Annotated in this window: 66 protein-coding genes and 1 riboswitch (1 of these 67 running past the window's edge); of the genes, 56 read left to right on the top strand and 10 right to left on the bottom strand. The window is 38.1% G+C overall.

The genetic code is table 11. The features are described from left to right. The 20 genes from yfmF to BM098_RS01335 form a co-directional block, all read left to right on the top strand. Positions 1 to 51 carry the 3' portion of an EF-P 5-aminopentanol modification-associated protein YfmF gene (yfmF, locus tag BM098_RS01435; RefSeq protein ID WP_089829641.1) on the top strand. It extends 1,224 nt beyond the left edge of the window, so only the last 51 of its 1,275 coding nucleotides appear in the window; the start codon falls outside the window, past its left edge; it ends in the stop codon at positions 49 to 51. Between the two features lies 1 nt (position 52). After that, positions 53 to 1,345, top strand: a complete 1,293-nt coding sequence (gene yfmH, locus BM098_RS01430; protein WP_089829639.1) for an EF-P 5-aminopentanol modification-associated protein YfmH — start codon at positions 53 to 55, stop codon at positions 1,343 to 1,345. After that, positions 1,338 to 2,060, top strand: coding sequence for an elongation factor P 5-aminopentanone reductase (gene ymfI / locus BM098_RS01425; RefSeq protein WP_159430080.1), 723 nt, complete (start codon positions 1,338 to 1,340; stop codon positions 2,058 to 2,060). Before yfmH ends, ymfI begins: the two co-directional genes overlap by 8 nt. 111 nt (positions 2,061 to 2,171) lie before the next feature. Beyond that, the gene (locus tag BM098_RS01420; protein ID WP_159430079.1) at positions 2,172 to 3,092 is read left to right on the top strand and encodes a helix-turn-helix domain-containing protein; all 921 of its coding nucleotides are present in this window, start codon (positions 2,172 to 2,174) and stop codon (positions 3,090 to 3,092) included. A gap of 70 nt (positions 3,093 to 3,162) precedes the next feature. Then, positions 3,163 to 3,747 (top strand): CDP-diacylglycerol--glycerol-3-phosphate 3-phosphatidyltransferase, encoded by a 585-nt coding sequence (gene pgsA, locus BM098_RS01415; protein ID WP_089829634.1) that lies wholly within the window; start codon positions 3,163 to 3,165, stop codon positions 3,745 to 3,747. Beyond that, positions 3,747 to 5,003: a competence/damage-inducible protein A gene (locus tag BM098_RS01410; protein WP_089829632.1), complete on the top strand. Its 1,257-nt coding sequence runs from the start codon at positions 3,747 to 3,749 to the stop codon at positions 5,001 to 5,003. Before pgsA ends, BM098_RS01410 begins: the two co-directional genes overlap by 1 nt. Before the next feature lie 157 nt (positions 5,004 to 5,160). Then, positions 5,161 to 6,210, top strand: a complete 1,050-nt coding sequence (gene recA, locus BM098_RS01405; RefSeq protein WP_089829630.1) for a recombinase RecA — start codon at positions 5,161 to 5,163, stop codon at positions 6,208 to 6,210. 259 nt (positions 6,211 to 6,469) lie between these two features. Continuing rightward, complete coding sequence (gene rny, locus BM098_RS01400; protein WP_089829628.1) at positions 6,470 to 8,041, top strand: ribonuclease Y; 1,572 nt, start codon at positions 6,470 to 6,472, stop codon at positions 8,039 to 8,041. A gap of 448 nt (positions 8,042 to 8,489) precedes the next feature. Then, positions 8,490 to 9,287: a TIGR00282 family metallophosphoesterase gene (locus tag BM098_RS01390; RefSeq protein WP_089829624.1), complete on the top strand. Its 798-nt coding sequence runs from the start codon at positions 8,490 to 8,492 to the stop codon at positions 9,285 to 9,287. Positions 9,288 to 9,469: 182 nt separating this feature from the next. Beyond that, complete coding sequence (miaB, locus tag BM098_RS01385; RefSeq protein ID WP_089829621.1) at positions 9,470 to 10,984, top strand: tRNA (N6-isopentenyl adenosine(37)-C2)-methylthiotransferase MiaB; 1,515 nt, start codon at positions 9,470 to 9,472, stop codon at positions 10,982 to 10,984. A 12-nt stretch (positions 10,985 to 10,996) separates the two neighbouring features. Continuing rightward, entirely contained in the window at positions 10,997 to 11,371 is a 375-nt protein-coding gene (locus tag BM098_RS01380; RefSeq protein ID WP_089829619.1) for a YlbF/YmcA family competence regulator, read from the top strand. Between the two features lie 291 nt (positions 11,372 to 11,662). Continuing rightward, on the top strand, positions 11,663 to 14,311 hold the full coding sequence (mutS, locus tag BM098_RS01375) for a DNA mismatch repair protein MutS (RefSeq protein WP_089829618.1): 2,649 nt from the start codon (positions 11,663 to 11,665) through the stop codon (positions 14,309 to 14,311). A gap of 4 nt (positions 14,312 to 14,315) precedes the next feature. Continuing rightward, the gene (mutL, locus tag BM098_RS01370) at positions 14,316 to 16,286 is read left to right on the top strand and encodes a DNA mismatch repair endonuclease MutL (RefSeq protein WP_373863169.1); all 1,971 of its coding nucleotides are present in this window, start codon (positions 14,316 to 14,318) and stop codon (positions 16,284 to 16,286) included. Positions 16,287 to 16,298: 12 nt separating this feature from the next. Then, positions 16,299 to 17,234, top strand: coding sequence for a tRNA (adenosine(37)-N6)-dimethylallyltransferase MiaA (gene miaA, locus BM098_RS01365; RefSeq protein WP_089829615.1), 936 nt, complete (start codon positions 16,299 to 16,301; stop codon positions 17,232 to 17,234). Positions 17,235 to 17,275: 41 nt separating this feature from the next. Then, complete coding sequence (hfq, locus tag BM098_RS01360) at positions 17,276 to 17,500, top strand: RNA chaperone Hfq (RefSeq protein WP_062320034.1); 225 nt, start codon at positions 17,276 to 17,278, stop codon at positions 17,498 to 17,500. An 80-nt stretch (positions 17,501 to 17,580) separates the two neighbouring features. Then, positions 17,581 to 18,825: a GTPase HflX gene (gene hflX / locus BM098_RS01355; RefSeq protein WP_089829613.1), complete on the top strand. Its 1,245-nt coding sequence runs from the start codon at positions 17,581 to 17,583 to the stop codon at positions 18,823 to 18,825. A gap of 2 nt (positions 18,826 to 18,827) precedes the next feature. Further along, positions 18,828 to 20,069, top strand: coding sequence for a methionine gamma-lyase family protein (locus BM098_RS01350; protein WP_089829611.1), 1,242 nt, complete (start codon positions 18,828 to 18,830; stop codon positions 20,067 to 20,069). Positions 20,070 to 20,250: 181 nt separating this feature from the next. Continuing rightward, positions 20,251 to 20,652: a MerR family transcriptional regulator gene (locus BM098_RS01345; protein WP_089829609.1), complete on the top strand. Its 402-nt coding sequence runs from the start codon at positions 20,251 to 20,253 to the stop codon at positions 20,650 to 20,652. Positions 20,653 to 20,678: 26 nt separating this feature from the next. Next, entirely contained in the window at positions 20,679 to 22,016 is a 1,338-nt protein-coding gene (glnA, locus tag BM098_RS01340; protein ID WP_089829607.1) for a type I glutamate--ammonia ligase, read from the top strand. 133 nt (positions 22,017 to 22,149) lie between these two features. Beyond that, the gene (locus BM098_RS01335) at positions 22,150 to 22,329 is read left to right on the top strand and encodes a YqaE/Pmp3 family membrane protein (protein ID WP_089829605.1); all 180 of its coding nucleotides are present in this window, start codon (positions 22,150 to 22,152) and stop codon (positions 22,327 to 22,329) included. Positions 22,330 to 22,380: 51 nt separating this feature from the next. Here BM098_RS01335 and BM098_RS01330 read toward each other — a convergent pair whose 3' ends face one another. Beyond that, a complete protein-coding gene (locus tag BM098_RS01330; protein ID WP_089829603.1) occupies positions 22,381 to 22,731 on the bottom strand; it encodes a YolD-like family protein in 351 nt (116 codons plus the stop codon). Further along, positions 22,721 to 23,071, bottom strand: a complete 351-nt coding sequence (locus BM098_RS01325; RefSeq protein WP_089829601.1) for a YhjD family protein — start codon at positions 23,069 to 23,071, stop codon at positions 22,721 to 22,723. The genes BM098_RS01330 and BM098_RS01325 overlap by 11 nt, the downstream gene beginning before the upstream one ends. A gap of 296 nt (positions 23,072 to 23,367) precedes the next feature. Here BM098_RS01325 and BM098_RS01320 point away from each other — a divergent pair, with 296 nt between their 5' ends. Next, a complete protein-coding gene (locus tag BM098_RS01320; protein WP_200795822.1) occupies positions 23,368 to 24,324 on the top strand; it encodes a hypothetical protein in 957 nt (318 codons plus the stop codon). 337 nt (positions 24,325 to 24,661) lie between these two features. Further along, positions 24,662 to 24,742: riboswitch (ZMP/ZTP riboswitch) on the top strand. A 77-nt stretch (positions 24,743 to 24,819) separates the two neighbouring features. Next, positions 24,820 to 26,004 carry a 3-phosphoglycerate dehydrogenase family protein gene (locus BM098_RS01315; protein ID WP_089829598.1) on the top strand — a complete coding sequence of 395 codons (1,185 nt, stop codon included), beginning with the start codon at positions 24,820 to 24,822 and terminating at the stop codon, positions 26,002 to 26,004. A 475-nt stretch (positions 26,005 to 26,479) separates the two neighbouring features. Here the strand turns inward: BM098_RS01315 and BM098_RS01310 are convergent, their stop codons facing one another. Together BM098_RS01310 and BM098_RS01305 are read right to left on the bottom strand one after the other, a co-directional pair. Further along, on the bottom strand, positions 26,480 to 27,616 hold the full coding sequence (locus tag BM098_RS01310) for a YecA family protein (protein WP_089829596.1): 1,137 nt from the start codon (positions 27,614 to 27,616) through the stop codon (positions 26,480 to 26,482). 131 nt (positions 27,617 to 27,747) lie between these two features. Beyond that, positions 27,748 to 28,380 carry a class I SAM-dependent methyltransferase gene (locus tag BM098_RS01305; RefSeq protein WP_089829594.1) on the bottom strand — a complete coding sequence of 211 codons (633 nt, stop codon included), beginning with the start codon at positions 28,378 to 28,380 and terminating at the stop codon, positions 27,748 to 27,750. Positions 28,381 to 28,679: 299 nt separating this feature from the next. Here BM098_RS01305 and BM098_RS01300 point away from each other — a divergent pair, with 299 nt between their 5' ends. The 5 genes from BM098_RS01300 to BM098_RS01280 all read left to right on the top strand — a co-directional run bounded on the left by BM098_RS01300 (position 28,680) and on the right by BM098_RS01280 (position 34,353). After that, on the top strand, positions 28,680 to 29,726 hold the full coding sequence (locus tag BM098_RS01300; protein WP_089829592.1) for a C45 family autoproteolytic acyltransferase/hydrolase: 1,047 nt from the start codon (positions 28,680 to 28,682) through the stop codon (positions 29,724 to 29,726). A 102-nt stretch (positions 29,727 to 29,828) separates the two neighbouring features. Continuing rightward, positions 29,829 to 30,176, top strand: a complete 348-nt coding sequence (locus BM098_RS01295) for a DUF4234 domain-containing protein (RefSeq protein ID WP_089829589.1) — start codon at positions 29,829 to 29,831, stop codon at positions 30,174 to 30,176. Positions 30,177 to 30,194: 18 nt separating this feature from the next. Further along, complete coding sequence (locus tag BM098_RS01290) at positions 30,195 to 30,584, top strand: DUF2752 domain-containing protein (RefSeq protein WP_089829586.1); 390 nt, start codon at positions 30,195 to 30,197, stop codon at positions 30,582 to 30,584. A gap of 62 nt (positions 30,585 to 30,646) precedes the next feature. Beyond that, the gene (locus BM098_RS01285; protein WP_089829585.1) at positions 30,647 to 31,450 is read left to right on the top strand and encodes a metallophosphoesterase; all 804 of its coding nucleotides are present in this window, start codon (positions 30,647 to 30,649) and stop codon (positions 31,448 to 31,450) included. Between the two features lie 197 nt (positions 31,451 to 31,647). Then, positions 31,648 to 34,353 carry an adenosylcobalamin-dependent ribonucleoside-diphosphate reductase gene (locus tag BM098_RS01280; protein ID WP_089829582.1) on the top strand — a complete coding sequence of 902 codons (2,706 nt, stop codon included), beginning with the start codon at positions 31,648 to 31,650 and terminating at the stop codon, positions 34,351 to 34,353. A gap of 634 nt (positions 34,354 to 34,987) precedes the next feature. On the opposite strand, the gene BM098_RS01275 is transcribed toward BM098_RS01280, so the two are convergent. Next, positions 34,988 to 35,713 (bottom strand): GTP pyrophosphokinase, encoded by a 726-nt coding sequence (locus BM098_RS01275; protein WP_234987377.1) that lies wholly within the window; start codon positions 35,711 to 35,713, stop codon positions 34,988 to 34,990. Between the two features lie 90 nt (positions 35,714 to 35,803). Between BM098_RS01275 and BM098_RS01270 the strand changes: the two genes are divergently transcribed. Further along, on the top strand, positions 35,804 to 36,274 hold the full coding sequence (locus tag BM098_RS01270; protein WP_089829578.1) for a cupin domain-containing protein: 471 nt from the start codon (positions 35,804 to 35,806) through the stop codon (positions 36,272 to 36,274). 82 nt (positions 36,275 to 36,356) lie between these two features. Here the strand turns inward: BM098_RS01270 and BM098_RS01265 are convergent, their stop codons facing one another. Next, positions 36,357 to 37,400, bottom strand: coding sequence for an NAD(P)/FAD-dependent oxidoreductase (locus BM098_RS01265; protein WP_089829576.1), 1,044 nt, complete (start codon positions 37,398 to 37,400; stop codon positions 36,357 to 36,359). A 332-nt stretch (positions 37,401 to 37,732) separates the two neighbouring features. Here BM098_RS01265 and BM098_RS01260 point away from each other — a divergent pair, with 332 nt between their 5' ends. After that, positions 37,733 to 38,782 carry a GGDEF domain-containing protein gene (locus BM098_RS01260; RefSeq protein WP_234987376.1) on the top strand — a complete coding sequence of 350 codons (1,050 nt, stop codon included), beginning with the start codon at positions 37,733 to 37,735 and terminating at the stop codon, positions 38,780 to 38,782. A 102-nt stretch (positions 38,783 to 38,884) separates the two neighbouring features. Further along, positions 38,885 to 40,273: a 23S rRNA (uracil(1939)-C(5))-methyltransferase RlmD gene (rlmD, locus tag BM098_RS01255; RefSeq protein ID WP_089829572.1), complete on the top strand. Its 1,389-nt coding sequence runs from the start codon at positions 38,885 to 38,887 to the stop codon at positions 40,271 to 40,273. Positions 40,274 to 40,278: 5 nt separating this feature from the next. Here the strand turns inward: rlmD and BM098_RS01250 are convergent, their stop codons facing one another. From BM098_RS01250 to BM098_RS01240, 3 genes are read right to left on the bottom strand one after another with little or no spacing between them, the layout of a single operon-like run. Further along, complete coding sequence (locus tag BM098_RS01250) at positions 40,279 to 41,709, bottom strand: recombinase family protein (protein ID WP_089829569.1); 1,431 nt, start codon at positions 41,707 to 41,709, stop codon at positions 40,279 to 40,281. Between the two features lie 47 nt (positions 41,710 to 41,756). After that, entirely contained in the window at positions 41,757 to 42,227 is a 471-nt protein-coding gene (locus BM098_RS01245; protein ID WP_089829566.1) for an ImmA/IrrE family metallo-endopeptidase, read from the bottom strand. Between the two features lie 2 nt (positions 42,228 to 42,229). Continuing rightward, entirely contained in the window at positions 42,230 to 42,562 is a 333-nt protein-coding gene (locus tag BM098_RS01240; protein ID WP_089829563.1) for a helix-turn-helix domain-containing protein, read from the bottom strand. A gap of 301 nt (positions 42,563 to 42,863) precedes the next feature. Here BM098_RS01240 and BM098_RS01235 point away from each other — a divergent pair, with 301 nt between their 5' ends. The 22 genes from BM098_RS01235 (at position 42,864) to BM098_RS01145 (ending at position 55,196) form a co-directional block, all read left to right on the top strand. Continuing rightward, complete coding sequence (locus BM098_RS01235) at positions 42,864 to 43,058, top strand: helix-turn-helix transcriptional regulator (RefSeq protein ID WP_089829561.1); 195 nt, start codon at positions 42,864 to 42,866, stop codon at positions 43,056 to 43,058. 44 nt (positions 43,059 to 43,102) lie between these two features. Continuing rightward, positions 43,103 to 43,309 (top strand): hypothetical protein, encoded by a 207-nt coding sequence (locus tag BM098_RS01230; protein ID WP_089829559.1) that lies wholly within the window; start codon positions 43,103 to 43,105, stop codon positions 43,307 to 43,309. A gap of 12 nt (positions 43,310 to 43,321) precedes the next feature. Next, complete coding sequence (locus tag BM098_RS01225) at positions 43,322 to 43,582, top strand: hypothetical protein (protein WP_089829557.1); 261 nt, start codon at positions 43,322 to 43,324, stop codon at positions 43,580 to 43,582. Positions 43,583 to 43,587: 5 nt separating this feature from the next. Further along, positions 43,588 to 43,818, top strand: coding sequence for a hypothetical protein (locus tag BM098_RS01220; RefSeq protein WP_143423359.1), 231 nt, complete (start codon positions 43,588 to 43,590; stop codon positions 43,816 to 43,818). Positions 43,819 to 43,835: 17 nt separating this feature from the next. After that, complete coding sequence (locus BM098_RS13390) at positions 43,836 to 43,997, top strand: BOW99_gp33 family protein (protein WP_159430077.1); 162 nt, start codon at positions 43,836 to 43,838, stop codon at positions 43,995 to 43,997. Then, positions 43,960 to 44,238 carry a hypothetical protein gene (locus tag BM098_RS01215; RefSeq protein WP_089829553.1) on the top strand — a complete coding sequence of 93 codons (279 nt, stop codon included), beginning with the start codon at positions 43,960 to 43,962 and terminating at the stop codon, positions 44,236 to 44,238. The genes BM098_RS13390 and BM098_RS01215 overlap by 38 nt, the downstream gene beginning before the upstream one ends. A 20-nt stretch (positions 44,239 to 44,258) precedes the next feature. Next, positions 44,259 to 44,441: a sporulation protein Cse60 gene (locus BM098_RS01210; RefSeq protein ID WP_089829552.1), complete on the top strand. Its 183-nt coding sequence runs from the start codon at positions 44,259 to 44,261 to the stop codon at positions 44,439 to 44,441. Positions 44,442 to 44,514: 73 nt separating this feature from the next. After that, the gene (locus BM098_RS01205) at positions 44,515 to 44,928 is read left to right on the top strand and encodes a hypothetical protein (protein ID WP_089829550.1); all 414 of its coding nucleotides are present in this window, start codon (positions 44,515 to 44,517) and stop codon (positions 44,926 to 44,928) included. A 2-nt stretch (positions 44,929 to 44,930) separates the two neighbouring features. Continuing rightward, complete coding sequence (locus BM098_RS01200) at positions 44,931 to 45,227, top strand: PDDEXK family nuclease (RefSeq protein ID WP_062322639.1); 297 nt, start codon at positions 44,931 to 44,933, stop codon at positions 45,225 to 45,227. After that, positions 45,205 to 46,446, top strand: coding sequence for a helicase-related protein (locus BM098_RS01195; RefSeq protein ID WP_234987375.1), 1,242 nt, complete (start codon positions 45,205 to 45,207; stop codon positions 46,444 to 46,446). Before BM098_RS01200 ends, BM098_RS01195 begins: the two co-directional genes overlap by 23 nt. After that, positions 46,443 to 47,927 (top strand): DUF1351 domain-containing protein, encoded by a 1,485-nt coding sequence (locus tag BM098_RS01190; RefSeq protein ID WP_089829548.1) that lies wholly within the window; start codon positions 46,443 to 46,445, stop codon positions 47,925 to 47,927. The genes BM098_RS01195 and BM098_RS01190 overlap by 4 nt, the downstream gene beginning before the upstream one ends. Before the next feature lie 2 nt (positions 47,928 to 47,929). Further along, on the top strand, positions 47,930 to 48,835 hold the full coding sequence (locus BM098_RS01185; protein WP_089829546.1) for an AAA family ATPase: 906 nt from the start codon (positions 47,930 to 47,932) through the stop codon (positions 48,833 to 48,835). 70 nt (positions 48,836 to 48,905) lie between these two features. Further along, positions 48,906 to 49,346, top strand: coding sequence for a DUF669 domain-containing protein (locus BM098_RS01180; RefSeq protein ID WP_234987374.1), 441 nt, complete (start codon positions 48,906 to 48,908; stop codon positions 49,344 to 49,346). An 11-nt stretch (positions 49,347 to 49,357) separates the two neighbouring features. Next, positions 49,358 to 51,079, top strand: a complete 1,722-nt coding sequence (locus tag BM098_RS01175; RefSeq protein WP_089829543.1) for a DNA polymerase B — start codon at positions 49,358 to 49,360, stop codon at positions 51,077 to 51,079. Positions 51,080 to 51,217: 138 nt separating this feature from the next. After that, complete coding sequence (locus BM098_RS01170) at positions 51,218 to 51,580, top strand: helix-turn-helix domain-containing protein (protein ID WP_089829541.1); 363 nt, start codon at positions 51,218 to 51,220, stop codon at positions 51,578 to 51,580. Next, positions 51,547 to 51,699: a hypothetical protein gene (locus BM098_RS13385; RefSeq protein ID WP_159430076.1), complete on the top strand. Its 153-nt coding sequence runs from the start codon at positions 51,547 to 51,549 to the stop codon at positions 51,697 to 51,699. Before BM098_RS01170 ends, BM098_RS13385 begins: the two co-directional genes overlap by 34 nt. Continuing rightward, positions 51,700 to 51,873 (top strand): hypothetical protein, encoded by a 174-nt coding sequence (locus BM098_RS13380; protein ID WP_159430075.1) that lies wholly within the window; start codon positions 51,700 to 51,702, stop codon positions 51,871 to 51,873. Positions 51,874 to 51,912: 39 nt separating this feature from the next. Continuing rightward, positions 51,913 to 52,104: a hypothetical protein gene (locus BM098_RS01165; RefSeq protein ID WP_089829539.1), complete on the top strand. Its 192-nt coding sequence runs from the start codon at positions 51,913 to 51,915 to the stop codon at positions 52,102 to 52,104. A gap of 4 nt (positions 52,105 to 52,108) precedes the next feature. After that, positions 52,109 to 52,360, top strand: a complete 252-nt coding sequence (locus BM098_RS01160; protein WP_089829537.1) for a hypothetical protein — start codon at positions 52,109 to 52,111, stop codon at positions 52,358 to 52,360. Between the two features lie 32 nt (positions 52,361 to 52,392). Then, a complete protein-coding gene (locus tag BM098_RS01155; protein WP_089829535.1) occupies positions 52,393 to 52,764 on the top strand; it encodes a MazG-like family protein in 372 nt (123 codons plus the stop codon). 54 nt (positions 52,765 to 52,818) lie between these two features. Then, a complete protein-coding gene (locus BM098_RS01150) occupies positions 52,819 to 54,684 on the top strand; it encodes a phage/plasmid primase, P4 family (protein ID WP_089829533.1) in 1,866 nt (621 codons plus the stop codon). A gap of 329 nt (positions 54,685 to 55,013) precedes the next feature. Next, entirely contained in the window at positions 55,014 to 55,196 is a 183-nt protein-coding gene (locus tag BM098_RS01145; protein ID WP_089829531.1) for a hypothetical protein, read from the top strand. 153 nt (positions 55,197 to 55,349) lie between these two features. On the opposite strand, the gene BM098_RS01140 is transcribed toward BM098_RS01145, so the two are convergent. After that, a complete protein-coding gene (locus BM098_RS01140; RefSeq protein ID WP_062323883.1) occupies positions 55,350 to 55,556 on the bottom strand; it encodes a hypothetical protein in 207 nt (68 codons plus the stop codon). Between the two features lie 111 nt (positions 55,557 to 55,667). Here BM098_RS01140 and BM098_RS01135 point away from each other — a divergent pair, with 111 nt between their 5' ends. The 4 genes from BM098_RS01135 (at position 55,668) to BM098_RS01120 (ending at position 57,536) form a co-directional block, all read left to right on the top strand. Next, the gene (locus BM098_RS01135) at positions 55,668 to 56,105 is read left to right on the top strand and encodes a transcriptional regulator (protein ID WP_234987373.1); all 438 of its coding nucleotides are present in this window, start codon (positions 55,668 to 55,670) and stop codon (positions 56,103 to 56,105) included. 311 nt (positions 56,106 to 56,416) lie between these two features. After that, positions 56,417 to 56,737: a hypothetical protein gene (locus tag BM098_RS01130; protein ID WP_089829527.1), complete on the top strand. Its 321-nt coding sequence runs from the start codon at positions 56,417 to 56,419 to the stop codon at positions 56,735 to 56,737. A gap of 39 nt (positions 56,738 to 56,776) precedes the next feature. Continuing rightward, positions 56,777 to 57,199 (top strand): hypothetical protein, encoded by a 423-nt coding sequence (locus tag BM098_RS01125; protein ID WP_089829524.1) that lies wholly within the window; start codon positions 56,777 to 56,779, stop codon positions 57,197 to 57,199. Then, positions 57,192 to 57,536, top strand: a complete 345-nt coding sequence (locus BM098_RS01120; protein WP_089829914.1) for an HNH endonuclease — start codon at positions 57,192 to 57,194, stop codon at positions 57,534 to 57,536. Before BM098_RS01125 ends, BM098_RS01120 begins: the two co-directional genes overlap by 8 nt. Positions 57,537 to 57,671 lie beyond the last annotated feature (135 nt).

Below are 57,671 nucleotides of genomic sequence, written 5' to 3'. Positions count from 1 at the left end.
CGCATAGAGCTCGACACCACATACTTCCTTACTCAGAAAGGGGTCGAATAGGATGGAGAAAATGCAGTACAATCAAATCAATGAAACGGTCTATCAAGAGACGCTTTCGAATGGACTCGAAGTTTTACTTGTTCCAAAGCCGGAGTTAGAACAAACGTATGGCGTGTTTACGACAAATTATGGATCAATCGATAATCAATTCGTCCCACTTGGTGAGATGAATATGGTTCAAGTGCCTGACGGGATTGCGCACTTTTTGGAACATAAATTATTTGAAAAAGAGGATCATGACGTTTTTCAAGAGTTTACAGCACTTGGTTCATCTGCGAATGCTTTTACGTCGTTTACTAAAACGGCTTATTTATTTTCAACAACGACAGAAATAAAGAAAAATACTGAAATCCTTCTCGATTTTGTTCAAGCGCCATATTTTTCAGAAAGCTCGGTGGAAAAAGAGAAGGGCATCATTGCTCAAGAAATACAAATGTATGATGATCAACCAGATTGGCGTGCGTTCTTTGGTATAATCGAAACGATGTACGAAAACCACCCAGTAAAGATTGATATTGCAGGAACAGTCGATTCGATTCAAAACATCACCAAGGATGATTTATATACGTGTTACCATACGTTTTACCATCCTTCCAATATGACGTTTTGTTTAGTTGGTGCTTTTGATGCAGAAGAGATGCTTCAAGTGATTCGCGACAATCAAAGTCAGAAATCCTTTGACCCTGTCCAAACAATTAAACGCGAAAGGGTTGTGGAGCCAGCTCATGTGAATAAAGATCATGAGGTTTTACATATGCCCGTTGTGACTGAAAAATGTATGATTGGTATTAAAGAGACAACGACAGAAAAACCAACGGACTTTATTAAAGCAGAACTGATGAGTGAAATGATTCTTGATTACTTTTATTCGAAATCAGGTGCATATTATCAAGAATTGTATGACTTAGACCTCATTGACGGAAGTTTAGGGTTTGAGACAGAACGCCAACTGTCATTTGCTTTTTCACTTATTGGTGCAAATTCAACCGATGTTGAACAATTTAAAGCAGTTGTGTTAAAACAACTCGATACATTTAAAACGTACATGTTTAGTGATGAGGCCTTCACGCGCATGAAACGAAAGATGATTGGTGGCTTAATGCGTGAAATGAACAGCACATCTAATATCGCCAACTCGGTCAGTCAATATCATTTCTTAGGCATTGATTACTTTAAGTTATTGCCGATGTTAGAAGCTATTACCAAAGAAGAGGTTGAAACCTTTATGCATCAATGGATTAAATCAGATAATGTGGCTTCATTCTTTATCAAGAAAGAGACACAAGATGACTAAACACGTGTTAGTGGTTGGAGCAAGTGGTGCAATTGGCCAGCAGATTGTGAAAGATTTAAGCGTAACAGGTCACACTTTTTCTTTACATTACCATAAAAATATTGTCGGCATACAGTCGCTTGTCAACGCATTACCCACTGAGTCAGTCTTTGAAATGATTCAGGCTGATCTTTCAGATTCTGAAGGGGTTGACCACCTACTTTCTAACGTCCAGTTTACACCAGATGTTATTGTGTTTAGTCAGGGCCAGGCAAGTTACGGGTTATTTACAGAGTTATCACAAGTGGATATGACCGCGTTACTAGCTGTTCACGTTGAAGCTTTATGGAAAATCACCCAATATTTTTTACCATCCATGTTACAAAAACGTGCTGGAAATATTCTCGTTATTTCATCTGTTTGGGGAAAATGTGGCGCTAGTCATGAAGTCGCTTATTCGACTGTCAAGGGGGCGCAACTTACCTTCGTTAAAGCTTTGGCCAAAGAGGTTGGGGCGAATAACGTTCGGATCAACGCGATTACGCCTGGTTTTATCGATACAAGCATGAATGAACAATTATTAGAAGCAGAACGATTAGCGCTTTTAGAAGAGATCCCGCTGCAACGCTTCGGTAAAGTGGAAGATGTCAGTCAATTGAGCACTTTTTTAGTAAGTGATGCGTCAAGCTATATGACAGGTGAAGTTTTAGGTGTAAGTGGCGGTTGGCACGTTTAAACGAAGATAAAAGTCGTAAAATCACTTTCTCCTCTTTCATATTGATTGAAAATCCTTTATTATAGAAGATGGTATGTATTTCGTACGGATTTTATTAAATGGATGGTGTTAATGATGCTGATTGGAGAACAATTAAAAGAACGCCGCCTTGAAAAAGGCTTAACGGTTGAAGATATTCAAAGCGTAACGAAAATACAAGCGCGCCATATCCAGGCGATTGAGCGAAATGATTTTTCGCTTATACCTGGTAACTTTTATGTGCGAGCTTTTATTAGGGAATACGCACAAGCAGTTGGATTAGACTCACATCACTTAATGGATGAACACAAAACCGAATTGCCAGAAACATTATCGACGGATACACGGGATTTTACAACATTAAAACGGTCACGAACGCGAGCGAAGGTAAAAAACAAATCACCCTTTCAAATGTTGCTTCCAACAATCTTTGTTTTATTATTGTTGTTTTTGATTGGTTTTATTATTTATAAGTTCGTCTTAACTTCAGATGAGACAGCACCAACAACACCAGTGGAAGATAACCCATCGTCTGTGGGTGAGGAGGTAAGTATTCCTTCTGGGAGCGATGACGCTGAGATAACGGATGAGACAACATCAACAGATGATAACACGACAGATGAACTACCAACAGAGGAGGATAGCTCTGAAGTGCCAGAGACGTCAGAGCCTGTTCTTGAATTAAAAGATTATCAAACGAATGCGTCTGTTTATCATTATGTGACCGAAGCCGATGAGATCACGTTGACGGTCGATACGACCAATCAAAACTGGCTTCAAATTGAAGACAGTTCAGGACAATCGTTGTATGAACAAATGTTAACGACAAGTAACGGTCCCGTTGAGATTGATCTAACAGGTGCGGATTTTACTTACTTGCGTTTTGGTGAACCAGGTATCATTTCAATTGATATTAACGGCATACCAGTCGAGTTTTCAAGCGAGATGAATATGAGTTCGGTACAAGAAGTATGGATCTATTTTAACGATGCTTACGAACCGGACCAAGCGTAACCGGTAGACCCTTCTTATCAGTCACTCACTTTTAAGAAGGGTTAAATTATTTAAAGAAAGAGGATGTTTTATGAATATACCTAATCGTATTACTATTTCACGCATTTTACTTATCCCAATTTTTATTTTGTTACTGACTTTACCGTTAGATTGGGGCAATGTCTCAATCGGTAAGGATACCTTACCCATTGTTCATCTCGTAAGTGCGCTGTTATTTATTGTTGCCTCAGGAACAGACTGGGTCGATGGTTTTTATGCCCGCAAATATAATCTCGTGACCAACTTAGGAAAGTTTTTAGATCCCATGGCGGATAAGTTATTAGTCGCCGCTGCCTTTGTTTTACTTGTTGAGCTCAACATGGCCCCGGCTTGGCTTGTGATTGTTATCCTATCACGCGAATTTGCGGTGACTGGTTTAAGGCTAGTTGCTGCGGGTGAAGGGCTCGTTTTAGCGGCAGGACAAATGGGGAAATGGAAAACAGCGTTTCAACTCGTCTCGATTGCCTTTCTATTGTTACATGACTTTCCGTTCTCCTATCTTGATTTAAGTGTGTCGATCGGTACAATCTTACTGTATATTGCTCTTATTTTAACGGTTGTATCAGGACTTGATTATTTTATTAAAAACTGGCATGTGATGAAGGAGTCGAAATAATGCAGCAACTACAAGCAGAAATTATCGGTGTTGGAACCGAGCTGTTACTTGGTCAGATTGCTAATACCAATGCGCAGTGGATCTCTGAAGCACTGGCCAATCAAGGTATTAGTGTGTATCATCATCAGGTCGTAGGTGATAATCATGATAGAATTTATCGTAGTTTCGAATTAGCGAAAAGTCGATCTGACATCGTTCTTGTGACTGGTGGACTTGGACCGACCGATGATGATTTAACCCGTGAAGTTTTAAGTGATTTTACAAAGCGTGCACTCTACCAAGACAAATCAGCTCTTGCCCAACTTGAAGCATTTTTCAAACGACGTAACCGAACAATGTCTGAGAATAACCGTAAACAAGCAAACGTCATTGAAGATGCCACCATGATACCTAATGATGCGGGTACGGCACCAGGCATGATTGTCATAGATGATGACACAACGTTTGTGATTATGCCAGGTGTGCCGACTGAAATGAAAAAAATGATGAATGATGCCGTACTCCCTTATTTAAAGGAAACGTTTCAATTACAAGATGTGATTGTCTCAAAGATGGTGCGCTTTATTGGTATTGGTGAATCGCAATTAGAAATGGAAGTCAAAGATCTAATCGAGCAACAATCTAATCCTACTATTGCTCCGTTAGCAAGTGATGGTGAAGTTGCCCTCAGAATAACCGCTCGAGCAGAAACAACAAAAGAGGCTAATCGGTTAATTGAAGCAAGTGAGGCAACTTTGTTAGCACGTGTGGGTCAATACGCATATGGTTTTAATAGCGAATCAATTGCAGATGTGGTAGTAAAACAGTTGGCGAATAAAGGTTTAACGCTCGCTGCAGCAGAAAGTCTAACCGGTGGACGGTTTAGCGATGCGATTGTTTCAGTGCCAGGAGCAAGTCGCGTATTTAAAGGGAGTATCGTCAGTTATAGCAATGAAGCAAAAATGAAGCTGCTTGGAGTGAGTGAAGTCACTCTGCAATCTTTCGGCGCCGTAAGTAAAGAAACGGTTATTGAGATGGCGAAACAGGCGAAAGATAAGCTGAATACGGATGTGGCTGTTAGCTTTACAGGAGTCGCTGGTCCAGAACCTCTAGAAGGACACGAAGCGGGGACGGTCTTCCTTTGTCTTTACCATGATGAAGAACATTATCGCGCGGAAAAATTTTCATTTGTTAATCATCGTGAATTGACACGGACACGTGCAGTTAAAAAGGCATTAGAATGGTTATATTATTATTTACAATCAAATCATGGGTAAAATTAAAAAAGGCGGATGAATATGTCAAATTCAGACGCTTTTTTTATTAGAAAAGGCAAGAACATTTATTCGTTTTTTGCTTGTATATTTTATAAAAAAACGTTATGATAAAGAAGTTAAATATAATGATTGCGTTTTTTAAAGGAGGAAATATATTATGAGTGATGATCGTAAAAAAGCCCTTGATATGGCGCTTAAATCGATAGAAAAACAATTTGGAAAAGGTTCGATTATGAAATTAGGTGAAAGAGCTGAACAAAAAATCCCAACAGTGTCAAGTGGGTCACTGGCAATTGATATTGCCTTAGGTGTCGGCGGTTACCCGCGGGGAAGAATTATTGAAATATACGGTCCAGAATCATCTGGTAAAACTACGGTTTCACTGCATGCGATTGCAGAAGCACAAAGACAAGGTGGTACAGCGGCATTCATTGATGCAGAGCATGCGCTAGATCCTGTTTATGCTAAAGCTTTAGGTGTTAATACCGATGAACTCCTCTTATCACAACCAGATACAGGAGAGCAAGCACTAGAAATTGCTGAAGCACTTGTGCGTAGTGGCGCTGTTGATATCGTCGTTATTGACTCGGTAGCGGCCCTTGTTCCAAAAGCAGAGATCGAAGGAGAAATGGGTGACGCTCACGTTGGTTTACAAGCTCGCCTCATGTCACAGGCTTTAAGAAAGTTGTCTGGTGCGATTAATAAATCAAAAACAACAGCAATCTTTATTAACCAAATCCGTGAGAAAATTGGGATTATGTTTGGTAATCCTGAAACAACACCAGGTGGACGGGCACTGAAGTTTTATTCCTCCGTTCGTCTAGAAGTGCGTCGTGCGGAAACGATTAAGCAAGGTAATGACATGGTCGGTAACCGTACGCGGGTAAAAGTTGTGAAGAATAAGGTAGCCCCTCCATTTAAACAAGCAGAAGTAGATATTATGTACGGGGAAGGTATTTCTCGTGAAGGCGAGATGTTAGATATTGCATCTGATTTAGATATTGTCCAAAAAAGTGGTGCTTGGTACAGTTATAAGGACGAACGTCTCGGTCAAGGCCGTGAAAACTCAAAACAATTTTTAAAAGAGAATCCAAAAGTAAAAGCGGAAATCTATGAAGCAGTGCGTGCCCATTATAGTTTTGATGGTAGCGTCCCAGCTGAAGAACCAGCGGAAGCAATAGATGAACTGTTACCAGAGGATGAGTAAAAGGAGGGGGGCGATTTCCCCTTCTTTTTTGTACGACTGTTTTCAAAAAATAGAATAATATGATTTTTAATGGTAATAAAGTCCATTTTTGCCTGATTGTCATTTTGTCTTCTTGACATTAAGAATTTTGACGATTAGAATGGAAAGTGTATAATTCTCATTTTGAATTATACAAAAACTTAATGACGCATTCATATGACTATGAAAAGTACATGCCGACTTAAACACGAAAAAATGAATAGCAAGAGGAGGTGAAATCATGAACTTCACAGAAATTTTGGTTCTCGTCATCTCCAGTTTGGCTATCCTAATCGTCGGTATTGTTGTTGGCTATTGGATTCGTAAATCGATTGCAGAGAAAAAGATTTCGAGTGCAGAAGAATTAGCTAAGCAAATCGTTCAAGAAGGCCATCGTAATGCAGAAGTTGCGAAAAAAGAAGCATTGCTTGAGGCGAAGGATGAAAATCACAAAATTCGCCAAGATTTGGAGCAAGAAATTCGTGAGCGTCGTCTTGAACTTCAAAAACAAGAGAATCGCTTAATGCAGAAAGAAGAAAATCTTGATCGCAAAGACGATACGTTGGATAAACGTGAACGTATGCAAGAGAAGAAGGAAACTACTTTAGCAGAAAAACAACAACAAATTGAAGAAATGGAAAGCAAAGTTGATGCTATGCTAAAAGAGCAGCAAGCTGAACTGGAGCGCATTTCTGGTTTAACTGCAGACCAAGCAAAACAGACGATTTTAGAACGAGTCGAAAAAGAAGTGAGTCATGAATCCGCACTTATTATCAAAGAGGCTGAAAACAGAACAAAAGAAGAAGCTGATAAAAAAGCGAAAGAAATTTTATCACTTGCGATGCAACGTTGTGCATCAGATCACGTCGCGGAAACAACCGTATCGGTTGTTAACTTGCCAAACGATGAAATGAAAGGGCGTATTATCGGTCGAGAAGGCCGTAATATCCGTACATTAGAAACGTTAACAGGTATCGATTTAATTATTGATGATACACCTGAAGCGGTAATCCTATCAGGGTTTGATCCTGTTCGTCGTGAGATTGCACGCATTGCATTAGAAAAGCTTGTTCAAGATGGTCGTATTCACCCAGCGCGGATTGAAGAAATGGTAGATAAAGCTCGTCGAGAAGTTGATGAGTATATCAGAGAAGTTGGGGAAGAGACAACCTTTGAAGTCGGTGTTCACGGTTTACATCCAGACTTAATTAAAATCCTTGGTCGTATGAAGTACCGTACAAGTTACGGTCAAAATGTCTTGAAACACTCAATTGAAGTCGCTCATCTTTCTGGGTTACTTGCTAGTGAGTTAGGCCAAGATGTTACTTTAGCGAAACGAGCCGGCTTACTCCATGACATTGGTAAAGCGATTGATCATGAAGTAGAAGGAAGCCACGTTGAAATTGGTAAAGAATTAGCTATCAAGTACAAAGAAAAAGAAGTTGTCGTCAATGCCATCGCCTCTCACCACGGAGACGAAGAGGCAACGTCAATCATCGCTGTCCTTGTTGCGGCGGCTGATGCTTTATCTGCGGCAAGACCAGGAGCACGAAGTGAAACATTAGAGAACTATATTAAGCGTCTTGAAAAATTAGAAGAGATTTCAGAATCCTATGAAGGCGTTGAAAAATCATTCGCAATTCAAGCAGGACGTGAAGTGCGTATTATGGTTAAACCTGATGAAATTGATGATTTAGAAGCAGCTCGCTTATCTCGTGATATTAGAAAGCGAATTGAAGATGAATTAACATTCCCAGGTCACATCAAAGTCACTGTTATTCGTGAAACACGATCAGTGGAATATGCTAAATAATGAAGATTAAAGAAGCGGTCAACTGATCGCTTCTTTTTTACATCTAAAACTTATTAAAATTGGAGGGATATTTTTGTACATATGGTTACTGTTGATGCTTGTCTTAATAAGTCTCGCTTGTTTTTCTGAAAGTAAGGTGCTACGAAAAAGGCTGAAACTTTTACTGAGTTTTGGGTTGGCTATCACTTTTAGTATACTTATGGAAACTGTTACTTACATGTTCGTTGAAAGACATTTGCTTGAAGGATTAATAGTTGGAGTGCTTTATTTTTTCATCCCACTCATCACCTTTCTCCCAGCCCAATTGTTACTGTTTGATATCCGGTTGTTTCAAAAGGATTGAGCTTTAGGAAGTTGCGTATATTTTTCTCCTAGTAGTGAAAGGCCTTCGATTATGTTAGAATAATACACGTGAAAAAAAGATGACGATATAGAAAGAGGTTTATGTATGCGAATTTTATTTATTGGAGATATCGTAGGCTCAATGGGACGCGATCAACTAAAAACGTATCTCCCACAGTTAAAACAAAAGTACCAGCCCCAGCTCACGATTGTAAACGGAGAAAACGCCGCGGCGGGTAAAGGCATCACGGAAAAAATTTATAAACAATTTTTAGAATGGGGTGCTGATTACTTAACGATGGGGAATCACACGTTTGATAAAAGAGATATTTTTGATTTTATCGATTCGGCCGATAAAATGGTCCGCCCTGCTAATTTTCCGGATGGTACACCAGGTAAGGGTATTGGTTATGTGAATGTTAATGGCACAGAAGTGGCGATTATTAATTTACAAGGTCGCACGTTTCTGCCACCACTTGAAGACCCATTCCGTTATGCTGATGCGCTTGTTGATGAGGCAAAGAAACGTACGAATGTTATTTTTGTTGATTTTCATGCTGAAGCAACAAGTGAGAAGCTGGCACTGGCGTGGTATTTAGATGGTCGCGTGAGTGCTGTTGTTGGCACGCATACGCACGTACAGACGGCGGATAACCGCTTGTTAGATAATGGCACCGCGTATATTAGTGATGTCGGTATGACTGGGCCGTATGATGGTATTATTGGTACTGACCGCGAAGCGGTCTTAAAACGATTCTTAACTCAATTACCAGTGCGATTTGAAGCGACGAAATCAGGTAAAGCGCAGTTATCAGGTGTTGTAATTGATATTGACAATAACACCGGTCAAGCGAAGAAAATTGATCGTATTCTGATTAATGATGATCATCCTTTCTTCGGTTAAGTGGTGATGACTTTAAAAAACAAAGAGCGATGTAGTAAATGATTGAACGGAAGCATCCTTTTTCAGGGTGCTTTTTCTTTTGTGACAAAAAGGTGACAAATAATGAAAGTTGTTAATCACTTGAACGGTGCATGATACAATAGATAAGAAAAACAGGTCATACATTGGAGAGGATAGATACAGTGAATGAACAACAAAAACACCTACAACAGTTAGTTAAACCAACCACAAAAGAACATGTGGAGCGATTACAACAATTACATGATGAAACGACGTATGAACCTCCTAACTTAAAGAAGGCAAGAAAACGATTGAAGAAAGATGTCGATATCCATTATGATTTTGAGATACCCGAAGATATGCGCCAAATTGGTGACAACCAAACCTACTACATACGCACTTATGGCTGTCAGATGAACGAACATGATACCGAAGTCATGGCCGGTCTTTTGTCCCGGATGGGCTACACCGAAGTGAGCGAGATGAGAGAAGCTGATGTAATCCTGTTAAACACGTGCGCAATTAGAGAAAACGCTGAGAATAAAGTATTCGGTGAACTTGGGCATTTAAAACCGATTAAAAAAGAAAATCCTGATGTCATTATTGGTATATGTGGTTGTATGTCGCAAGAAGAAGGCGTCGTGCACCGGATCATGCAGAAACATCCGTTTGTTGATATGATTTTTGGTACTCACAACATTCACCACTTGCCCTCACTCTTGAAAGAAGCGATGTTTCAAAAGGCGATGGTCGTTGAGGTTTGGTCAAAAGAAGGGGACATTATTGAAAATCTTCCGAAACAGCGAAAAGGCAAACTTAAAGCGTGGGTTAACATTATGTACGGATGTGATAAATTCTGTACCTATTGTATTGTGCCTTATACCCGCGGAAAAGAACGGAGCCGGTTACCAGAAGATGTTATTGAAGAAGTCAAACAGCTTCAGCGAGAAGGCTATAAAGAAGTGACCTTACTTGGTCAAAACGTTAATGCTTACGGGAAAGATTTACCGTTTGACTATGGTTTAGGCAACTTACTCGATGAATTGCGCCAGATTGATATTCCGCGGATTCGGTTTACGACCTCACACCCACGCGATTTTGATGATCACTTAATTGATGTACTAGCAAAGGGTGGCAACTTACTGGACCATATTCACTTACCGGTTCAGTCGGGAAGCAGTGATATCTTACGAGTTATGGCCCGTCGTCACACGCGTGATGATTATTTGACCCTAGTTAAGAAAATAAAAGCAAAAATGCCAGATGTCACCTTAACGACGGATATTATTGTCGGGTTTCCTAATGAAACAGATGAACAGTTTGAAGAGACATTGTCTCTGGTAGAAGCAGTCGGGTTTGAACATGCCTTTACGTTTATTTACTCACCAAGAGAAGGCACGCCAGCGGCGCGCTGGCAAGATGAGACACCAGAAAACGTTAAAAAAGAGCGTCTTCAACGATTAAATAGCCTTGTTAATAAACAATCCAAAGTGGCAATGGACCGCTATATCGGAGAAGTTGTCGATGTATTAATTGAGGGTGAGAGCCGGAAAGATCCTAACGTTTTAGCGGGTTACACAAAAAGAAATAAGTTAGTGAACCTAAAAGCATCAAAAAGCTTGATTGGTGAGATTGTCCCTGTTAGAATAACACATGCAAAGACATGGTCACTATATGGTGAATTAGTGACAGAATAATGGGGTGACAATGTGCATTACACTGATGAAGATATATTAGCCTATACTAACGGTGTTGCCGGAAAACTCGGTAATTTAGATGACGTGCAGCGGTTTAAAGCGGTCAAGCAAACGCTGGATGGACACGAGAAAGTCAAACAACAGATCAACCAAATAAAACAACTCCAAAAACAGGCGGTTAACTTACAAGCTTACGGTAAAACAGAAGCAGCGAAACTCATTGACCAAGATATTGATGAGATTCAGCAGCAAATCGATGCTTTACCGATTGTTGAGGAGTTCAAACAGACTCAAGTTGATGTGAATGCGATCCTGCAATCGCTCATCTCAGAAATTAATCAACAGATGTCAGATGAGATGGATAAAAGTACACCTTTAGATAATTAAGATGCCTATAGGCATCTTTTTTCTTTTTTAAAAGTCTAAAAAGTAAATTGTTAAGCTAAGTCTGAAGATTGCACGCTTACCAGACGTTTAGAACCTAGGTGTTATAAAGCTGACATAGTTCATTGATGATGAAGCATTTCACTGATATAATCAAGATGAGTCATGATAATTTCTGGAGCGTACATTTTGTGCGCTTTTTCTTTTTACGAGTATCAATTTAAATTGATAAGAGGGAACGATCAAATATGTTATAATACAAACAGCAAATGAGAACGAATAGGAGTTTTATATATGCCAAGTTACACACCAATGATTCAGCAATATTTAAAAATTAAAGCCCGCTATACCGATTGTTTTTTATTCTTTCGCCTCGGGGATTTCTATGAAATGTTTTTTGACGATGCGACAAAAGCTGCGCAAGAATTAGAAATTACACTTACGAGTCGCGATGGTGGAGGTGAGGAACGCATTCCTATGTGTGGTATTCCCTACCACGCCTCTACCAACTACATAAAAACCCTCGTTGAACGGGGGTACAAAGTAGCTATTTGTGAACAAGTCGAAGACCCTAAAACGGCTAAAGGCGTTGTGAAACGTGATGTTGTCCAAGTCATCACCCCAGGTACAGTTATGGAGGGGGCAATGCTTCTTGAGAATGAGAACAACTATTTAGCGAGTGTTGATTGTATCGATGACCATTATACGCTCAGTTTTATCGACTTATCAACTGGAGAACTCTACGTGTTAACAGTAGACCAATTTGACCGATTAAAAAGCGAAATATATAACCGTCCGATTAAAGAAGTCGTGATTTCTGACCGGTTATCGACAAAAGAACAGCACGTTTTATCAGATGAACTCCAGTTAACGGTCTCGCACCACACGTTAGCAGATACGATTGATTATGCGTCCTTTGATGCATTACTAACGAATGTTGATCACAATAGCTTACAGCAGGCCGTTATTCGGCTGATTCATTATATTCGATCAACTCAACAACGTTCACTTGAGCATGTCCAACCTGCAGAAATAATTGAGTTGAGTGGCTATCTTGGTTTAGACATGCATTCGAAGCGGAATTTAGAATTAACAGAAACGATGATGAAAAAAGGTAAACAAGGGAGCTTACTCTGGGTATTAGACCAAACAGTGACTGCCATGGGGGGACGTTATTTAAAGAAATGGCTGGAGCGCCCGTTACTAGATGAACGAGCCCTTAATGAACGTTATAATATGGTCGAAGGTTTACTCGACCAATTCATTGAAAGAGATGCATTAAGAGAAGATTTACAATCGATTTATGACTTAGAACGCTTATCAGGTCGGGTAGCTTTTGGTAATGTTAATCCCCGCGACCTGCAACAATTAAAATTGAGTTTATCGCGTATACCAGGGTTAAAACAAACGTTATCAACATTTACTTCTCCGTATCTACAAACAATAGGAGAAGATTTAGATACATTAGCTGAACTACGTGATTTACTAGAACAAAGTCTCGCTGATGAACCGCCAATGACCTTGAAAGAAGGGGGGATCATTCAAGATGGTTTCGATCCCCAGCTCGATGAATACCGTGATGCGTCAAGAAACGGGAAGCAATGGATCAATGCATTAGAACAACAAGAACGAGAAGAGACAAAAATAAAATCACTAAAAATTGGCTATAACCGTGTATTTGGCTATTATATTGAAGTCACCAAAGCCAATCTGCATCTGTTGCCTGAAGGTAAATATGAACGAAAACAAACCTTAACGAATGCGGAGCGCTATATTACCCCGGAATTAAAAGAAAAAGAAAATTTGATTCTTCAAGCTGAAGAAAAAAGCTTAGAACTCGAGCTTCAATTATTTACTGAGCTCCGCGAGAAAGTAAAGGCCTATATACCGCGGCTACAGCAACTAGCTGAACGTGTCAGTACCTTAGACGTCTTACAAAGTTTTGCGGTTGTAAGTGAACAAGAAGGGTATGTTAAACCAACTTTAACTAAACAAGAGACCTTAACGATTACCGAAGGACGTCATCCAGTTGTTGAGAAAGTGATGACAGATGGAATGTATGTCCCGAATGATATTACGTTAGACGGAGAGACGAAGATGTTGCTGATTACCGGGCCGAATATGTCTGGTAAGAGTACGTACATGCGACAAATTGCGCTGACAGTTATTATGGCCCAAATCGGTTGCTTTGTACCGGCCGAATCGGCGACCTTGCCCGTCTTTGATCAAATCTTTACCCGGATTGGTGCCGCTGATGACTTAGTAAGTGGACAGAGTACCTTTATGGTAGAAATGTTGGAATCAAAACATGCGTTAGACTTTGCGACTAATAACAGTTTGATTCTTCTAGATGAGATTGGACGCGGGACGAGTACCTATGACGGGATGGCGCTTGCACAAGCCATAATTGAGCATGTCCATGATCACATCGGTGCAAAAACCCTCTTTTCGACACACTATCACGAATTGACGAGTTTAAGCGAGTCACTCACACAGTTAGAGAATGTGCACGTATCAGCTGAAGAGCACGACGGCGAGGTTATCTTTTTACATAAGATTAAACCAGGACCAGCGGATGAAAGTTACGGGATTCATGTGGCTAAGCTAGCGGGATTACCTGGGTCGTTAATTAACCGAGCCAATGTTATTTTACAGCTATTAGAATCAAATCAAGCAGAAGACAAAGGTGCAAAAATTAAAGAAACAGCTGTCTCTTTTGAATCCTTGGAGCAAGCAGTCATTAATAAAAAAGCAGTATCAAAAGCTCATCAGCAAACAGACGATCAATTAAGTTTTTTTGCTGAAACAAAGTCAGTATCGTCAAATTCAAAAACGACGCGATTAGAAAAGAAATTAAAACAATTGGATTTAATGTCGATGACACCGATTGATGCTATGAACGCTTTATTTGATCTTAAAAAGGAACTACAAGGAGAGGAGTGATTTTGTGGCCATTGAACTCATGTCAGATGCCCTCAGTAATAAAATCGCGGCTGGCGAGGTCGTAGAACGACCGGCCTCAGTGATTAAAGAACTTGTAGAAAATAGTATTGATGCAAATAGCCAGATGATTAAAGTCGATGTTTATGAAGCAGGCCTCATGCGAATGAAAGTCACTGATGATGGAGACGGGATGCTAGAAGAGGATGCTTCTGTTGCCTTTTTGCGTCATGCGACAAGCAAAATTAAATCAGAGCAAGATTTATTTCATGTCCGCACTCTCGGATTTCGTGGTGAGGCACTCGCTTCCATCGCAGCTGTCAGTAAACTAACGTTAAAAACTTCAACAGGTGACGGGGCAGGTACGTTAATCCAATATGAAGGTGGCAAAGAAGTTAATCGAGACAAAGCAGATGCGAGAAAAGGCACCGAAATCACGGTGGATCAGTTGTTTTTTAATACGCCGGCACGGTTAAAATATATGAAAACGATTCATACAGAACTCGGTCACATTACTGATGTGATTAATCGGTTAAGTTTAAGCCATCCGGATATTCGTTTTACCTTAACCCATAATGATAAAGTTATTTTTAAATCTAATGGGCGAGGTGACTTACTCCAAATTATTGCACAGATTTATGGAATCAATGTCGCAAAGAAAATGATTAAAATCGAGCATGACACGCTCGACTATAAAATTTCTGGTTACATCGCAAAGCCTGAAGTAACTAGAAGTGGTCGGCAATATTTATCAACGCTCATTAATGGCCGGTTTGTGCGTAGTGTGATTTTAAATAAGGCGATTTTAAGTGGCTATCATACTTTACTTCCGATTGGACGCCACCCAATTGTTGTGATTCAAATTGAAATGGATCCGATTTTAGTCGATGTTAATGTCCATCCGACGAAACTTGATGTTAGGTTTAGTAAAGAAAAAGAATTGTTTACAGCGATTGAAACCGCAATTAAAGAGGCATTTAAACAAGAACGGCTGATACCAGACTATACCGAGAAAAAACAAAAACCTAAGCAAGATCGTTCGAAACAGGCGAGCTTTTCATTTGATCACACGCCATCTGAAACAAGTGCGCACAACCAACTGAGTAATTCTAGGGGCCGTCTAACTCAACAAGAATCAAAAGAAGATGTCCAACACGAGGCTAATGATATAAAACAACATTACGAGGAAACATTAAATGCACCAAGACTTAATCAACCGCAGGAAAGAGAAGCAGTTACAGAAGATACGCTCTCACTTGATCAGCAGATTTCTCCTAACTTATCTGAAACAGTTCATGAAAATGCGCAACCACTCATGCCATCAACGGACGATGTAACATCTGTTGATAGAACGAGTGATGAGACAAAAGCGATAAATGATTCAGGTGAAAATAGTCGTATGCCGCTTATGTATCCGGTTGGACAGCATCACGGGACCTATATTATTGCAGAGAATGATCAAGGCATGTATTTAATCGATCAACATGCGGCCCAGGAACGGATTAAATACGAGTATTACCGTGATAAAATCGTTGAAGTGGATCCGGTTTTACAAGAATTACTCGTCCCAATGACCTTTGACTTCTCAAAACAAGAAGCGCTACTCATCGAGCAATATCAAACCGAACTTGAGACTGTTGGTCTGTTTTTTGAACCGTTCGGCCAACAGACTTACCGCGTTTCGGCGCACCCTAATTGGTTCCCGGCCGGTTTTGAAGAAGAGACGATTCGTGACATTATTGCCCAAATTATTGAAGATGAAAAGATTGATTTAAAGAAGTTGCGAGAAGATGCTGCCATATTAATGGCGTGTAAAAAGTCGATTAAAGCTAACCATCACTTGAATTATGATGATATGTTTGAATTACTTGAAACGTTGAGAAAAACAGAAGCCCCTTTTACATGTCCGCATGGTCGACCGGTTGTCATCCATTTCTCAACATATGAACTTGAAAAGATGTTTAAACGGATTATGTAGGAGGTGAAAAAAGTGAAACCAACGATTGTATGTGTAGTCGGTCCAACCGCGGTAGGGAAAACAGCCCTATCAATTGAAATAGCCCAGCATTTTAACGGAGAAGTGATTAGTGGTGACTCGATGCAAGTGTACCGTGGAATGGATATCGCGACAGCAAAAGTCACCCAAGACGAACAACAAAACATTCCTCATTATCTTTTAGATATCCTTGAACCAGATGAAAGTTTTTCAGTATTTGACTTTAAAACACGCGTGACTCAGATCATCACGGATATGAATGAGCGCGGGCGACTCCCCATTATTGCAGGGGGGACAGGGATGTATTTGGATAGTCTTATTCGTGACTATGCGTTATCAGAAGAAAAACGAGACCCAGAATACGAACGTAAAATTGAAGCTGATATTGAAAAGTTAGGCATAGATGCTGTGTATAATCGATTAGTTGAAGTGGATCCCAATCAAGCAAAGAAAACGCATAAAAATAATGTCAGGCGAGTGATTCGGGCACTTGAAGTATACGACCGGACAGGTCAAACAATGACGGATTACCAACAAACGCAACGAGCGGACTCACCCTACAACGTGATCCTAATCGGTCTTGATATGGACCGCACTTTACTATACGCGCGGATTAATGCTCGGGTGGATCAAATGGTTGAGCACGGTTTGTTTAAAGAAGCACGCTATTTCTATGACTTAGGCTTAAAAGATGCGCCGTCAATGCGCGCGATTGGTTATAAAGAATTGATTGGCTACTTTGAAGGAACGTGCTCAAAAGAGGAAGCAATTGATTTATTGAAACGTAACTCGCGCCGGTATGCGAAACGACAGTTGACTTGGTTTAGAAATAAGATGGATATCAACTGGTATACGCTAACACCGGAAACAAAAAATGATGTTTTTCAAAAAATTCTTAAAGATTTAGCAGGAATTTTACCACCGACCTAGAATTATAGTATAATAGAGAGAGAAAAAGAGGAGGAATTTACATGGCACAATCTGTTAACATTCAAGATCAATACTTAAACGCACTGAGAAAAGACCATATTCAAGTAACGGTTTTCTTAACGAATGGCTTCCAATTACGTGGGTTAGTTAAATCGTTTGATAATTTTACAGTTTTACTTGAAACAGAAGGTAAACAACAGTTGATTTTTAAGCATGCAATTTCAACATTCTCACCAGCGAAAAACGTCAAGATTGAAACAGAATAATTTTTAATTAATCGGGAGCGCTGTTAAAGCGCTCTCTTTCCATGTAACTAACTCCAAACTAAGAAAGAAGGAATAAACGTATGTCAGAACGCGTATTGATTCTCGCCGTAGAGAAAAAAATAACCGATCACGAACGGTTTATGTACTCGGTGGAAGAATTGATTTCATTAACAGAAACGGCTAAAGGGGAAGTCGTTGATGTCATTACCCAAAAAAGGGATCGAATTCATCCGAGTTTATATATAGGAACAGGTAAAATTGAAGAAGTTCAAGTATTTATTGAAGCAGAAGCGATTGATTTAGTCATTGCAAATGATGAGTTATCAAGTTCGCAAGTGAGAAACCTCGAAGAATTCATTGATGTGCCAATCATTGACCGGTCCCAATTAATTTTAGATATTTTTGCGAGCCGGGCTAAAACAAATGAGGGAAAGCTACAAGTTGAATTGGCACAGTATCAGTACTTGTTACCTCGCCTACACGGTCAAGGTCAAGCGCTCTCGAGACTTGGTGGGGGTATAGGAACCCGTGGTCCTGGTGAAACAAAACTTGAGTCAGACCGAAGACACATTATGCGCCGGATTGATGACTTAAAGCGTCGGTTAGAGACGGTTAAAAACCAACGTCACCAGTACCGAAAACGTCGGCAAACGAATCGTATTTTTCAAATTGCGATTGTCGGTTATACGAATGCGGGAAAGTCGACGTTATTTAATCGATTAACCGAAAGTGAGACGTTTGAAGAGAATCAGTTATTTGCGACACTCGATACAACGGCACGTCAATTAAAGTTACCATCGGGTTTTCAAGCGATTGTGACTGATACTGTTGGATTTATGCAAGACTTGCCAACGGCTTTAATTGCGGCTTTTCGCTCGACATTAGAAGAAGTGCTAGAAGCGGATATGATTTATCACGTTGTCGATGCTTCTCACCCAGATCATCACCAGCAACAAGAAACGGTGAAGCGTCTGCTTGAAGATTTAGGAGCTGAACATATCCCGATGCTGACTTTATATAATAAAAAAGACTTACTACAAACAACCTTTATTCCATTCGAGAAACCGGCTTTAACAATAAGTGCATTTGACGAAGTGGATCATAAACGGTTGCTTAATGAAACGGAACGCCTTGTGAAGTCACTCTTTACGTTAGAAACATTTGTACTAGAGAGTGATGAAGGGAAAAAAATACAACTACTTCAAACGGAAGGCATTGTTCAAGCGATAGACTTCAATGAAAAAACTGAACAGTACCGGGTGATGGTTTATTTGCCGGAAAGTCATCCGCTGTTATCAAAAAGTGAAGAAGAAAGTGAGTTTTAAATATGATTGAACATTTAATTAAACAAACAGAAGCTGATATTAAAGACGTTCGCCAACAAATTGAGCAGACGGTTGAGATGAACCAATTAAAAGTCCTTAATGCGTTTCGAGACAATAAAATTGCGGACGTCCATTTTCAAGCAACGACGGGTTACGGCTATGATGACATCGGACGCGATGGATTAGAAGCCGTCTACCGGGATGTATTTAAAACAGAAGATGCCCTCGTGAGACCACAACTAATTTCTGGTACACATGCCATTACGACTGCCTTGTTTGGAATCTTACGTCCTGGTGATGAACTCATTTATATGACGGGTGACCCTTATGATACATTAGAAGAAGTGATTGGGACACGTGGGCAAGATACGGGGTCTTTGATGGATTTTGGTGTGCATTATCAATCCATTCCTTTAACAGCATCTCAAAGCATTGACTATGAAGCGCTCAAACATGCGATTAAACCACAGAGCAAAGTGGTAGCGATTCAGCGTTCAAAAGGCTATGCGGACCGTCCGTCATTTACAATCGATCAGATTGAGGAAATGATTCAATTTGTTAAAGCAATAAATAAAGAAATCATTATTTTTGTTGATAACTGTTACGGTGAGTTCGTTGAAACAAAAGAACCAACGGAAGTGGGGGCTGATTTGATTGCGGGCTCCTTAATTAAAAATCCTGGCGGTGGCATTAGCCGGATTGGTGGTTATATTGCTGGTAGAAAAGACTTAATTGAAAAAGCGGCGAATCGCTTAACTGCCCCAGGTCTTGGTAAAGAAACAGGTGCAACGCTCGGGATTCTACAAGAAATGTACCAAGGATTCTTCTTGGCACCTCATGTCGTTGGTGAAGCGTTACAAGGAGCAATTTTCACCGCACGCTTACTCGAACTCGCTGGATTTACAACGACCCCAAAATATACTGATAAGCGAACGGATTTAATTCAATCTGTGACCTTTGATACAGCAGACCAAATGATCAAGTTTTGTCAAGCCATCCAACATGCCTCACCTATAAATGCTTACGTCACCCCGCACCCTGCATCGATGCCGGGCTATGAGAGTGATGTAATTATGGCGGCTGGCACTTTTATTCAAGGAGCCAGTTTAGAACTCACCGCAGATGGTCCAATCCGCGCGCCTTACACAGCGTTTGTTCAAGGCGGGCTTACTTATAGCCATGTGAAATTAGCGGTTAGTGAGGCGGTTGTGCAGTTTGTAGAATCAGGTGACCTTATTATTTAAAGTTGGGACCTGTCCTTTTGATACGAGAAAATAAGGAAAAGATAGTAAGGCAGTAAGAGATAAAATGAAAGTTTAATATTTTCTGAAAATTTTTATGTTAAATAACCTAACATGGATTGACAACTATATTCTCGTGTGTATAATAGAAGTATGGAAAGCAAGAGGAAGGGGAGTGTTGTAAATGGGTCAAGTTGATCGCCGTTCGCAACCCTTATTTTCCATTGGTATCGTAAAGGACTTAACAGGACTTACCGCAAGGCAAATTCGTTACTACGAAGAACATGAATTGATTCATCCGGCGCGGACAGAAGGGAATCAGCGTTTATTCTCGTTCAATGATGTGGATCGATTATTAGAGATAAAAGAATTAATCGAAAAAGGCATTAATTTAGCGGGGATTAAGCAGGTGCTTCAATTGAAAGAACTTCCGGTAACAGATCAGATTGAGCAGCCGGTGAAAGATCAGGCTGATTTATCTGATAAAGAATTGCGTAAGTACTTACGTCAAGAACTGTTACATACTGGTCGATATGGAAAAGCCTCATTGCGTCAAGGAGAGCTATCAAGGTTCTTCCGTCAATAAAGATCAATTAAAGGAGAGGGACAATCATGGCAAAGAGTTTTACAAGAGAAGAAATTTTAAGAAAAGTTGAAGAGGAAAACGTTAAATTTATTCGATTACAGTTTACCGACCTTTTAGGTGCGATTAAGAACGTTGAAATTCCAGTGAGTCAAATTAACAAAGCGTTAGATAACGAAATGGTATTCGACGGTTCTTCAATTGAAGGATTCGTGCGTATTGAAGAGTCTGATATGAAATTGTATCCAGATTTAGATACGTTTGTTATTTTCCCTTGGACATCTGAAAAAGGTAAAGTGGCACGTTTTATCTGTGATATCTACAATACAGATGGCACACCATTCTTAGGTTGCCCGCGTGCAAACTTGAAGCGTAACCTTAAGAAGATGGAAGAGATGGGCTTTTCTACATTCAACATTGGTGCAGAACCAGAATTCTTCTTATTTAAACTCGATGAAAGAGGCGAACCATCACTTGAACTAAATGATAAAGGTGGCTATTTTGATTTAGCGCCAACCGATCTTGGTGAAAACTGTCGTCGTGATATCGTTTTAGAGCTTGAAGAAATGGGCTTTGAAATCGAAGCATCACACCACGAGGTTGCCCCTGGCCAGCATGAAATTGATTTTAAATATTCTGACGCAGTGAAGCATGCGGATGATATTCAAACATTTAAGCTTGTTGTTAAAACAATTGCACGTAAACACGGTTTACATGCCACGTTTATGCCGAAACCTTTATTTGGGGTTAACGGTTCAGGTATGCACTGTAATATGTCACTATTTAAAGGGAAAGAAAATGCCTTCCTTGATGAAAACGGACCAATGCAGTTAAGTGAAACAGCGTACCAATTTATTGCTGGTATCTTAAAGCATGCGCAAGGTTTTACAGCGGTAGCTAATCCAACAGTAAACTCTTATAAGCGTCTTGTACCTGGTTTTGAAGCACCGTGTTACGTGGCTTGGAGTGGTTCTAACCGTTCACCACTTATTCGTATCCCAGCTTCACGTGGTTTAAGCACACGTGTTGAAGTACGTAGTGTTGACCCTTCTGCTAACCCTTACTTAACATTAGCGGCATTACTTGCCTCTGGTTTAGATGGGGTTGAAAATCAATTACCAGCACCAAAAGCAGTTGATCGTAACATTTATGTCATGGATAAAGAAGAACGCGTAGCAAATGGTGTCGATGACTTACCAGCAACTCTTTTTGATGCTTTAGGAGAGTTGAAAAAAGACCAAACAATTATTGAGGCATTAGGTGCCCACTCTTATGAGCACTTTATTGAATCAAAAGAAATTGAATGGGATATGTTCCGTACACAAGTACACCCTTGGGAACGCGAACAATATATGCAACAATACTAATCAACCGAAACCCTTGATACCATTGGTATTGAGGGTTTTTCTTTTGTAATCAAGGGTTTCAAATATAGTTGAGATGGAAAAAATAATAATAGTTGGAAAGTGTCATAATATAAAGGGGGAGAAGTAATGCTCTATTATTTTAGCCTTTTTCGTGCCGCCACTTGCGGTATTTTTTGCAAGTAAACCATTTCAAGCGCTATTAAACCTTGGCTTAACCACCTTACTTTGGTTCCCGGGGGCAATATTAGTAGTGAAAGATCATAAAGCCGATAAACGGATGGAGAAGCAAGTTGAATTAATGAAACAGCAATAAACAAAAAGGTCATTCCGATCATGGAATGACCTTTTTGTAGTAAAAATAGAATCAATCGAAACAAAGGTCGTTATCTAGATTGATAATATCATTTAGCGGGATATGGTCGTAGCCTTTGTCAGTCTCTATTTCTAACGTCGCTTCATTTAGTAAGCGTAAGTGTGAGCCTGTGACAGAGAGGTGTTGCTTATTTTTATAATAAGTTAACGTCATAGATACGCCCGTTTCAATAGCGATTGATAAACGCTGATTAATCTCGGTTAATCGATCTTCTGATAACGCTGGACGACTTTTGGGTGGTGGGGTTAAGTCATGCGCTCTAATCCTTGCTTTATGTTCTGGTAATATCATTCTACTCGACTCCCAAATTAAATTACTACCTTCAGATAATTTATTGACCATCTGTATCATCTCCTTTAAACAAGTAATAACATAAGTAACGCTCCGTTAATGATTTAAGTTCTACCGGTGTAAAATAAAGGTTTTTTTCTTTAGTTGCTGAATAAATGTGGTAGGTGACTTGCTTTTTTGTTTGCTGCATTTTTTTAACGGTTATCTTTTCTTGCTGGTACAGCATTTTTTTCGTTACCAACAAGTCGGTTTGAATAGTAGAAGATAAATCTTCTAGCCATTCCTCGTATAAATAGTCGAACTTAAAGTGAGATAAATGGAATCGATTCTTCTTTAAGACAATCAGTAGTAAAGGTAAAATAATAGCATCTAAAATAAGTTGATCGCGCATAGAGGTGTCATCTCCTTAGGTGAAACAATTAACGAAAGAACGTTTGTTCTTATTTTATCGTAGATAAATCAAAAAGGCAAGAACAAATATTCCCGTATTAAATATCGTTAGATGCTTATATAAAGATAAAGCAAATATTATAATACATTTGTCTAAGGTAGGAAAGAGAAAACAGTAAAAAAAAATAAATTTATGTTCAATAATTCACATTTTATTCACAGACTTTTTCTATATTTATGTTAATATAGTATGTGAAGCAAGTCACAATACATATATTATGAGGAGGAAAAAGAATTATGAAAAAATTGATGACTTTATTAATGATGTTTTTGATGGCAACACTACTTGTTGCATGTGGTGGCGATGACACTGCAGAAGAAAATGGGGACGATAATGCAGCAGAGGACAATGGCTCTGATGCTACAACAGCACCAACAAAATCTGATATTACAGATGAAGCGTCTTTACTTGATGCAGTTGAAAATGGTGGATGGATCGTGATCTTCACAGAAGACATGGAAACATCTGAAGAATTAGTCCTTGCACCAGGTGAGCAAGAAGGCGAAGCTAATCGTAAATTAGCGCTTTACACTCAAGATGACGACCACAACATTATCGATCGTTTTACTTTAACAGCACCAAAGTTAACTGTTAAAGGAGAAAACTCACGCATTCAAGGTGGTACATTCAAAGGTGATGTTTACGTTGAAGCAAATGGATTTACATTACCAGAAGGTACAATTGATGGTAACCTATACTTCACTTCAGAAGAATACCAAGAATCAGCTGACCTTTCAGAAGGAACTGTAACTGGTACTGTAAGTGTTGAAGGTGCAGACGTAACAACAGCACCAACGCAATCAAATATCACTGACGAAGCATCTTTACTTGATGCAGTTGAAAATGGTGGATGGATTGTAATCTTCACAGAAGATATGGAAACATCTGAAGAATTAGTCCTTGCACCAGGTGAGCAAGAGGGCGAAGCTAATCGTAAATTAGCACTTTATACTCAAGATGAGGACCATAACATTACAGATCGTTTTACTTTAACAGCACCAAAATTAACTGTTAAAGGTGAAAACTCACGTATTCAAGGTGGTACATTCAAAGGTGATGTTTACGTAGAAGCAAACGGCTTCACATTACCAGAAGGTACAATTGATGGTAACCTATACTTCGCATCAGAAGAATACCAAGAATCAGCTGACCTTTCAGAAGGTGAAGTTACTGGTTCAGTAGAAGTTCAATAATTATTGTCGACTTACTTCAAAAAGTGTTCATAACCGAACATTAATAAAAAGTGCACAGATTTTATTCTGTGCACTTTTTTTATATTGTATATTTTAAAAAGCAGTAGAAACAGCATGTTATTCATTATAAAAAGGGGTTGATCAAAAAAGAGAGTAAAGATCATTCGAGAAGGCTCAAATAAAACCGAAATGCTGTAATGAAATCGCTATTAATAAACCGAATGTTTTTATACGATTTCGTATATAATATTAATATTTAGAAAATTTACACTTGATTATTGAGAAGTGATTTGTTATATTAAATGTGTTCTCAAGTTTTCGAAATAGATTTAATAATCAGGTAATACGTAACTGGCGTACACAGAAGCTACTGTGAGGGAGCGTATTATACATAAAGCCGTTCGCCTGGGTGAGAGGTAAGGGGGGAGAAATCTCCCTTGCCTTTTTCTATATTCATATTGTGAATATAATCACAAATTATTAGGAGGTAAGAAGATGAGTAAACAAACTGTTATTAAACCACTTAACGCAATTTCTGAAAAAGGGCTCAATTTATTTACAGAAGACTACCTTATTGATGAAAATGCCGATCAACCCGATGCCGTTATTCTAAGAAGTTTTAACATGCATGAGATGGACTTACCGGCGTCGCTAAGAGCGATTGGACGGGCTGGCGCGGGTGTTAATAATATTCCACTTGACGTTTGTACAGACAAAGGGATTCCGGTATTTAATACTCCGGGGGCGAATGCTAATGCGGTCAAAGAACTTGTCATTACCTCACTCATTGCATCATCTCGCCAAATGTTTGATGGTGTCGCATGGGCAAAGACATTAATTGGTAAAGGTGACGAGGTACCGAAGCTTGTAGAAACAGGTAAAAAACAATTTGTCGGTAAAGAAATTCAAGGGAAAACGCTCGGGGTGATCGGACTTGGTGCAATTGGAGCAAGAGTCGCTAATGATGCGCTTGAACTAGGCATGGATGTTATCGGATATGACCCATTCATTTCAGTTGATATGGCATGGAAACTTTCCCGTTCAGTTAAACGCGTCCACAACATTGATGAATTATTCAAAGAAGTTGATTATATTAGTATTCATGTACCGCTCATTCCTGAAACAAAGGGTTTATTAAACAAAGCAGCATTTGAGAAAATGAAAGACAATGTTTATATTTTAAACTTCTCGCGGGGTGGATTAGTTGACGATGATGATATCACCGTGGCATTAGAAGAAGGAACTGTTGGTAAGTACATTACCGATTTCCCTAATGCGAAAACATTAGACATGAAAAATACTATTTCAATTCCTCACTTAGGTGCTTCTTCTGAAGAATCTGAAGAAAATTGCGCCATGATGGCTGCAGAAGAATTAATGGCATATTTAGAAACAGGGAATATTAGAAATTCAGTCAACTTCCCTGATGCTGCACTGCCATATCAAGGGCATCCACGAGTAACAGCTTTTCATCAAAACGTACCGAAGATGGTCAGTAAAATTACTTCAGAAGTATCAGATGTTAATTTAAACATTGTGGATATGACCAACAGAAGTTATAAAGATCATGCCTATACGATTATTGATTTAGAAGGTGAGATTGCTGAAAGTGACTTTAATGCACTTGTTAAGCGCCTCGAAGCGATTGAAGGTATGGTAACAACACGCGTGATAAAATAATATGCGAGTTATTTAAAAAGAAGTCGAGCGCTAATGCTTTACTTCTTTTTGTTTTTTCTAACGCGGCTTGTTTAAGTTATTATCTAGAAGAGAATTGTACAGCGATATATTAATTGAGGTGATGATGTGAGTGGATTAGGTACAACATTGGTAGTGTAAAGCGTCATCTTAGTGAAGGTTAGTGAGTGTCTATAGTGGTATTTTTTAAATCAATGAGCCGACAATAATTAAGACAGGATTGTTAGAAAAGGCAGAGATGAATTATCACGAGAAACCATTAGAAGCAAGGTCAAGATTTTGTTTCTTTGATTTTGGTCAAGATCAAATTGCACGCATTGAATCAGACCAACACCTGAGTATGTGGCGTTGATGTTTAGATGATCACAGCTATTTTATGATTATCAAGAGCCACTAATGAAATTATAAAAAAAACAAGCATCTGACGTAGTATCAGATGCTTGTTTGAATGTGAAAGTTACTTACCGCAACATTTTTTGTACTTCTTACCGCTCCCGCAAGGACAAGGGTCATTACGACCAACTTTTTTCGTTTCAGTTGTTTGGTTTACGTCTTTTTTGCGTTTATTTCCTTTTAACGCCCAAGTATGAATCGAATCTTGTGACGTCTGTAAGAGGGCGAGTAACATTTTTTTATCGTCTTCTGTTGTTACAGGGAGTTGTTGACTTAAGTAAAGGAAGCTTGGATCAATATCGATAAAACTATTCAATAAAATCAAACAGTCATCCATGTAGCGATTCATCGTCTGATCATCAAGTGAGTAGCGCTCCTTTAAATGTTTGACCAGTTGAATTAACTCATCGGTCAAATCCATAAAATCTTCTGTACCTGCTTGAATTAGTTGATCATCAGTAAAACTATAATGTTTTTGATAAATAGATTTTTGTTGCTGTTCTTTAAGAGAATCTAAATCAATGACACGGCTATCCATTAAATCTTGCTCGGTTTCTCTCATATAATCGTAGTATGTTTTCGCATCTTTAATGACGGCATCAGCGCGAACGAGATTATAACTCACGATTGGACTCACAAGTTCAAAGACAGTCGATTTTGGCATGTAACCATAGTAATAAAGTAACCCTTGTGTCAATCTGATGATGGCATCGTTAATGTCCGCTTGAATTTGCCATTCGTTTTGGTCGTAAGCACCAAATTGCCTACGCACATCATCTGGCATAATTAGCACATATTCATCCTTGTCTTTTATCGCAAAGGTGAGACCAGTATAAGTGAAAAAGGCAAGTTTATGGGCAGTGAAATGATCGAGACGAATAGCTTCACCCGCCACGAATTTTTTTAACCACTGTAAACGTTCATTATCCATCGATAAAATAAAGCGGTTGATAGCGGTTGTTTGTTCCTGAGTGAGACACTCAATTAACGGTTGTTTCGTCAGTTTTGATACACCCTCAAGGTCCATCCAACGTCTGATGGTATCTAAATCTTTCTTTGTCAATTGTGCGAGAAAAGCTGCTTGTGTTGATGATACGGGTTGGGGTTTTAATAGTTTTTTATATGTGTACGTGATCTGTTCATCGGTATTTTCACGTTGAGTATGTAGTTGAGTAAAAAAATCTTGTAAGGAAACGGACACGGTTAATACCTCTTTTCTATAGTAATGCTGCTGAAAGGATGTCTTTAATGATAAAGACAACACTTAAGAATATACACAATAGACCGCTACTGTGTCAAATACCGCTTCATCAATAATGCTTACTGCTGAATTCACGTATCAATTTCCGTGTTTTCAGCGATAATCACGGTAACTATTTTTTTGAAATAATAAGCCTTTTTAATGATGGTGAAATGCTGTTCAATTAATTGATCCGTTGGTCGGTTGAGATGGCAACCGTCCGCCACTTGTTTCCACATGGGTGTTAATGTATCTTGGATCGATTGAATCGAAGGTGAGGTGGCTCTAATGTGTTCAATGAAATATAATTGTCCACCTGGTTTTAATACGCGCTTGATTTCATTAAATACTTGTTCAGGTTTGTCAATGGAACAGAACACTAATGTAGACACAACGGTATCAAATGTGTCATCCGGCACGGGAATAGCCTCAGCTCCAGTAGCTTCTATATGAATGTAATCGGGAACCGATTTTTGGTTTGCTTTCTCGCGCATCGCTTGATCCGGTTCGATCGCATAAACCGTTGTTGTTTCTGGATTGAAAAAGGGGAAGTTCACCCCAGTGCCACTTCCGATATCTAAGACGTGACCGGATGCTTGTTTTAGTAGCAGGCGTCTTTTTTGTGTTAAAAATAGTTTTTCGAAAGGATACATTACTATATCATAAACACTTGCCATGATTTTACCCATGTTAATCACGTCCTTATCATTGATGCCATTAATCATAACGGTCAGCAATAAGGATGTAAATACTTTTGCTTAACAAACAATTATCTATCTAGAAAGCTTAAGTTAAAAACGTGAGGTCGGATATCAAAAGACAAAGCTTCCTTTGTTCATTTGTAAAAACCACCTAACCGTCATCTGAACCCATGTTGAACGTATCTCTTGTAGAAACTACTTATCAAAATAGAATCGGAATGGTCCAATGGACAGGAAAGTGCGGGTGACGTCACTGTTTTAAGAGCAAATGATGGGCATGCCGTATCAACTTCTGATAAGATGAGTGTTTAGGGGGGACGCATATGCAAAATGTATCTATGGATATTGTTAGATTCGAAGGAAACCATTATCAATTAGGGTTCGAACAAGGTCAATCACTAAAAGGGAGTTACTTAATTGAGTCCCGCCGAATGCAATTTAACAAGCGAGGCAAGACGCACTTTCTCACTGATCATGACGAAGCGCTTCAGTTATTAACATCAATTCATGCACCAATAATTGATGAAATCTATGGCTTGCGTGATGCGTTACACCTCTCCACAGAGGAAGCGATTCGTCATTTTGCAGGCTATTATATCGAAGTAAATAAAAGTGGCTGTTCGATTATGAATGGTAATAATTTTTTTGCAAGAAATTATGATTCACATCCTGATAGTTATGAAGGTCGGTTTGTTATCTATCAGCCAACCGATGGCGGGTATCGTTCGATGGGACCGTCGATGCAAGTGACGGGCCGCACGGACGGTATTAATGAAAAAGGACTTGTCGTTGGTTATAACTTCACAAATAGACGTCACTCAGGTGATGGGTTTATTTGTAATATGATTGCTCGTCTGTTACTTGAAACAACTGCTAATGTTGATGAAGCAGTTGAACTGCTGAAAACAATCCCGCACCGGCGCAGCTTTTCTTATGTATTAATGGACCAAACCGGTAAGTCAGTTGTTGTAGAGGCGACACCGCGACAGGTTGTTACAAGACAAGCGCATATGTGCACCAATCACTTTGATATTTTAACTGGCGATAATCGCTACCAATATGATGAATCACGTGAACGGTTAGAGAAAGTGACTGCCAACTGGCAGCTCGACATGACAATAAAACAAGTCTATGAGACGTTTAATACAGAGACCGCCGATATTTTTTCTACCGATTATGAGCATAGTTCAGGCACCCTACATACGATTGTCTATCAGCCCAATGAAGCAGTTGCTTATGTAGGTGTCGCCAGACAAACTCAACCGGTTCGTATTGATTTGAATGATAGCAATAAAGCACGTGGCGTCTACGTTAAACAAATTAAAGGACATCTAGATTGGCCACGTCCTTATTTAAATGAACGAACATGATGCATTTGTCACAATCGTCCGGTTGCCCCTTATTTTTCTAATCTGACTATGGTAAAATCATTTTATGCATTGTCATATTTTGTAGTGAAATGAGGTGAAAAAATGATTAAACAACGCAGTGTCGCTATGGTTATTATATTATCATTAATTACATGTGGGATTTATAGTTTATACTGGATATATGCAATAACAGAAGAATTAAGTCAGGCTACCAATGATCCAACCTTTTCAGGTGCAAAAGCTTTAATTTTCTTATTATTAACGTGTGGAATTTATGGTTTCTTCTGGTATTACGTCGTCGGTCAAAAAATGGCAGACATGCAACGTCAACATAACATGTTAATTAAAGATAACGGTGTATTATATATTGTGTTAGCTATTTTTGGATTCGGAATTATTTCTGATGCGATTATTCAAGCAGAAATGAATAAGTTTGTCGGTATTGTATAAGAAAGGGGGAGAGTGCGAATGCGACATTATCTAAAGAAATTTGATAAGCGCATTTTGATTGGGTTAGGTGTTGTTGGTGCTGGTGTTCTTTATTTGAAAGTGTTATCTCCGGCATTTAACATACATATACCTTGCCCATTTAAACATGTCACGGGTTTTGATTGCCCTGGCTGCGGGGTGACTAGATTGTCCCTTAGCCTATTAGAAGGCGATCTGTATCAAGCTTTTCGATACAATAGTCTTATCTTCGTTCTCTTGCCGCTATTTATACTCTATTATTACCTATCAGCAAAAGGAAAGAAGCGGTCAAGTGAGGCTGTCTTATACGGTATGCTTGCTATGACTATTCTATTCGGTGTGCTGCGTAATACGCCAATGTTTAATTTCCTTGCACCAACAATAATTTAACATGCGACCGTCTAACCAATCGGTTTAGACGGTTTATTTTTTAAAAAAAGAAGGTCGGTCTCATGGTTCCCTTTTTAATATCGGTTATTTTTGTAGTCACGCTTATTCTTATTTGGTACCGTGACACCTTTAGTGTTAAACGTCAGCTTGTTTCAGTTACATTACCTCACATCACGTCACCTCTTAGAATCTGTCAGTTGACAGATCTTCATGGCCATATGTTTAAAGGCTCTCATTCCTTATTAATCCAACGTATCACAGACGACCAGCCTGATGTAATCGTCTTAACTGGTGATATGATTGACCGTAAAACAAAATCTTTCAATGACGTACTTCATTTAAGCGAACAACTCGCAAAACTTGCCCCTGTTTACTTTGTCATGGGCAATCATGAGGTCAGTCATAAAAGACAAAACGTCTTCCTTCAAGGATTAGTAGATATAAATATAAATATATTACACAATGTGGCTGTTGACTTCCATCACCAAACGGATGTGATTCAAATCGTCGGTGTTGGTGATGCTTCATCATATGATGCGGACCTATCACGTTCCTTTTCAAATACAGATGCGACCAAGGCTACGATTTTGTTATCACATACCCCTGATATCGTCGACCAATTATTAACTAAATCCGAGCTCCTTATTTTAAGTGGCCATACTCACGGTGGCCAGATCCGGCTACCTTTTATTGGTGCAGTGATTGCGCCGGGACACGGGTTGTTTCCAAAGCGCACGAAAGGGTTGTATATACTCAAAAATAAGTGTCAATTATATATTGATAGTGGTTTAGGTATGAGCCGAATCCCGGTTAGGTTTTGGAATCGAAGTCAATATAGTGTGATTGACATTTGTCCAAAACAGTAATAGTCTAAGGAAGTTTGTCAAGTATTAAATGTCGTTAAAATTCTTCTTTAACTGTTTGTCGTTAGTATATCGGTCCTTATGATCTGAAAAAAAATCAACAGAAACAGCTAAGGATTTTAACCCACTAAAATCAATATCTGTGTTATTATAATATTAGATATGTCTATATATAGTATATTTTTTTAGGAGGAGATACTGTGTCAGAATTACTAACAGAGATTTATGGCGAATTAAATAAAACCCCTTTTCAAGTATTATTACAGCTCGATCGTTATACGGTAAAAGAAATGGATGTATCAAAATTAAACATTGGGGATGTTGTCGTAGCGGTATACGATGAGTCAATCCCAGAATATCCGCAAAAAGATTTTGGGCGTGTAATTGAGATGGACAATCAGACGGTGACATTTATTGGTGAGGTATCAAACCAAACTTTGACGGTGCCCCGTCGTCATGTGACGATTCCACTTGATTATAAGTGGTCAGATTCTGTTGAACGTTACGTTCTAGGTGCGATGTCAATTGAGAAAATCTACAAACATCAAGATTTAGATACATTCAAAAGTCGTATGTACGATAGTTTATATAAAGAAAAAATTGTTCCCGGCGGCCGTGTTCAGGCGTCAATGGGAATTTATGAAAAGTACAAAAAGCAGTATGATTTAACTGCTTATAATTGTTATGTCTTGCCGAATCCAAAGGATTCACGTAAAGGCATTATTAATGGCTCACTTTCTGAAATGACGGAGATTATGTCACGTGGAGGCGGCGTCGGTCTTGCCTTATCAACTCTTAGACCGCGCAATGCTCGTGTGTACGGCGTTAACGGTATTTCTTCAGGGTCAGTGAGTTGGGGCGGGTTGCTTAGCTATGCGACCGGGCTCATCGAGCAAGGTGGCAGTCGCAAGGGCGCGCTTATGTTGCAATTACATATTTCGCACCCAGATATTTTTGATTTTATTACAATTAAACGTGAAAGTGGTAAAATCACCAACGCTAACCTGTCTGTTCAAATCACAAAAGAGTTTATGGAAGCAGTTGAAAATGATGCTGATTGGCACTTGATCTTTCCAGATACCCGCCATGAAGTGTACGACAAAGATTGGGCCGAGAAGTATCAAGATATTCATGACTGGCTAGAAGCGGGCTTACCGGTTGAAATTTATCAAACGATTAAAGCGAGAGAACTTTACGATCTCATTATTGAATCAGCTCATGCATCCGCAGAGCCAGGTGTGATGGTTTATGACCATATGAATGATGGCTATATGCCAAGTACACAACAGTTGATTCCTTTAGAAGGGTCACAAATGTATCAACTCGACCCAGAATCGCTAAAGAAAAAGCACGCGGCAACACCATGGAACAATACGTACTACTATCAAAAGAATGTGTCTTCAAATCCATGTGGTGAACAGCCGCTTTGTGGTAATGGCATTTGTAACTTGATTCATATTAATCTGGCAGAATTCTTTAATAAAGAGACGAATGATGTCGATTGGGATGATTTAAAACAAGCTGTAGCGGATGCGATCCGCTATGCGGATGATGTCATTGATTATACGGTGTATTTCCGCGAGGAAAATGAACAGGTACAAAAAGAACAACGCCGGATTGGCATGGGCACGTTAGGTCTTCATGACTTACTAATTGATTTAGAATTACGTTACGGTTCCGATGAATCAATCACGTTTATTGATCAACTCTATGCCTATATTAAAAACAGCGCCTACGAAGCCAGCGCAAAATTAGCCGAAGTTCGTGGACGTTTCCCGAAATATGAGGAGAAAATTTTAGAAGCACGTGTACCAAAGAGCTTAGATCATGAAGTGAAAGCTCTCATTAAAAAGCACGGCTTACGTAACTCACACTTATTAACTCAAGCACCAACCGGCACCACCGGTACAAAAACAGGGAGTGAAGGCTATAGTCGCTCAACAGGCGTGGAACCTTTCTTCTCAATTAAATGGGAACGTGAAAGTCGTCTCGGTAAAACGATTGACTATTTAGGTAAAGCAAAAGATTACCTCGAACAGACAGGCGAGAAAGTCTTACCCGATTACTTTGTGTCTGCGATGTGTGTAGAAAAAGATGGAACACCAAAAATTACACCGAAGAATCATGTCGATGTGCAAGCCGCCATTCAGAAACATAATGACTCGGCTATTAGTAAAACATGTAACGTACCGAATCATTTTACTGTTGATCAAACCAAAGAACTTTATAGTTACGGAATCCAAAAAGGTGTTGTTGGTTTAACAATTTACCGAGATGGAAGTCGTGATACCCAAGTGTTGCGTAGTGTAAGTGAGGAAGAAGAAAAAGAAGAAACTAAAGCTTCACCGACTCAAACAATTACGTTTGAGGATGATGACCATGAATTCAGCTCAGCTAAATTTTATAAGCGACCAACGCGCTTGATTGGTGAAACGATTAAATCTGCGACACCATTCGGTAAAATGTACGTGACTGTTAATCGTCATCCGCAAACGGATTTAATTGAAGAGGTCTTTCTTAACTTAGGTAAAACAGGGGCGGATATATCAGCGATTGCGGACGGTCTAGCGATTGCCTTAACAGGCTTATTAAGCCCGCGTATCGCCAATTTGACTCAACAAGAAAAAGTTAATTGGATTATTAAGAAATTTAATGGTATCAAAGGTCAAAGTGCAGTTGGGTTTGGTAAAAATCAAATTGAATCTTTACCCGATGCGCTGGCGAAAGTACTCATGCAGCTAGGTGAAGATATTGAAACAACTCTGGATGTACCGGAATCAATGATGAAATTCTCAAGTGGTTCAGTGGATATTTGTCCAAGTTGTGGTCAGTCAACATTTGTTAAACAAGACGGTTGTACAACTTGTCTCACTGATTTAGGTGGCTGTGGCTACTCTAAGTGTTGATATGTTAATGTAACAAACGTGTGACAGAAAATGAAGAAGGATGATTGCTAACTAAATGAGCGATCATCCTTCTTTTTGTGTTTAACTATTGTCGCTGTTAATTCTAAGTAAAAGGTCGACGAATTATCTTCCTATTATAATTGAACTACCCCCACCTAGTGCTGACGCACTTGAGGAAGGTGTCTTCTCGCCTTAATGCGATAAATATTTCAAAACCTGGATGACGCGATAATATTAAATGATATAAGGAAGGTTTATCAGAAGGACGGATTAATAAGTTACTAGAACAAGAATGGACACAAGTCATTATCAATGTGTTAGCCTAAAAGCGTTCAATCAAAGAACCTGTAGAACAACATGAAGTTAGTATTAGTGGAGTCCTTATAAACCAATCACAGACTAACGCATTCAGTGACCATCATCAAAAGAAATGTTGAATATTCCTCGCTATATTTATGAAGTACCTTTAATTTTTGTTTCGGTACGTGCGCTTGTTGAGAAGGTGATGGGACGTTCGTCATTAACAGATGACGCTTGATCTCAGACGCTAGAAAAACAGGGTTCACAATAGATCAGATACAAAAAGAAATCTCTCATCCATCAATGGAAAGAGCTTCTTTTATGTCTATTGTACTTATAGATCATCATCATTTAAGAATGTGTTTAAAAATTGTATAGGAAGTTGAAAGCGTTCATTGTCTAAATTCAATTCTTCTAATGGATCTTCTTCATACTCTGCTTTTATCTCAGCCATTTCTCGGTGTAATTTTTCCATTTTTTGATCAAGTTTATGAGCAGCTTCCGCAGCTTCAGTCAGTTCAATGTTTAAATGCTTGGGTACTTGTTTGTTAAACTTATAGTAAATTTTATGTTCAAGACTTGCCCAAAAATCCATCGCGATTGTTCTGATTTGCACTTCAACACAGACATTTTCGGTCCTATCTGACATAAAGATTGGAATCGATAAGATTAAATGAAGGCTACGATAGCCATTTGGTTTAGGTGATTGGATATAATCTTTTTCACTTAACAACGTAATATCGTCTTGTTGTTTTAACATGTCACGAATGATGTAAATATCAGATTCAAACGAACAAGTAATACGAATACCGGCGATATCGTGAATGTGTTCTTTAATCACTGCTGGGCTTGGTTTAAGATCTTTCTTTTCAACTTTCATAAGAATACTTTTCGGTGATTTAACTCGATGTGTAACATGTTCAATTGGATTATAATCATTGATATAGGTGAACTCTTGTTTTAGAATATTTACTTTGGTCATCATTTCATTAATCGCAAATTTGTACTGCATTAAAAAGCGCATCAATTCTTGTTTTTTTATTTTTAAAGCATCTGTCATGATAAATCTCCTTGTCATCGTAATAGCCTTATATTATCATGGAAATAGTCCAGTGAGAAACTAAATGTACTTAAAGAGTGGAGGAAAGAGATGTCAAGAATAGAAGAAATTATAGACCAACTAGCGTTAACCCCACATCCAGAAGGGGGATTTTATGCTTCCAGTTTTACTGGCGATTGTCAGCCAGAAAAGGATGATGCCCAATACACAAGTATTTATTTTTTACTTCGAGCAGGGGACAAGTCACACTTTCACCAATTAACATCGGATGAATTATGGTATTTTCATGAGGGTGATGCACTTACGATTCACATGATTGAAGCGGATGGTACGTATAGAACGGAGCGACTCGGGCTTGATCTAGAAAAGGGTGAAAGTCCGCAAATTCTTGTTAAAAAAGGCACTATTTTTGGTTCAACGGTAGACGGCGCATATGGTCTCGTTGGTTGTATGGTTAGCCCTGGTTTTCGGTTTGAAGATTTTAAATTATTTACCGAACGTGAGCTACTTGAGCGCTTTCCAGAACATCACACGATCATTAAACATTTGACAATGGATTGATATGACCGAATATAAATTAAAAAACAGTAGCTCAGACATTTATCTTAGCTACTGTTTTTTGTTAAACAATTTTAATTTAGCTTTATGAAGATGTTGAATGATAATCTGTTAAATCAAGAACCGGCGACTGTCCGGTTAGATACTGAGCTACTTCTCGGCCAATGACAGGAGCGGCTGTTAACCCGGATGAACCGAGCCCATTAACCACAAACATATTACCGCTTGGACCGATGTATGGTAAGTTTTGATCAGTCAAAGGTCTAAGACCAATCGATGACTGCCCCTTTGTTAATGCCGTGCCTTTAAAATAGCGTTTCACTTGAGTAAATAAATAATCTCGTGCGTCTTCTGATGTTTCGATATCAAAAGACGTTGTATCTTCATGCGTGGTGCCAATCATATAATGCTGTGTTTCTGTTGGAACAATATACATTGGACCAAGGCCCATCACAACTGGGGATACAGCTGGTTGTAAATCATTGGCTAGGGCAACCTCTAGCAATTCAGCCCGCTGATGTCTCACCTCTGGATGAGGCGTATATTCATGTGACCAAGCACCCGCAGTATAAATCACTTGACCATCCAATGTGTGTGGGTCTACCGAGTCATGAATCCACTCACCGCCTAGTGAATTAATGGCGTGTTTTAAAGCGCTTAGTAATGATGCGCCATCAACTTGTGCGCCGCCTTCGACAAAAACGGCCGGAAAATCAGTCGTAAGACTTGGATGAAAATTTAAAAGTTCTTCACTGGTAAGTTTAAGCACCTGTCCCATTTCGGGTGCGTCTTTTTGCTTACTCTGAATGCGTTTATAGGCGAGGTTTTGAATGTGGTCATCTTTAAATAAACAAAGAGCACCGTTTTGTCTAAAGCCGGTTGATTTTTGTGTAAATGACTCCAATTCCTTAATAAAGTTTGGATAATATTTAGCCCCTTCTTTTACGAGGCGATACCACTTTTTATTCCTCCGTTGACTCGTCCAAGGACAAATAATCCCTGCAGATGCGTTTGTTGCTTGTCCGTCATCTTCTCGGTCATAGATTATGATACGTTGGCCAAGTTTTAGTAAATGATAAGCAATACTGGCTCCTGCGATGCCCGCGCCAACTATGTGAAATGTTTTCACATGAATCCCTCGTTTCCTTTGAAATAAATAAAGATTGTCATCAGATTAGGTATTATGACTTATTTTTATAATTATAAAGTTAATTATTTTTTTGCGAAGTAGGTGAAATGTTATGTGAATTAAGTTATAATAAAAACGAATGAGTCAAATCACATGTTTTTTAAAAAAATGTCACATGAGAAAGAAAGCCATAATAAAATAAGGCGATAATTTTTATGTAACGATTATAAATTTAACATGAAATAATGATTCAAACAAGTGAAAAATGCTGATGTTAAAGGAGATGCGTTATGCTTTTCCATGACGAATTACATATTGATTTAAAAGCTTTGATGAATAAAATTATTGTAATTTATTGGTTTATGGTTGGTCTTGCCTTTATTGGTCAACTACTAGGTTTTTTTATGAGTCAAGCGTATCATCTGCACCCGCCATTAGAGTTTTTAGTAGAAAAAGTCTTCGTGCCGAGTGGTGTACAAGTCGTATTAATTGCTTTCGTGCAATATTTGGTCAAAGTTAAAGGACTTTATAAACCGAAAATGCTGACAATATTCGGGATAATTTTAGCTTGGATTACAGCTTATACCCATGCGAGTGTTCCTGGCTTGCAGGTGTTATTTGTGATTTTTCTTGCGGTTAGTTTGATTTATTTTAGCAAGGCTGAATTATTGTTTAGTTTTGTTGCTAATATAACCGGATTAATTTTACTTTATTTAATTCCAGAGGTGAGAGAAGCTGCCACTATTTATGAGCAATTTGCTTATTTCTTTATTCTCGTAGCTGCCTACCAAGTGTTCTCACTTGTCTTAGACCGAGGCACAGATATTTTAGACGTCTTAAAACGCTCAAATGAACAAGAACGCTCGCTGATGGTGCGCAGTGCTATGATGGAACGTCTAACCAAGGTGGACCCGTTAACAGAGTTGTATAATCACCGAACTTTCTATGAATATTTAGATTTTCTTTATGATCAGAGTATTCATTACAACATGCCACTCCAACTAGCGATCATTGATATTGATAACTTCAAAAAGATTAACGATGAGTTTGGTCATGATGTAGGTGATATCATTTTAAAACGCGTCGCAAGAACAATTGAAGACAGTGTTACTGAGAATGAAATTGTTGCTCGTTATGGTGGTGAGGAATTTGCGGTTTTAATCACGAGTAAATCAATTAATGATGGTTATGAGCTCATTGAATCTATCAGAAAAAAGATTGCCTATCTGAAAAATGATGAAATTAATCGACCAATTACGGTTAGTATTGGTTTTCAACCGTTATCTAATGACTTAACAAAAACGCAATTCTTTAAACGTGCAGATGAATTGCTCTATCAAGCTAAACAAAATGGGAAAAATCAAGTCGCCGTGTCAATTTAAAGTAGCATCTCTTGGTGCTACTTTTTTGTTGCCCGTCGCCAAGTGATAAAAAAGATGATATGATAGATGTGCTAAAGTGTCTTATGGGTAGGAGGAAATAACATGAGTAAAAAACAATATGAAACAACGATTGATTATGTCGATAAAAAGGGATTTGGTCGCGCGTTCGTTTGGCGTGATACTGGGCAAGTGAATCCAAAAAAATTAAAATTAACAATTCCTCAAACGATTCCAAATGAAAAAGTAGAAGTCAATGTTGACGGTGAAGGAAAACGCTGGATTAAAACAGATTACACAAAATTAGTAGAGCCTTCTTCAGAACGTGTCACACCAGATTGTCCGCATTTTGAATTATGTGGTGGTTGTGTCTGGCAACACTGGTCATATGATGGTCAATTGAACGAGAAGACTCGCTATGTAAAAGCAATGGTTGAAAATAATGGGTTTGACCCAGTACTTGTGGAAGAGACCATTGGTGTGAAAGGTGAACCGTACCGTTACCGCAATAAGATGGAATTCACGTTCTCAAAAGAAGGACATTTAGGTCTTCATGAACAAGGGAATTGGAGAAAAATCATCCCACTTGAAACTTGTCTGATTGCTGGTAAAGAGATGGTAGATTATGCAATGGAAGTTCAACAGTGGGCGAATAATTTTAACTTACCAGGTTATGATAAAGATGAACATAGTGGTCTACTCAGACATTTGATGGTTCGCCAATCGTTTTATACAGGTGAGGTGATGCTGGGGCTATTTGCGACTGAAGCACCTATCGGAGAACTAGAAGCAGCAAAAGCAGCACTGGTCGAACGAATCGAAACGAATTGTCCAAACGTTAAAAGTTTAATGTGGTTTGAAAATAAAGACTGGGGTGACCGCACTCAAGCAGAAGAACAATATATTTTAAGTGGTCGTGATTTCATTTATGATGAAATGTTCGGCTTTAAATACCGGTTATGGTTTGATACTTTCTTCCAAACAAATCCTAAACAAGCAGAAACACTTGTGAATCTAGCAATTGAGATGTCAAAACCACAACCAACAGAGAAGATGATTGATCTCTTTTGTGGTGTGGGTACCTTTTCTCTGCCGTTCGCCGAAAAAGTGGGCGAGTTAGCGGGGATTGAAATTGTCGAAACATCGATTGAATCAGCTAAACGAAATGCGTTGGATAATGGTATTCATAATACCACATTCCTCGCAAAAGATGCGCGTCACGGGATTGATCAGATGTTAGAGTCATTCGGCATTCCGGAATTACTTTTACTAGATCCCCCACGTTCGGGTGCGGGTGGTAAGGTGATGCGTCGTATTGGCCGTGCACAGCCTGAGAGAATTATCTATGTCTCATGTAATCCTGAAACGTTTGCATCAGACATTACAGAACTTGTGCCATTTGGTTATGAACTACAAAAAGTTCAGCCTGTCGATATGTTTCCTCATACACCGCATGTGGAGGTTATCAGTTGCCTTACCAGGGTTAAAAAATAATGATCCTAAGTGAAGGACCACTGTATTTCAAAATCAGTATCGTAGATAGTTATTCTATCGATGAGTGAGTGGATAAGCTTTCTTCTCTCATCGACTGATCCATTATCTAAAATGTCTGACGCACGACTCAATAACTCGGCTGCTTGATCAATTGTAATGGTGGGTTGATTAATATCCAAGTTATTCAGCTCATCGGTGAGAGATTCTTTTTCATCATTGAGCTGTTCAATTCGTGCTGTTATTTGTTCGAACGGCATGTTATTATTTTGGTATAGGTCTAACATTCGACTAATCTGTTTATCGAGTTCGGCTATCCGGCTCTCGATGACAGGTTGGTCGTTTTCTTTTTTAGGTACTTGACCTTTAATTTCATTAATACGTGATGGATCGAACGCTAATTTCTTAATCTCCTCGATGATAATTGGCTCTAACTTGACCACAGGAAAACTAGTGTTTTTACAAGTAGGATCAACGACAAGCTTTTTATTAGTCTTTGCACGTGAGTAGCAGGTGTAATATGGGTAATAGCGTTTATTCTCGCCGCGACCGCTATAGTTCCCTTTGGCAAAATATCGTGCTCCGCAATTCCCACAATATAAAAGTCCGGTCAACAAGTGTTTAGACTTGAACGGATTGGACTTACCTTTTATGTTACTCCTAGCAGCATAACGTTTATTCGCCTCGTTAAATACTTCTTCATCAATAATTGGCTGATGCTTCCCATCATAGCTTTTACCGCCAAACGAAACTTTACCTATATACAAGTTATTTGTGATGACATTACGCACCACGCTATGACTCCCCCAGTTTCCTGACTTATAAGTATACTTACTATTCATTGTCTTTTGTATGCGATCGATAGGTGTGTCATTTAAGAAAAGTTTAAATACTTTACGGACTTGCATCGCTTCGTATTCATTGATAATCAACACACCACCTACATAGTCGTATCCAATCGGTATAAACCCACCGCCGTGGAAATATCCTTCTTTCGCCCGCTCCACTCGCCCCATGTGCGATCGTTCTTTAATTTGTTCGCGTTCCAACTGCGCAAAGACTGACAATATGCCAATCATAGCTCTTCCAAATGGTGATGAAGTGTCAAAGTTCTCATTAATTGATACGAAGTTAACGTGATGTTTTAGAAAGACATCCTCAATCAAGTACAGCGTGTCTTTTTGCGACCGTGACAGTCTATCTAGTTTGTATACTAAAACGTTATTAATTTTATTTTGTCTAACGTCATGAATCAACTTAGTTAAACCAGGCCGTTCCATGTTTGATCCACTGAACCCACCGTCAGTATAGATGTCATAAATTGTCCAATCTTTTATGCTACAGTAACTTTTAAGTTTCTCTGTTTGTGCACCGATTGAGTAGCCTTCCATTACTTGCTCTTGAGTCGACACACGCACATAAATCGCTGTTTTATTCATTGTATTTTCTAACTCCTTTCAATTGCGAACGTTTGTTCTTTTGTGGGTTAAAAATTTTTATATTCAAACCATTCGAAAACTGCTAGTGGTTCAAAACGGATTGTAAATCCTTTGAATTCTACAAACAAACCGTACTTCTCTTTATAGCGTTCTAGCGCTTCGTCTAAAAAATCTTCAGTCACTGATAAGAATTCAGCTAACTCAAATTTACTTGAAATTAGATTTTTGTGTGCTTCTATAAATTTGTTTAGAGGTATAACTTTTTCATAGGCCCAGGATCGAGCGCGTTTTTCTTGTTTTATATTGTTCATCTTAGACTGATTAAGTATATTACCGACCGAAGTATAATGATGCCCTAGCTCTTCGGCTAATACACACCCTCTTTTCGCTATACCGGTTATTGATTTATTAATCCAAATAACATTATCGCTATACAAACCTTTAGTGCTCATCTTCATTTCGTACACTTCAATATCATTTTCGTCACATTCGATTAACAAATTATCATACAGGGTCATATTTAATCCCCTTTCGATTTTCGAGCTTCACGTCTCATTGCTACAAAACGTTTAAACTCTTCAATTTCCTCTAATTCTTCTTTTGTAAAGTTATAGCTGTCATGATGCGCTGCAATTGTTTCTGGTTCATCTAAATATTCCTGGTCTGTTCGGCCGAGTAAATAATCAGCAGAGACATTAAAGTAATCTGCAATCTCTTTTAATTTTTCTGAGCTAGGGTTCGTCTTTTTTAAGCGATAAAGAGTATTTTTTGAATAACCCATATCGTCTTCTACATCATTAATTGATTTGCCTTGTTTATTAGCCAAATATTTTAATCTCTCAAATAGCGCCATATCAACACTCTCCTATACGCTACCCAAAATAATTAAAATAAATGCATAAAAACCCTTTACAAAATTACGCAAATGTTTTAATATATTTTGTGTAAGCTAATTTAATACGCTAACAAGCACAAGAAAAACCCCTAATAAAAAACAAGCACTTCGAGGTCGCCAAACTTAGAAACGTTGATTTAATAGGTATATTCTAGGCTTATTTAGCTATGAATTGATTTTAAAACATTTGCGTAAAAATGTCAATGGAAGTTAGCATATTTTATTAGCTTACATAAAAATATAGAAAGGGTGTGGTTAAATGTCTCAAGATTTTATCATTAAAATTCGCGTCACGTTAGCTAAACATGATAAGACTCAAAATTGGTTAGCCGAAAAGATTGGGATTTCCAAACCGTATATGTCAGACATTATGAATGGCCGCAGAAATCCAGCCAAGCAAATCGGACCGATTGAAACGGTTTTGCAAGAGTTAGAGAAGGAGGAAGTTAAATAAGTATTAAAAATCAAAAAAAAATCAAAGATTAAGAGGTTAATCATATGCACTATAACATATTAGCTTTATTAAAAGAAAAGCACGGTGAGAAGTTAGATTTAAAAAACGATGTGTACTATCTATTTTTGGAAGATGCGGTTGTTTGTGTTTATTTCGACGAGGATGAGAAATCAATAAAAGTTGAAATTGAAATCTTACCTGAAACAACATTTGTATATTATTCAACTAAAAATCTTGATTCACTAATTTAAGGAGATGACGTCATGAATCGTTATCAAGACTTGTTAGACAGAATGGATGGTTTTGAAGCAGGCAGTTTAGTAATTGATGGATCAGACACGCTGAAATTACAAGGAGAAACAGATGATTCAATAATTGAGATTCCACGTGACTACTGCATTGAAGTTTTAAACGGTAATCATTTTGAGAAACACAATCATGAAACATTGTTGACAGTGAAAGATGACATCGGCTGGCCAGCTTATGCGGGTCTGTACACAAAAATAAAGCGGAAGGTGGAGTAATGAGCATGCGTGAAGAGGATAAAAGGAACTTAGAAGCATTACAAGAGCGCTTTACTGAGATTAGAGCTTGTCAAAATAGAAAGATTAGAGGAGATAGGCTGGATGGATTGTTAACTGATATGGAATCTGCATTTGATATTCCAAGACGTGGCCATTTGCGTATCGAAGCATTTAAGATTGCGTTCCCTGATATTTGGTCACTATATAAAACTATTACAAATGAGCGTTGGGCCTAAGAAGGAGGGAGAAATAAATGATTAAAATTAAGCATGTTATGGCTGACGGAACGGTAAGGGATAGCATTGATGGTTATGTGGTGCCTCTAAACGATAGAACAAAACGAGCTTATGAATTATTAGCTAGAAAGGCGGAACAAAATGAGCATAGAACAACATTATCTAAAGCGAGATCATAACCAATTAAGTGAACTCATCAATGCTGTGCACGGTAATTCGCTTCAAGCTATTCAGCTGGCCATGGAAGGAAAGAATGAAGAAGCGCGATTGTGCAGCTTGAAAATTACGCACTGTCTAAAAGAAATTAATAAATTAAAACAAAAGAAAATTGAGACAGATGTAATAAGAAGTTTATTAAATCAAATAAAAGAACGAGAGCTTACTGATCAAATGCTTCAAATGCGCAAGGATTGGCTTTAATTTGAGGGGAGGTGAAGACGTTGGAATTAGGATTAGCTGCAGGATTAAAAGTGAAGCAAATCGCAGGCGAACATATTGATGATGAGATTAATCAGTGGTTAGCAAATAACCAAGATGCTGAAATTATTGATATAAAGTTTAGTGCCAGTGCACAGCATGATGAATGGGGCGTAGACGCACTTATCATCTATAGAAATGAATAAGACTCGCGCTACCAACACGAGTCTCAAAACAAATTCACAAACTTAGTATAGCATGAAAGGGGATTATTTAGAAATGGATATTAACGTTCAAACACATTTAAAGCAATCCGAAATTAATGGTTTATATCAAGAAATAGAAGATTTAAAAACACAGCGTGCACGATTGAAAGAGACTATCGATACTAAGACTGAAAAGATTATCAAACATATCTTAAAACATGGCAATGTCATTGCTTATAAAGAGGATGTCCCACATGTCCTTACCGTTAAGCTAGCAAGAACAACAAAGTTTGATAAATCTGCACTCTCTAATGATTTAGATGTCCCGCAAAAAGAACTTGATCTTGTCGGTGTGGCTGAATTAGTCGAAGGAAATAGAATCACATCACAAAAGTTAAGTGACTACTATTATGAGGATGAAGCACAGAAACTTAATGCTAGAAAGGCCAAGAAGTCAGATATCGAATTAATCTTTGGTGGCCGTTAATTATGGCACAAGGTCCAGAGAAACGAATTGAGAATCAAATTAAGCGCTACTTAGATAGTATTGGTGCCTGGCATATAAAAACGCACGGATCCATGTTTTCTAAAGCGGGAACACCGGACATCATTGCTTGTGTGAAAGGCACCTTTGTAGCGATTGAAGTAAAACGTCCTGAAGGCGGAAAAATAAGTGAATTGCAAAAGTATCATATTAATGCAATTAGTGAGGCAGGTGGATTAGCTTTTGTTAGTAGATCCCTTGAAGAGACGAAGCGATATTTTGAAACAAACCATCTTGTATGACTTTCAAAAAAAACTATTAAATAGCATTGAAAAAGATTACATCATTGCGGCCGACACAGGTACAGGGAAAACAATCATGGCCATCTATCACTATCTAAGACATACAAAAGGTGAACCATTACTTATTGTAGCCCCTCCACAAAAAATTAAAGAGGGCGGTTGGGACCGCGATATGGCTCTCGTGTCCCAAAAGCATGGCATAGGAGTCGACTATGATCTGTTGTCTTACGGAGTGTTGGCTAAACGATGGAAAGAATATAAAGGTTACTTTGTCGTATTTGACGAGTGTCATTATATTAAAATGCCAACCTCTCAACGTGGTAAAGCAGGGAAGTTTTTAGCTTTAAACAGTACGCATTTTCTTTTACTGTCAGCTACGCCCGCTAGCAACGGGTGGGGAGATACCATCAACTACTTTATCATGTTTGGCTATGAGAAGAATAAGACACAATTTGAGAGGGATTATGCAATAAAGGAACCTCTATATCGATCTGGTAAACCTGTTATGTACGGCGGGAGGCAGATGGAGCGAATTGTTGGTTGGAATAAAGAAAAAGAATTAAAACAACGTTTTGAATCATTTTCTATCAAACTATCAAAAGATGAGGCACTAGATTTACCACCATTGATTTTTGAAGATGTGCAATTTAAGAGTAGCCCAGAGTACAAAAAACTTAAGAAAGACCGTGTGCTTGAGATTAATGGTGAACTAGAAGCGTTTGATACGCTACCCAAATTACAACATGGTTTGCGATATCATGCCAATCAATCGGAAAAGTTAAAGTATTCCGAGATGCTAGCGGAAGGTACTAGTGAAAACATTATCTTCTTCTACTATTACCAGGAAGAAAAAGAGCAACTTAAAAAGATAATGAAAAAATTAAAGAAAACGATTTTCGAAGTGAGTGGCCAAGCTACTAAATTACCAAAAAAGGATAGCTGGAGTACGTTAAATAACAGTGTAACACTTGTGCAGTACATGGCAGGTAGTGCAGGAATTGAACTTCAATATGCGAATTTAGTTGTTTTCTATACACCAACGTACAGCTATCAAGATTATGAACAAGCGCTTGGCCGAGCTTACCGGAATGGCCAAGAAAAAAAGGTGACGGTGTATCGCTACATCACAAAAGGAACGATAGAAAAAGACATCTATGATCGACTCAAGCAAAAGAAAGACTTCACGGAAGATTTGTTCAGGAAGGAGTTTGGTGTATGAGTATCACAACACAAGCAGGACCAAACGTAACAGAAAACAGGCATAAATACATCGGTGGGTCCGATGTAAGTACCATTCTCGGCTTGAATAAATACAAAAGTGTATACGAATTGGCCCTTGAAAAAACAGGCATAGTCAAGTCTGAATTCAAAGGCAACGAGTATACCGAATACGGAAACATCATGGAGCCACAAATACGTGAATATGTGAACCTCATGCACGGCACTAACTTTAAAGAGAATACACGCATTCAAGACAATTTGCGAAGCAATACAGACGGTTATGATGCGCAGTATCACTTAATACTTGAAATCAAAACACACGGTAAGACAGCCACAATTGAAGCGTACAAGGCGCAAATGCAATTGTATATGTATCAGTTCGAATGTAATGAAGGTTGGTTGGCGCTGTATGAAAGGCCAAAAGATTTTGATGCTGAATTTGATAGTGAAAGATTAAAAATCAAACTGGTACCTCGTGATAATGATTTTATCAAAGGCATGTTAGCAGCAATCAAAGAGTTTTGGGAAGGGTGCGAATATCTAAAGTCACATCCTGGTGCAAGCGAACACGATTTTTATAAAAGGACAGTAAAAGGAGATGAAGGCATGAATGAATTGCAAGTGAAAACCATACAATTCGAACCGGCGAAAGTTGAGTTCAACTATAAAGAGTTAGAAGCAGCACTTGAAGAAAACCTAAAAAGATATGAAGGTTTAACATTCACGGAAGATGATGCTGCAGAATGCAAGAAAACAATTACTGAGCTTCGTAAAGGAAAAAAGGCCGTTGATCAATACCGGTTAAAAACGAAGAAACAGTTAACAGCTCCTGTGACAGCGTTTGAAAATCAGTGCAAAGAACTAAACAAAAAATTTGATGAAGTGATCAATCCTTTAGTTGAGCAGCATGACGTATTTGAGAACAATCGTAAAGAAGAGAAACGGAAAGACATACAAGAAATCATTGAACGTTTTGTGGATGCAGGTCTAGATAAAACAATCGCTGACGAATTAGTCATTGAGGATAGCTATCTTGCTAAGAGCAAAAGTTTAAAATCTGTGGAAGAAGAATTAAAAACTGTTGCCGATCACTTAGTGATGAAGCGTGAAAAAGAAGAAGCGGACAAAGATGTCATTGAGAGCACTGTAGAGATTGCAAATAATCGTTATGGTGTGAATTTAACAAGCGCAGCTTATATTCACTTACTTAATCACAAGGATGTAAAAGAAATTAAAACGCAGATTCTTGATGATGCTCAGGATGAAATTCAAAAACAGGTTGATAAAGAGAAAGAAGAAAAACGCATTGAAGAATTAAAAGCAGCGAAACAAAAAGAAACGGAAAAAGTTGTTGAAGAAGCGGACGAACCAACCTATTTTGAGCTATATGAAGTCATTGGTACTGAGTCGCAACTAGATGCTTTAGAAGCGTTTATGAGAAATGAAAATATTGAATTTAAAGTCAAGGAGGAAAATTAATTATGGGTCTATTACCAGAAAATAAAAAGAAAGTATCGAAAGAAACGCCACGTAACTTTGTTATTTTTGGTGAAACGATGAATGGCAAAACTTATTTTTCCGAAGAGTTTCCGAATCCTCTGAATCTTAACACAGACGGCAACGCAGAAATGATTGAAACACCCTCAATCAATATTAGTCACCAAAGAAACAGTAAAGGTGAAATTACCAAAAGTGCTAGTGAGTTAATTTCAGATATCATTGACGAGCTCCAAGGAACTAAACACACATTTGAAACGATTGTTATCGATACAATTGATGATATTATCACGCTCTTTGAACAAGAAATAACTGAAGAACACAATGTGAAATCGGTTGGGGATATCGGATGGGGTAAAGGCCATAGCATGATCGAGATGATGGTCCGCGTATTCATTATGCGACTAAAAGAATTAAGCATGAAAAAGAAAGTTAATATCATTTATATTTCTCGCAGTATCACCATTGAAGAGAACGATGTATCGAGACAGGTGCCGAGTCTGAAAATGAAATGGATGAACATTGTCAACGGTAATTCAGATTACACTATTCTTTGTCGCAAAGTAGGCAAAAACTATATCCGAAAAGTAGAAAGCAAGCGTAAAAATTATACTCGCGATAAAGTCGATGATGAAACCATTCGTAGTTTATTAGATACCGTTATTGGTGCTTATGACAAGAGCAAGAAGACATCTGTTAAAGATGCAAAAGCGATTGTTGAACAACAAGAAAAGCAACAAGAAGCCGAACAAAAAGTTAAACAAAAAGAACGTGAACAGGCTGAACAAGCAGAGAAAGATGAAAAGAACGATGAACCTAATAATGATGAAAAAGAGCAGCCAAAAAAAGATACACCAAAGCGTAGACCACCAAGACCATTGACTAAGTAAATTGAATAACAAGATAAACTATAACTAAAAATTTTAACTAAAAACTTTAACTAAAAAGGGGAAATAAATGATGAACTTAAAAGATATGGCGGCAGAGATTTTAGAGCAAGGTTTTGATCCAAAGAAAGATGCCGTAGGTGGCGATTTTGAAAATCTACCTGATGGTTTATATGATGCGATTCTTATCGATGTAAAATGGCAAGGGCCAAATGACAATGGCACAGAATGGCTGTCTCACGAATTTGAAATTTTAAATGAAGGTTATGAAAATAGAAAGTACTTTGGTAATATCTTTTTCTCAAACGAGAAGATGATGCAACTTAATTTAAAACGAGCAATGAAGACAGCAGCTGTTTTAGACGTTGATCTAAGCATTGAAGATTTCGAAGATGAAGAAGTACTTGTTGAAACGTTAAAGGCCGGTGTAGGTAATCAGTGCATGATCGAATTAAAAACAAATAAAAAAGGTACTTTTCAAAATTGGGAAGCATTGCAAGAAGCGCCGTTTTAGGATGATGACACATGTTTACCTTTTATAAGTTTAAAGTGTTCAAACATGATTGGTTAGTTGTTTTTATCGATGATGAAGGGGCCGTAACTAAAATACACAATGACAGGGATGCGTTAACGCATTACCTGTCCAGTGTAAGTTACTTAGTTGGTTATAACAATTATTACTATGATGATAAGATCGTGGCTTCTGTTTTACGTGATATAGATCCATATGAAACCTCTCAAAAAATCATCAGTGGTAAAAAGTTTAATCTATCATTACAAAACCCTATCACGTTAGATGTTATGCAAGAGTTAAAAAGCCTCTCTTTAAAAGAAGCGCAGGCCAATTTAGGTTTAAGTATAGTTGAAACACCAGTTGATTCTTCAATTAACCGCTCGCTAACGCAAAAGGAAATCGAACTAACATTTAGTTATTGTCAAAACGATGTACTTATAACAAAGCAATTATTTGAAGAACGTGAACACTACTTTTCAGCTAAATTCCAGATTGTAAAAGAGTTTAATCTACCGGCTGCATCTGTTAGAAAAACACAGGCGAATCTTGCAGCTGAAGTATTAAAAGCTAAACCCAAAAGTGACGAGAAACGTTTAAATATTATTTATGATGATGAGCGTATCAGCAAGTGGGAATTACCAGTCAATGTTGTGCAGTTTTATGAAGATATTGAAGCTTCCTACAATAAAGGTGTGGCGTATGAAGCGCTAGAAAAAGAAAGTCTTACTTATAAACTAGCAGGGTTAGATCATACGTATGGTTTTGGTGGTCTGCATGCGGCAAAAGAAAAATATATAGGTGAAGGGCTTTATATGCAAATTGATATATCTGGCTACTACGCTTCTCTTATTATCAATAACAACTTATTGGACAACATGGACATTTTCAAACGAATTTATCAAACAAGAGACGAATTAAAGTTGGCTGAGGATAAAAAAGAAATACCTTATAAAGTCGTTTTGACTGCCACTTACGGATCAATGAAAAATAAGTACAGTAAACTTTATCATCCACGTGCAGCGAATAGTATAGTCGTTAACGGTCAATTGGTCATGACACATCTTATCTGTTTGTTAGAAGCTCACTGTGAGTTGATACAGACTAACACTGATGGAATTATCATCAAGTACGAAAAAGGCTTTGAGAAGAACATAATGAAGATATTAGAGTTATTCGAAAAGCAGTATGATTTATCCTTTGATGTAGATTTAATTAAAAAGATTGCGCAGCGTGATGTGAATAACTATGTGATCATGTATCAAGACGGCCGCATCAAAGCAATAGGGCAATTTCGCCGCTATGAAGGTGGTGACTTTGAGCGCAACAGCTTGACGATTATTGATCGTGCTCTAGTCAATTATTATATGCACGGTATCAAAATCAATAAGACGGTCGTTGATCTATGGAAAGCTAAGCAATTTGAGTATTTTCAATTAGTGGCCAAGGCAGGGAAATTTGATGGAATGGCACAAGAAATAAAGGAAGATACGTTACTGGAAGGTTCTTTTAGTAGCAACTTTAATACACTACAAAATGTTAATCGTATCTTTGCGACAAAGGATAAATACTTAGGGACAGTTTATAAAACCAAAAACGACAAAGAAACCAAATACAGCAAGGTGCCATACACCAGTGACAAATGTTTTGTTTGGAATGAAGAACTAAAAAGATTGGATAAGCGTCAATTAGACCTCAATTGGTACATTAAACAAATTGAGGGGTGGATGTTTTGAATGGTTAATATGAGACAGATCCAAGGGAGATGAAGAAAATGATTGAATCACTTTATCTAGTATTTTACGTTTGGATGTCTATCGGCTTTATAAGTGCCGTTTTAATGTTTTACGCTGCGAAGGAAATCGGTGATCAACATGAATGATTGCATCGATTCAGTTCGACTGTTTACTGAAAAAGAAGACATAATGATTATCAATTTTAAGTACATCAACGGTAAAAAACCGAAAGAAATAGCTAAATTAATGAATCGGGATGAAGCACAGATATCAAATAGAATTGACGCGCTCGTATCAAGTAACGAGTGGGCGAAATCATTACATGTCATGCAGTTAAAAACAAAAGCTAGAGTACGTGAACTTAGAAATAAAAAGATAATCGAAAGACATGAAAGCGGCATGAGTAGACACGAGATCTCGAAAGAACTAGGTATCGCTAAACAAACAGTGACAAATGTGGTGATGAGATGGAGAAACGAGAAGAACTTGTCCGAGAGTTAGCGAGTTATGGAATCTATCAAGCTAGGAGAATGAGTGTTGAAGATATGCGCGTATTATTAACTGAATTACAACGTGTGGACGAGTTAAGTAATGAAAATAAAACGATCGGAGATAAATAGATGCAGCCAAATTTACAGAACGATATGAAACGAGCGAAGGTTATTAGACAGTTAATCGAACGTTTTAATTATTTCGACGTAGTGGATAAGACTTACGAACAGTTAGTTAGAAAGTTAGTAGATTTCAAGAAGATGGGCGTTGATCATGACCATCCGAGCGATAAGTGGTTTTAGGTACCGACATTGATATCGGTAGCAAAGGAGATGGAATCAATGGAGTTAGATATTGAAAATGCACAAGTAGCTATATTGCTTGAATCTAACAACAAAATTTATATGGTCGGTATGGATAAAGAAAGACTAGAAGCAATAACTATGTTGATTAAAAAAGCAACAGGATATGCCATACCAACGAACAAGACGCAAGAACAACTGCTTGATTTTTTAGGCTATACAAGGAGATGACGGAATGAATATCAAAGATGAAGATTTTAAAAAAGTAATGATAAAAGCTAACGAGCACTTTGGTGTTGATCCTGCCTATTTTGGTGAAGAGGGATACTACTTTGTACAAATGCAATTAATTAAGATGGGATATAGTTTACCTAAACCTTACTCGGATGAAGATTATAACGATGCTAAAAAGATAGGTTTAGACTTAGACGATTGGAATGATTACAAGCGGTATTACAAGTTAGAAGAATATGCTGCGATTACTTAAAAAAAACCAGAATAAATTCAGGAGTGATAATAATGAATAGCATGAATGAGTTAACAGAACGTATTGAAGATTGGGCAATAGAAAAAAAGTTACACGTTGCTGATCCAACGAAACAAATTTTAAAGTTAGGTGAAGAATATGGCGAACTATGCCAAGGTATGGTGAAAAGTGTTTATGACCTAGTGATAGACTCGATAGGTGACATGTATGTCGTACTGACAATCTTATCAAAGCAGTTGGGTGTTGATATTCAGCGTTGTACTGAAGTCGCTTATTCAGAGATTAAAGATCGGAAAGGTGAAATGATTAACGGCGTGTTTGTAAAACAGCAAGATATAAAAGAAACTTCCTCGGTTGATGAAAAATCAAGCCAAAGAAAATATCATCCTTGGCAACCTCTTTAAAGATTTTTTTAGAAGTAATAATACCACAGCATCATAGATGGGAGGTGATCATCTTTGCTTAAATATATTGAACTGGACGGAAAAGTACCCAAGCATAATTTTGATACATTCAGTACCGATCATACGAATTATAAAGATGCGGCCATCTTACTAGATAGTAAAACGGTAGTAGTAGACTTTGATGATAAAGAGTCTGTAAAAATCGGAGAGGTAATCTTTAATCAGTACCCAACGCTCAAGGTCCATACAACGAGGGGATTCCACCTTTATTATCGCAAACCAAAGCATGTGTACCTAAAGAACTGGGTCAAGAAATTAACCAACGCGGGTATGGTTGTTGACTATAAACATACAACCAAGCAGCCAATTGTGGTTAAGCAAAACGGAAAGATGCGAAAGATGGAAAACCGCAAGTTTCTCGGTAACTTTGATCAGTTACCTGAGTTGCCGTTCACGCTCTTTCCGAATAAGTTAAATGAGCAGCTGGTTGGCCTAAGCGACGGACAAGGAAGAAATAGTAATCTTTACACCCACTTGCTCACGACAAGGGAAATGTATACACGTTGGGATGAAGAACTCGGTAACTTAGCAGGATTTATTAATCAGTACACTTTCGCCGAACCACTAAAGGATAAAGAGTTATCTAATCTACTAGAAAGTGTCCAGGCGAAAGAAGTCAACGAAAACATAAGCAAATTTTTAAATAAAAAGGACATGATTATGACTAGTGAAGTCTTGGTTGAAAAATTGTCCATTCATTATTTCAGAGGTAAGCTCTTTTTTAACCAAAATGGTCACTATATATCAGATGAAAACTTACTTTTACGGGCCATTGATCAGTTGATTAAACTTAAGCCGTCACAACACAAAGAATTAAAGGAATTGTTTAAAATCAAAGCGTCACTTCAAGATGATGATGATCTTCCCGTTCAATTAAACAATGGGTATTGCTTATTCGAAAACGAAATCGTTGAAGTTGATCCAGGCTTTACACCGTTTTATCTCGATGCGACTTATAATGATGATGCTTACGATAAGTATGTAGATGAATTCCTTAACTGGTTCACCTGTAATCGATTAGATCTCAGAAAGTTTGTGGAAGAAGTATTTGGTCATATTTTGATGACGAAGGGTTTCCCGCACCGCGCCTTTTTCTTTTGGGGCGAGAGCGGGGATAACGGAAAATCTACACTGATTAAGATGATTCAATCTTTCGCTGATGGTTTACATACGAATGTGCCATTAGATAAATTTGATGATGACACGACTGTTTATAGCTTGGTCGGTAAGCTACTTAATGTGGCTGATGATATTAACGCGAGTTACTTAGATAAGTCTAGTAATTTTAAGACAATAGTTTCTGGTGATCCCGTTATGATTAGACCGATTTATTCGCCTGCTGTCACATTAAATAATAAGGCTACGCTTGTTTTTACGTGTAATGAGATTCCGATATTTAAAGATAAGTCCGGTGGTATCAAGAAGCGTATGCGTGTTATTCCATGTGATGCGAGAGTAGTGGAAAGAGATATGGAGATTGATGCGAAGTTATCGACAGGCAATGCTAAATCTTATTTGTTGAAACTTGCGATTGAAGGTATGCGGCGCATTATCGAGCAGGGTGATTTGACTGAATGTAAAGCTGTGTCTGATATAACAAAAGAGTATTTTGTTCAGTCTGACAGTGTACTCAGTTTCCTTGATAACTATAGCGTTGACGGGAAAGTAACAAAGAACGCTTATATGCAGTATTCGGTCTATTGTGAAGAATCTGGTCTTAAGGCTGTTGGTAATACTGAGTTTGGTAGGCGATTGGCTAAAGAGGGATATGAAAAGCAAAGGGTAAGGCGGAATGGTAAAAGGGGTTATATTTATTCAACAATAACTGAAATGTCCCTAGACGTGTCCGAAAATCAGTAAAACATCTAGGGACAGTCTTTAATCTTAGAGCCACAAGGGTTCTGGATATTTTCATTAAAGTAAGTGTCCCTAGATCAAAAATACATCTAGGGACAGCCTAAACCCTTGATATATATAGTATTATTAATATATTTTTTCTTTTGTCCCTAGATAAAATGATAATATTTATATAAAAATAAAGATAAGTAAAAAAAGAAGAAGTTAAAAATATAAAAAGAAGGTCAGACCTATCTAGGGACATTTAGTCAAACGCTTGAAGCAGTAAGGTATACACATGAAATTGATCTAGGGACAACATCTAGGGACACCAATAGAAAGGATACTTAAATATGAATGATGAATCAGAACGAAAAGCACTTATTAAAAAAGACCAAGAGTTTTCTACTCTTCCACGTCCTAACTATGAAAAGATGACAAACGATCAAATTAGAAAAAGAACAGAGATAATGGAGCAAACATTTAAAGTTCTTTTTTCTGAAACTGATGACGAGGAAGATGATAACTATTTGTAAATAAGGTAGGTGAGCATATGTACGAATGGTTGAGAGATTACCAATTTTTAGAGCAGGACGTAAGCTACACAGAAGTTAAATTAGAATTATAAAGGTCTATAAAAAAAGGGTGGAATAGATTGAATGAATTAACGGACACCTGTAGCTAGAGCTCTAATCTAAGTTATCTACTCCTGGATTGGAACGCGGGATTCGCTTTCCTCTTTGATGCATTACATTGTAATCTTTAAATTTGCCTTGTTCAATTGCATCTGCGAATTGACCGCGGGTCATTTCTTCTCCTGTCTGAGTGTCTTTAAATCTTTGATTTAAACCTGTATCTTTTTCTTTGATAACTTTTACACGACCTTTTTTGATCATTTATTCACCTCATCAAGTTATTTTGCTACAGATGTCCATTTTTAAGTATATCAAAAAAATTTCGGATAGTTACGGATGAAAATACAAACCTATAACCAGGGAGGCATAACATTGCAGGAATTAGCAACGACGAAAACAACATTTAAAAAAATCGAATCAGAGTGGTTTAATTATTACCGAACACTGCAAGAAATTAAATTGCTTGAAGAAGCGATACTATATCCATATGACGAGAGTGATGATGATCCAACGGTAGTAGCCGGTAAGAATAGCGTAAGAGACACAACAGACCCGACAGCAGATAAAGTAATCAGACTGACTAAGCATAAGCAGCTTAATTACTTACGTGAAATTACAAGCGCGATTGAAACAGTGTACAATGCCTTACCTAAAGACAGAAAAGAGTTAGTACATGAACGATACTGGTGTAAGGACAACAATAAAGATTGGGAGTACGTGGCGCATCAATGTTCAGTAAGTAAGAGACAAGCGTTAAGATGGCGTGATGAAATGGTTCAAGCGACAGTTGAAGTTCTCGGCTGGAGATAACATGTCACTATCATGTCACTTTTGGCCTTCTAAAATGTGATATTATGTTAGTGTAGAAAAATATAGATAATAATTGACTGCCAATTACGTTGGAAATCAGATAGTCTGTCACCAAGATCAGTTAATGTATCTGTGCTAGGTACATCAAATATATGTGATTCAACGGCAGGAGTAACATTCAATTGTGTTATAGTTCCGGTTTATTATGTGGAATATTAGAAAAGACATCTCGATGAGGTGTCTTTTTATCATGGTAATCCCAACCAATCAATGGTAAAATTCCATATAAGAATACGGAGGAGGCTATGTAAATGAGCAATAAGTTTTTTGGTAGGTTAGGAATCTTTATTATTGTATTAGGTGCGATAGGATCAATTGGAATTGTATCAGCATTTGATTGGGCGACTTGGAATGATATTAAAGATTATTCTCTCCTTTATGAGAGTGAAATTGCTATTTTAAAACCACAATTAACAGAGGTGTGGATAACGGCAATATCAACTTTTGTAGGTTGTTTGGTACTTGGAGCAGTGCTGATGGCGTTAGGAAAGATTGTTGAGCAACAAGAAGATAATAATGAGTATTTGAAAATGTTATATCGCATTCAAAAGCAAAATGAGACATCCGAATAGGGTGTCTTTTTTGTTATACATAAAAAGGAGATGAAGATGATGAAAATAAGTGACAAGGCGCACTTTATTAGACGGAGGATAGTAGATAGAAACATAAAAGATTGTAAGAAGATTAGTCCTGAACAAATGGAAACTATTGTGCAACTATCAGAAGAGTATGAATCCTTGAAAGTGAATCAAGATCAAATAGATTCATTACGATATAGTTTTGATTCTTCTAGCAATAGAGAAAACTTACTCGTTATCGAACTAGAAGACGAAACATCAACACCTAAAGTCTTTTACAAAGGTGAAGAAGTTACTATGAAAACAAGATTTTTATTTGAATGGGAAACACAAACTAACGAACTTGGCGGAACTAGGTACAATATTGAACATTTCGAAAAGGTCCATAACGGTATTGTTAGAAAAGGGTATGGCTTAGCAAGAGGTAAATACGCTCTTGATGGTGAAGATGGCTGAATATAAAACGAAAGAACAAAAGCGTAAATTCTATGACAGTAAAGCTTGGAAGCTATTACGAGAAGAAATAAAGAAACGTGACAATTACGAATGCCAGGAATGCAAGCGACAAGGCAGAGTAACCATTGATACAAATGAGTACAGCGAATCAGCTAAAAGAAAGAAGATCATGCTGGTTGTGGACCATATTAAAGAGATTGAAGACTATCCAGAGCTTGCACTCGAAGAAGATAACCTTGAAACCAAATGCGTTAACTGTCATAACAAGAAGCACGGTAGATACGTTGATTATTCTCTATGGCGAAAGAGTACCAAATGGAACGATGAATGGTGGTAAGTGATATAAAATAAATAGACCCCCCACCTAAAAAGTTTCACGATTTTAACCATCGGGGGCACCGGTAAAGGGGGCTCGATTCTGCAGATGCAGCAAAATATTTTACCCCCTCCCTCCCCGTAGTCCATGCAGAAA

It is taken from the genome of Halolactibacillus halophilus (assembly GCF_900115605.1).
GTDB classification, from domain to species: domain Bacteria; phylum Bacillota; class Bacilli; order Bacillales; family Amphibacillaceae; genus Halolactibacillus; species Halolactibacillus halophilus.
Note: the sequence above shows the minus strand (reverse complement) of the source record. Positions and strands in the feature narration are given on the sequence as shown.

Excerpts from the sequence above, each read along its gene's own strand:
- hflX (WP_089829613.1), top strand. The coding sequence starts at position 17,581 with ATGTCAGAACGCGTATTGATTCTCGCCGTAGAGAAAAAAATAACCGAT.
- BM098_RS01180 (WP_234987374.1), top strand. The coding sequence starts at position 48,906 with ATGAACTTAAAAGATATGGCGGCAGAGATTTTAGAGCAAGGTTTTGAT.
- BM098_RS01245 (WP_089829566.1), bottom strand. The coding sequence starts at position 42,227 with ATGACCCTGTATGATAATTTGTTAATCGAATGTGACGAAAATGATATT.
- hfq (WP_062320034.1), top strand. The coding sequence starts at position 17,276 with ATGGCACAATCTGTTAACATTCAAGATCAATACTTAAACGCACTGAGA.
- BM098_RS01170 (WP_089829541.1), top strand. The coding sequence starts at position 51,218 with ATGAATGATTGCATCGATTCAGTTCGACTGTTTACTGAAAAAGAAGAC.
- BM098_RS01295 (WP_089829589.1), top strand. The coding sequence starts at position 29,829 with ATGATTAAACAACGCAGTGTCGCTATGGTTATTATATTATCATTAATT.
- BM098_RS13385 (WP_159430076.1), top strand. The coding sequence starts at position 51,547 with ATGGAGAAACGAGAAGAACTTGTCCGAGAGTTAGCGAGTTATGGAATC.
- BM098_RS01165 (WP_089829539.1), top strand. The coding sequence starts at position 51,913 with ATGGAGTTAGATATTGAAAATGCACAAGTAGCTATATTGCTTGAATCT.
- BM098_RS01160 (WP_089829537.1), top strand. The coding sequence starts at position 52,109 with ATGAATATCAAAGATGAAGATTTTAAAAAAGTAATGATAAAAGCTAAC.
- BM098_RS01410 (WP_089829632.1), top strand. The coding sequence starts at position 3,747 with ATGCAGCAACTACAAGCAGAAATTATCGGTGTTGGAACCGAGCTGTTA.
- BM098_RS01320 (WP_200795822.1), top strand. The coding sequence starts at position 23,368 with ATGAAAAAATTGATGACTTTATTAATGATGTTTTTGATGGCAACACTA.
- BM098_RS01250 (WP_089829569.1), bottom strand. The coding sequence starts at position 41,709 with ATGAATAAAACAGCGATTTATGTGCGTGTGTCGACTCAAGAGCAAGTA.
- BM098_RS01420 (WP_159430079.1), top strand. The coding sequence starts at position 2,172 with ATGATGCTGATTGGAGAACAATTAAAAGAACGCCGCCTTGAAAAAGGC.
- BM098_RS01275 (WP_234987377.1), bottom strand. The coding sequence starts at position 35,713 with ATGACAGATGCTTTAAAAATAAAAAAACAAGAATTGATGCGCTTTTTA.
- BM098_RS01225 (WP_089829557.1), top strand. The coding sequence starts at position 43,322 with ATGAATCGTTATCAAGACTTGTTAGACAGAATGGATGGTTTTGAAGCA.
- BM098_RS01190 (WP_089829548.1), top strand. The coding sequence starts at position 46,443 with ATGAGTATCACAACACAAGCAGGACCAAACGTAACAGAAAACAGGCAT.
- BM098_RS13380 (WP_159430075.1), top strand. The coding sequence starts at position 51,700 with ATGCAGCCAAATTTACAGAACGATATGAAACGAGCGAAGGTTATTAGA.
- BM098_RS01390 (WP_089829624.1), top strand. The coding sequence starts at position 8,490 with ATGCGAATTTTATTTATTGGAGATATCGTAGGCTCAATGGGACGCGAT.
- BM098_RS01215 (WP_089829553.1), top strand. The coding sequence starts at position 43,960 with ATGAGCATAGAACAACATTATCTAAAGCGAGATCATAACCAATTAAGT.
- BM098_RS01345 (WP_089829609.1), top strand. The coding sequence starts at position 20,251 with ATGGGTCAAGTTGATCGCCGTTCGCAACCCTTATTTTCCATTGGTATC.
- BM098_RS01270 (WP_089829578.1), top strand. The coding sequence starts at position 35,804 with ATGTCAAGAATAGAAGAAATTATAGACCAACTAGCGTTAACCCCACAT.
- BM098_RS01175 (WP_089829543.1), top strand. The coding sequence starts at position 49,358 with ATGTTTACCTTTTATAAGTTTAAAGTGTTCAAACATGATTGGTTAGTT.
- BM098_RS01325 (WP_089829601.1), bottom strand. The coding sequence starts at position 23,071 with ATGCGCGATCAACTTATTTTAGATGCTATTATTTTACCTTTACTACTG.
- BM098_RS01125 (WP_089829524.1), top strand. The coding sequence starts at position 56,777 with ATGAAAATAAGTGACAAGGCGCACTTTATTAGACGGAGGATAGTAGAT.
- BM098_RS01315 (WP_089829598.1), top strand. The coding sequence starts at position 24,820 with ATGAGTAAACAAACTGTTATTAAACCACTTAACGCAATTTCTGAAAAA.
- BM098_RS01350 (WP_089829611.1), top strand. The coding sequence starts at position 18,828 with ATGATTGAACATTTAATTAAACAAACAGAAGCTGATATTAAAGACGTT.
- BM098_RS01285 (WP_089829585.1), top strand. The coding sequence starts at position 30,647 with ATGGTTCCCTTTTTAATATCGGTTATTTTTGTAGTCACGCTTATTCTT.
- BM098_RS01235 (WP_089829561.1), top strand. The coding sequence starts at position 42,864 with ATGTCTCAAGATTTTATCATTAAAATTCGCGTCACGTTAGCTAAACAT.
- BM098_RS01260 (WP_234987376.1), top strand. The coding sequence starts at position 37,733 with ATGAATAAAATTATTGTAATTTATTGGTTTATGGTTGGTCTTGCCTTT.
- BM098_RS01300 (WP_089829592.1), top strand. The coding sequence starts at position 28,680 with ATGCAAAATGTATCTATGGATATTGTTAGATTCGAAGGAAACCATTAT.
- BM098_RS01130 (WP_089829527.1), top strand. The coding sequence starts at position 56,417 with ATGAGCAATAAGTTTTTTGGTAGGTTAGGAATCTTTATTATTGTATTA.
- BM098_RS01330 (WP_089829603.1), bottom strand. The coding sequence starts at position 22,731 with ATGGTCAATAAATTATCTGAAGGTAGTAATTTAATTTGGGAGTCGAGT.
- BM098_RS01140 (WP_062323883.1), bottom strand. The coding sequence starts at position 55,556 with ATGATCAAAAAAGGTCGTGTAAAAGTTATCAAAGAAAAAGATACAGGT.
- BM098_RS01155 (WP_089829535.1), top strand. The coding sequence starts at position 52,393 with ATGAATAGCATGAATGAGTTAACAGAACGTATTGAAGATTGGGCAATA.
- BM098_RS13390 (WP_159430077.1), top strand. The coding sequence starts at position 43,836 with ATGATTAAAATTAAGCATGTTATGGCTGACGGAACGGTAAGGGATAGC.
- yfmH (WP_089829639.1), top strand. The coding sequence starts at position 53 with ATGGAGAAAATGCAGTACAATCAAATCAATGAAACGGTCTATCAAGAG.
- BM098_RS01205 (WP_089829550.1), top strand. The coding sequence starts at position 44,515 with ATGGATATTAACGTTCAAACACATTTAAAGCAATCCGAAATTAATGGT.
- BM098_RS01230 (WP_089829559.1), top strand. The coding sequence starts at position 43,103 with ATGCACTATAACATATTAGCTTTATTAAAAGAAAAGCACGGTGAGAAG.
- pgsA (WP_089829634.1), top strand. The coding sequence starts at position 3,163 with ATGAATATACCTAATCGTATTACTATTTCACGCATTTTACTTATCCCA.
- BM098_RS01185 (WP_089829546.1), top strand. The coding sequence starts at position 47,930 with ATGGGTCTATTACCAGAAAATAAAAAGAAAGTATCGAAAGAAACGCCA.
- BM098_RS01305 (WP_089829594.1), bottom strand. The coding sequence starts at position 28,380 with ATGATTAATGGCATCAATGATAAGGACGTGATTAACATGGGTAAAATC.
- BM098_RS01240 (WP_089829563.1), bottom strand. The coding sequence starts at position 42,562 with ATGGCGCTATTTGAGAGATTAAAATATTTGGCTAATAAACAAGGCAAA.
- BM098_RS01200 (WP_062322639.1), top strand. The coding sequence starts at position 44,931 with ATGGCACAAGGTCCAGAGAAACGAATTGAGAATCAAATTAAGCGCTAC.
- BM098_RS01220 (WP_143423359.1), top strand. The coding sequence starts at position 43,588 with ATGCGTGAAGAGGATAAAAGGAACTTAGAAGCATTACAAGAGCGCTTT.
- rlmD (WP_089829572.1), top strand. The coding sequence starts at position 38,885 with ATGAGTAAAAAACAATATGAAACAACGATTGATTATGTCGATAAAAAG.
- BM098_RS01145 (WP_089829531.1), top strand. The coding sequence starts at position 55,014 with ATGAATGATGAATCAGAACGAAAAGCACTTATTAAAAAAGACCAAGAG.
- BM098_RS01290 (WP_089829586.1), top strand. The coding sequence starts at position 30,195 with ATGCGACATTATCTAAAGAAATTTGATAAGCGCATTTTGATTGGGTTA.
- BM098_RS01120 (WP_089829914.1), top strand. The coding sequence starts at position 57,192 with ATGGCTGAATATAAAACGAAAGAACAAAAGCGTAAATTCTATGACAGT.
- recA (WP_089829630.1), top strand. The coding sequence starts at position 5,161 with ATGAGTGATGATCGTAAAAAAGCCCTTGATATGGCGCTTAAATCGATA.
- glnA (WP_089829607.1), top strand. The coding sequence starts at position 20,679 with ATGGCAAAGAGTTTTACAAGAGAAGAAATTTTAAGAAAAGTTGAAGAG.
- ymfI (WP_159430080.1), top strand. The coding sequence starts at position 1,338 with ATGACTAAACACGTGTTAGTGGTTGGAGCAAGTGGTGCAATTGGCCAG.
- mutS (WP_089829618.1), top strand. The coding sequence starts at position 11,663 with ATGCCAAGTTACACACCAATGATTCAGCAATATTTAAAAATTAAAGCC.
- rny (WP_089829628.1), top strand. The coding sequence starts at position 6,470 with ATGAACTTCACAGAAATTTTGGTTCTCGTCATCTCCAGTTTGGCTATC.